This window comes from Paramesorhizobium endophyticum, from assembly GCF_014640615.1.
GTDB classification, from domain to species: domain Bacteria; phylum Pseudomonadota; class Alphaproteobacteria; order Rhizobiales; family Rhizobiaceae; genus Paramesorhizobium; species Paramesorhizobium endophyticum.
On record NZ_BMHH01000016.1, the window covers coordinates 57672 to 111793 of the forward strand.

Consider the following 54122-nt stretch of genomic DNA (forward strand, 5'->3'; position numbering starts at 1 on the left):
TCGGGCGCCAGCACCGCTCCGGCGATATCGCCCACATGGCCCGAGAGATCGCGGATATTGCCCTCGGCATCGAGAAGCCCCGGCTTCTCCTGCCCTGCCTCGCCATAACGCAGCAGCTTCATGATTGTCTCCTTGTATAAATGATAAAGGGAGTAGGGGAATAAGGGAGTAAGTGAGTGGGGAAAACATACTCCCCTATTCCCTTACTCCCCTACTCCCTTAGTTCACCCACCCGCCGTCGATGACATAGGCCTGACCCGTCGTATAGGTCGCCCCTGCCAAATAAACCGCAAGGTCGGCGATTTCTTCCGGTGTTCCGATGCGTCCCATGGGCTGGCGCGCGATGAAGGCCGCGCGGGCCGCCTCGAAATCGCCGGTGGCCCTTAGCCGCTCCTGAAGAGATGGGCTTTCCACCGTGCCAGGGCAGATCGCATTGCAGCGTATGCCCTGCCCGACATAATCCGCGGCCACCGACTTAGTGAGCCCGATCACCGCCGCCTTGGTGACACTGTAAGCGAAGCGGTTCGGCACGCCCTTGATGCTGCTCGCCACCGACGACATGTTGACGATCGCCCCGCCGCCCCTGGCGATCATGCCCGGCAGCACGGCGCGGATGGTGCGCACCATCGAGCGGACATTGAGATCGAAGGCGAAATCGAAATCGCCATCGGGCATGTCGAGGATTGAGCCGGAATGAACGAAACCGGCGCAATTGAAGAGCACATCGACCGCGCCGATGTCGCCCACTGCCTGCGTTACCGCTGCATCGTCCAGCACGTCCAGCTTGCGCGTCGAAATGCCCGGCTCGCCGCTCAGCGCCGCCAGCGCCGCCTCGTTGATGTCGGTGGCATGCACCGTTGCGCCGGCCCGCGCGAAAGCCAGCGCGGTCGCCTTGCCGATGCCCTGCCCTGCCGCCGTGATCAGAACCGTCTTGCCCGCAAAATTCTCGCTCATTTGTTTTTCCTCTCGACGATCAGAATATGGTCGGCAGCGAGCACCACCTCGCCGCGCTGGTTGATCACCTCGCACCGCTCCACCACGCGGCCATGGGTCGGACGCTTGGGATCATCCTCCTTGGCGGCGATGGTCACGCGGGTGTGAATCGTGTCGCCAATGAACACCGGCCGCACGAAGCGCAAGCGGTCATAGCCATAGGAAAAGGCGACCGGATTGATCAGGCTTGCCGTCAGCCCGACGCCGATGGAAAACACCATCGTCCCATGCGCCACCCGCTGGCCGAACGGCGTCGACTTCGCAAACTCGGCATCCATGTGATGCGGAAAGAAATCGCCCGTATGTCCGGCATGGACGACGAAATCCGTCTCCGTGATGGTGCGCCCCGTGGTGGTGCGCTGAGACGCGAGCTCATAGTCTTCGAAATAGATGGTCTGTTCCATTGATCGCCTTTCAGGGTGTCGGGTCGAGCGGCGTGGCGGGCTGGGCGCTCGAACGATAGGCGCTTTCCACCAGCGCCATCGTATTCCACGCATCCTCGACGGAACTGACGAGTTCCGTGTCCTCGGCCGCCGCGAAGCGCTGCAGGTTTGCCATGCGCCCGACAAAGGCATCCGGGAACCACGCGCCTTGCAATGGCACATTCACCCAGCCATCCCCGCCCTTGGGATAGATTTCCAGAATATCCGGCTCGCCGCGCGGATAATCGAGATTGACGCCGAGCTTCACATAGGCCGCGCCTTCCGTACCGCAGATGCGGAATTCGCAGGCCTGATATTTGCGGCCGAATTTATGGTCGTGATTGATCGACAGCGAGCAGCGCACTGTGTCGCCATAGTCGAGAATGGCGCTGGTCCGCGTCTGCGCCACCTTATGGTTGGGATGTCCCATCGTCTTGGCATGGACGCCGGTCGGGTCACCCAACACCTGCCGGATAAGGTCGAGATAATGGATCGAGTGCATGGCGATCTCGACCCGAGGCAACCCATTCAGGAACGGCCAGAGCTGCCAGGGCGTATCGAGCGCCAGCCATGCGTCGAAATCGATCACCTCGCCGAGCCAGCCTTTGGCGATGGCATCCTTTAGCGCCAGCATCATCGGCGCGAAGCGAAGCTGGAAATTGATCGCCGCTACGAGCTTCTTTTCCCGGCAGATGGCGAGGATTTCTTTGGCTTCCTCCAGCGTGTTGCCCATCGGCTTCTGAATCAGCACCGTCGCTCCGTCCGGTAGCGCCGTCAGCACCTGCGCGTGACGCCCCGGCGGGGTAGCAAGATCGAACACCGCATCCTCCACCGCCACTGCCTCAGCGACCGAGGAAAAAGCCGCCACGCCCCAGCTATCCGCAAGCGTCCGCGCCTTAGCCTGATCGGGATCATAAAGCCCGGCAATCGGAAAACCGCCCTTGCGATAGGCCGGATAATGCGCGTCGCCCACTATGGACCCTGCACCGAAGGTGACGATGGGATGCGGATTGGCCGGAAGCGGCCAGGATTGCGCCAGGCTGCCGGGTACAAAATTCTTCGAACGTTCGTCAATCAAGATGAAACACCTCGTCCATCATCGCCCACCACTCGCCTTCTTTCCGTGTCGAGAGGGGCACTTGGCAGGGCATGCAGACCGACCACCATTCCTGATTTTTCGGATCGGCGGCCATTTTAGCCATATCGGCCTCGAAATCGGTGCCGTGATATTCCCAATAGCCGAAAAGCAAATTCTCCGGCTCGCGCAGGAAGATTGAATAATTGCGGATGTTGCAGGCGGAAATCAGCGCCAGGATCTCCGGCCACACCGCTGCATGAAGCCGCTTGTATTCAGCGACCTTATCAGGGTTGAGCCCGATAACCATTCCCATTCGCTGCGCCATGTCAGCCCCGCAGTGTCCGGCCGGTTTCCGCGGAGAAGAGATGCGCCTGCGAAAGATCGAGGCTCATGGCGATCTTCTCTCCCGCCGTCAGCGGTTTCGGATTGAGCATCCGGGATACCCAATCGCGCCTGTTGAAGCCGACAAACACCAGCGTCTCATTGCCGAGCGGCTCGGTGATCGAGACCGGTAGATCGACCTGATGGATATTCGCCGCATCGCCCGATGAAAGCCCATGGCCGGTCGGGAAGATATCGTCTGGCCTGAGGCCGAACACGACCTTCTGCCCCGCCGTCACCTTCTCGCGGAACTGCACCGGCAGGGGCAGGCTGTCACCCGAAGCGAACACCAGCTTGCCGTCATCCACCGTGGCCTCATCGAGATTCATCGGCGGCGATCCGATGAAGCCCGCGACGAAGCGCGTGGCGGGCCGGCGGAACACCTCGTCCGGCGTACCGACCTGCTCGATATAGCCGTCGCGCATAATGACGATCCGGTCGGAAAGCGTCATCGCCTCCACCTGGTCATGCGTCACATAAATGATTGTGGACTGCACCTTGGCGTGCAGCTTCTTGATCTCGGTGCGCATCTGGGTTCTGAGCTTGGCGTCGAGGTTGGAGAGCGGCTCGTCGAACAGGAACACTTCCGGCTGGCGCACGATGGCGCGGCCCATGGCGACGCGCTGACGCTGCCCGCCGGAAAGCTGCGCCGGCCGGCGGTCGAGCAGCGGCTTCAGTTCCAGGATATCCGCGGCCGCCTCGACGCGCTCGTCGATCTCCTTCTGCGGACGCTTGGCGATCTTCAGCGAAAAGCCCATATTCTCGCGCACCGTCATATGCGGATAGAGCGCATAGGACTGGAACACCATCGAGATGTTGCGCGCTCGGGGTGGCAGATCGTTCACCACCTTGCCGCCGATCTCCAGCGCGCCATCGCTGATGTCTTCCAGCCCCGCGATCATGCGCAGCGTCGTGGACTTGCCGCAGCCGGACGGTCCAACCAGCGCTACAAATTCCCTATCCTTCACATCGAGATCGATGCCATGCACCACTTCGACCGAGCCATAGCGTTTGACAAGTTTTTTGAGCGATACGATGGCCATTGAAATTACCCTTTTACCGCGCCGAAGGTGAGGCCGGAGACCAGATGTTTCTGGATGATGAAGGTGAGGATCAGCGCCGGCACGATCATGACGACGGCAAGCGCGCACATGCCGCGCCAGTCGAGGGTGAACTCGGCGGTGTAGTCGAGGAGCCCGACCGGCAGCGTCTTGGAATTGACCGAGCGGGTGAGTTGCGAGGCAAGCGCATATTCGTTCCATGAGGTCAGGAACGCGAAGATGCCCGCCGACGCGATGCCGGGGCCGGCAAGTGGAAACTCCACCTGCCAGAACGCCTGCCAGCGGGTGCAGCCGTCGATCTGCGCGGCCTCGGCGAGATCCCGCGGCACCTGCCGGAAGAATCCGTCGATGAGCCAGATGGTGAAGGGCACGTTGAGCGCCACATAGGTCAGGATCAGGCCGAAATGCGTGTCGATGATGCCAAGCCGCGCATAGATCATGAACAGCGGCAGCGACAGCGCGATGCCCGGCACGGCGCGCGTGAGCATGAAGCCAAGGAAGATCGCCGACTTGCCCTTGAAGCGGAAGCGCGCGAAGGCATAGCCTCCCGCCATGCCGATGCCGAGCGCGATGACCGTGGAGGTGATCGAGACGATGATGGAATTGCGGAAATAATCCCACACCGGCACGCCGCCTCCGCCGATGCCGCCGAACATGGCGCGATAGGCGTCGAGCGACAAATCGGTCGGTATCCAGACCGGCGGCTTGGCCATGATCTCCACTGTCGGGCGCATGGAATTGAGGACGATCCAGACGCCCGGCAGGCAGATGACCGTCATCGCCAGGAAGAGGCCTATGAAATGCGCCAGTTTGAGCAGCCGGCGCTTGGCGCGATGGGTGCTGTTGAGGTCCGCCATTTTACCACTCCGCTCCGATCTGCTGGCGCGCAGCGGCCAGTTTCCTGAAGAAATAGACGGTGAAGAGGATCGACAGCAGGATCGAGACATAGGCCATGGCGTTTGCCACGCCCATGCGCGCATCGCTGTAGGCCGTCCGCCCGATCAGCGTCCAGAGCAGCTCCGTGCGCCCTGCCGGCCCGCCATCGGTCATGATCTTGACGATGTCATAGGCCCGTGCCACGTCGAGCGAGCGGATCGTCATGGCAATGAAGGCAAAGGGCATGACGAATGGCCAAGTGACGTAACGGAAGGTCTGCCACGGCGTACACCCATCCACCCGCGCCGCCTCGACCGGCTCCTGTGGCATGGCGAGCAGCCCGGCGAGGATCAGGATCGCGAAGACGGAGGTGGAGGACCAGACCTCCGCGACGATGATGGAGAATAGCGCAAGATTGCCATCAATAAGCCAGGGAATCGCCTGATTGCTGAGGCCTAGCGACTGCAAAACATTGTTAACGAGCCCGATATTGTCGTTAAACATGAATTTAAACTGGAAACCGACGAGCACGGGCGAGAACATCATCGGAAACATCATCAGCGTGCGCAGAACGCGCTGCCCATGCGTCGCCTTGTTGACGAGCATGGCAAGGCCCAGCCCAAGGAACATCTCGCTATTCAGCGCGATGGTAAGCAGCAGGATGGTCCGCCCGAACGCCACCCAGAAATCCCAGTTGGAGAGCACATTGACGTAATTGCGCAAGCCGATGAACACCCACAACGTATCCGGCCGCGTCAGCCGGAACGGCGTGAAACTGGAATAGAAGGAAAAGACGAGCGGCAGCACGATCACCGCGACAAGCACGATGATCGCGGGCAGGAGAAGCAGGGTTGGGGCGGGAAGTTTCAGTCTCATTTACAAGCCCTGCTCCTGATCGGCATGCGGCATGAATGTTAGCGCCCCCTTCCCCCTTGCGGGGAAGGTGCCCCGCGTCCGCGGGCGGATGGGGGTGGTGACGTTTGTGCTTTTGCTGGAGACAATGGCGTAAACGTCACCACCCCCACCCGACCCTTCGGGCCACCCTCCCCGCAAGGGGGAGGGAAAGCGGAGCCCTACAGCTTCCCTGCATCCTCCAGGATTTGCGTGGCCTTCTTCGCCGCATCGTCCAGCGCCTGCTTGGAGGTCTTGTCGCCAAGGATCGCCGCCTGCAGTTCCGGATAGACCGCGTTGGAAATCTCGATCCACTCCGCCAGCGGGGGCACCGGGAAGGCGTATTTCGAAGCTTCCTGGAAAGCCTTCAGCACTTCCGTCCGGTAGGGATCGTTCTTGGCCTGCTCGATATTGTAGTCCCACACCGCGCTGCGGGTCGGCAGCGGACCGGCGGCGGATTCGAGCCTCTGGCTGTCTTCATTGGTAAGCCACCAGACGAGCGAGGCCGCCGCTTCCTTGTTGGCGCAGCTTTCCGTCACTGAGAACCCATGGAAGCCGGACCAGCCGGTACGCTTGCCTGAGGAACCTTTCGGCTGCACCTTGACGCCCACATTCCCCGCGACCTTCGAGGTCTTCGGATCGTTGAAGAAGCCCGCCCAGCCCGGCCAATCGAGATTGAGCGCGATGGAGCCGGAGGCGAAGCCCTGGCCGAGATCGTCCCAAAGATAATTCGTCGTACCCGCCGGTACAGCCTTGGCCTTATAAAGAATCACGAACCAGTCGAGCGCCTTGACCCCGGCCTCGGAGTTGAAGGCGGGCTTGCCGTCGGCATCGATATATTCGCCGCCATCGGCCACCAGCATCTCATAGAAGCGGCCATTGATCGCCTCTTCCTTGCCGGCGAACTGCGTGCCGTAGAAGGTGGGCGGGTTGCTGAAGAATTCGGCCTGCTTCGTTACCTCGTCCCACGTATCGGGCGGCGCGAGATCCTCGCCATATTTTTCCTTATAGGCCTTCTTCTTCGCCTCGTCCTCGTAGAGACTCTTCTGGTAATAGAGCGCCGAAACGTCGAACTGCGCGCGCGGCAGCATGGCGAGCTTGCCATCAAGCGTCGCCGCCTTGATTACCGAAGGCACGAAAGCCGCGACCTCTTCCTTGGGGATGAAGGGCGTCAGGTCCGTATAGATGCCCGGATATTGCGGGGCGAAGGACGAGTGGTTCGAGCCGACGCACCAATTGAGGCTGCCCGCGGCGATATCCGACTTGATTTCCTTGTCGAGCTCGAAATGGTTCTTCTTCGAGAGAACGTTGACCTTGGCGCCGGTCAGCTTTTCCCATTCTCCGATGCGCTGATAGAGCGCTTCATATTGCTGGCCGCCGATCAGCTTGGCGTCGATCGTGACGCCCTCGAACTTGCCGGGCAAATCCTGCGCCCCGGCATTCCCGGCGGCAATGATGAGCGCTGCCGTGGAAACGGCAGTAAGCAATGCCTTCATGATTTCCTCCCTCAAGCAAGTCCAGGAAAAGGGCGAAGCGGTTTTCCGTTCGGACTTGCGTATAAATTTGGGCCACCGCCTCCCGATGCCCGCGAACGCTCATCCATGAGCGCTTCATTCATATGCAAACATTTAATTTATGCATCGTCAAGCGATCATTTTGCTTCTCGGAGGTATAGCTGTTCGTATATGAGTGAAGCACTTTACAGGAGAAGACCATGGCCGAGGACGACGACAGCGAACGCTACCGCGCGCCGGCGCTCGACAAGGGGCTGGACATTCTGGAGCTGCTCGCCGGCATCGATGGCGGGCTGACACAGGCGGAAATCGCCAAGGAGCTTGGCCGCAGCCCGAACGAGTTCTACCGCATGCTCGACCGGCTGGTGCGGCGCGGCTATGTCACGCGGCTCGACGGCGACCGTTTCTCGCTGACGCTGAAGCTGTTCGGCCTCGCCCAGCTACACGCGCCGGTGCGCCGCCTCGCCTCCTACGCTACGCCCCTCATGCGCGATCTGGCAATGAAGACGCGGCAGGCCAACCAGCTCGTGGTGTTCGACCGTGGCGCGGCCGTCGTCATCGCCCAGCAGGAAGCGCCGGATTATTGGGGCATCTCGGTGCGGGTCGGCTCGCATATCGGCCTCTTCAACACCGGCTCCGGCCATGTGCTTCTGGCCTTCCGTTCGCAGGAGGAGCGGATGATGATGATAGCGGAATATGAGCGCCGTGCCGACGAAACCATCCAGCCGCCGGATTTCGACGCCCGCCTCGATGCCATCCGCGAGCGCGGCTACGAGATCATGACCAGCGCCCAGATCGCCGGCGTCTACAACCTTTCCGCCCCCATCCTCGCCCCGGACGGCCGCGCCATCGCCGCACTGACGGTGCCTTATGTCACCCTCGTCAACGCCCCCGGCACGCCGGATATCAGCCAGGCCACGGAGTTGCTGGTGAAGGCCACCAGGGCGCTTTCGGAACTGGCGGGCGCGAAGGTGGGGTAGTTGTCAGGTTTTCAATCAGCCTTCACCCTCGTCCTTCGAGGCTCCGCTTCGCTCCGCACCTCAGGATGAGGGTGAAGGGCGTCGCGCCTGAAAGCGCATCGCGTGGAATGCCCCTCACCCTTACCCTCTCCCCGCAGGCGGGGAGAGGGAGGCGTCAGCATTTGCACCACTTCCTTCTTCCCCTGCACTTGGCAGAAGGAAAGGCGAAGACATCCATGTCCCCCTTCCCCGTAAATCACTGGGAGAGGGTAAGGGTGAGGGGCAATCCGCAACGCTTCAGCAGCCCTCATGGTGAGGTGCGAATGGAGCGCAGCGGAATTCGCCTCGAACCACGAGGGCGCCTGGCACTGATTTGAGGGAGGATCCTATGTTCATCGACACACACTTACACATCATCGACCGGCAGGCGCTGGCCTATCCATGGCTTGCCAATGTTCCCCCGCTCGATAAGGATTTTCTCTATTCGCAATATGCAAGGGAAGCGAAGCGGGTCGGCATTACCGCCACGCTTCATATGGAGGTGGATGTCGCGCCTGACGCCATAACGGCCGAAACCGATTATATCCGTGGCCTCGCCTCGCAACCCGGCAGCCTCATCGCCGGAGCCATCTCCTCCTGCCGCCCGGAGGAGCCGGACTTTCCCACCTTTCTCGAGCGCTGCAAGGCCGATCGCTTTATCAAGGGTTTCCGCCGCGTGCTCCACGTCATGCCGGACGACCTCTCCGAATCCGCTCTCTTCCGCGAGAATATCAAGCGCCTCGACGGCAGCGGCCTCACCTTCGACCTCTGCGTCCTCCCGCACCAGATTCCCCGCGCGGCAGTTTTGGCCGACCTCGCTCCCGGGACGCAATTCATCCTCGACCATTGCGGCGTCCCGGCAATCGCCGCCGGCGAGAAACACCCGTGGCGTGAGCACATCGCCGATATCGCCAGGCGCCCCAACGTTACCGCCAAGATTTCCGGCGTCATCGCCTACGCCGACGCGGAAGCCTGGGACGTTGCCACGCTCGCGCCCTATGTCGAGCACGTGGTCGATTGCTTCGGCTGGGACCGCATCGTCTGGGGCAGCGACTGGCCCGTCTGCACGCTGGGCGGCGGACTGTCGACATGGGTGGCCACTACGCATGCGCTGTTTGGCGGGGCGAGCGAAGGGGAACGGCGGAGGCTTTATAGCGAGAATGCGAAGCGGATTTGGGGGCTGGATGTGACTCTTTGAGGGTACATCGATACCCCTCATCCGACCGCGCTTACGCGCGGCCACCTTCTCCCACAAGGGGAGAAGGCCGGTGAATTGCATAGCAGTTTCCGTCAATCACTGACGTCGGCGATTGACGGTAGCGTTCGTGCCGTCCCCACCTTCTCCCCTTGTGGGAGAAGGTGGCCGCGCGTACGCGGTCGGATGAGAGGCCCCAGCGCTACGCTCTAAAATCATCCCCCGCCAAATGCCGGAACACCCCCACCACCTGCTCATACAGCCCCCGCTTGAACGGCACGATCAGCGAAGGCAACTCCTCCATCGGCTTCCAGGCCCAATCGTCGAACTCGGCTGTGTGTCCGTCCGGCGGTGGATTGATGGCGATTTCGCTTGTGTCGCCTTCGAAGCGATACGCAAACCACCGCTGCTGCTGGCCGCGATATTTGCCCTTGAGCGCCACGCCGACGAGATGCGGCGGCAAGTCGTAGTGAATCCAGCCCGACGCTTCGGCCAATAGCGACACCGAGCGAATGCCCGTTTCCTCGTAAAGCTCGCGCCGTGCCGCAGCTTCGGCGTCCTCGCCCTCGTCTATACCGCCCTGCGGCATCTGCCAGAGCTGCGCCGCTCCTTCCATCTCGCCATTGGGAACGACGATCCGCCGCCCTGCCCAGACGAGGCCGTCACGGTTCAGCACCATGATGCCGACGCAAGGCCGGTAAGGCAGCGTCTCGGGGTCCACGGGAGCCTTGTCATTTTTCATGGAACATCTCCAACCTAATGACCCCGCTCTATTCCCTTTCCGGGTCGCGGACAAGCGCGGAAACCGGCACGATCTCAATGCCGCGCGTCTTCGCCTCGTTCGCCCAGATCGATACGGCTTCAACGGTTACTGGGAAGGCCGAGCCGGTGGCCATGGCGGCGCCCCTGGCGCGGGCGGTGCGCTCTAGCTCGTCCAGTTTTTTCAGGATTTCGCCGCGCTCCTGTACCGCGTCGAGCAACAGGTCGGCGGCAGCGAAGGGCGTCGCCTGCTCCAGCGCGATCCGCTCCACCTGGCTGCGCGCCGAAGTGCCGTCGTCGAGATAGAAGAGCCCGCGCCGGCCGATTTCCTCAACCACCGGCGTCAACGCCGCCGGGTCTGCCGTGAACCGCGCGCCCATATAATTCATGACGCCGGTATAATTGGTGATGCGCGACAGCGTCCAATGCAAATCGTTGATATTCTTCTGCGCTCCGCCGTCCACCGTGAGCGTATGACGCCCCGGATCGACGCGCGGATAATCGAACGGCTCAAGCGGCACCTGCATCAGGATTTCATGGCCGCGCTGGCGCGCCGTCTGCATCCAGCGCGTGAGACTGTTGCCCTGCGGCGCGAAGGCGAGCGTCACTTCCTCGGGCAATTGCCGGATGGCGTTCTGCGTGCCGGTCTGCGACAGGCCGAGCCCGCCGATGACGATGGCGACCCGCGCGCCCCGCGCGCCCGACCATCCCCGCGCATAGACATCCAGCGGGCGCCGCCCATCCGGCCCGCGCACCGGCAACGGCCCGAGCGCCGATTGTTCGATGAGTTCGGGATCGGGAAGATGCGCGATGCGAAGATTCTGCCCGATTTTCGTGGGATCGGTGACGGAGATATTGGCCGGCATGTCCGGCGTCACCCTGATGATTGCGGGACCGTCTCCCTGGCGCAGCGGCGGCAATTGCGGCTTGCCCGCCGCGATGACGGTCGGCGTCGCCGCTTTCTCCTGCGGCGGCGTCGGAGGCGTGGGATTGCGGAAAACCGCGCCTTTGCCGATCGCGAGATAGCCCGCGATGCCCACAATGCCGATCACGGCGACAGCAGGCATAATCCATGAATAAGCGCGGGAACCGGCGTCCCCGCGCTTGCGCTTTTTTCTGTCCTGCCCCAGCGGGCTATGGATGTCCGACATGCCTTTCAGCCAGCCCCCACGGCTGAATTAAACCGGATATCAGTTCGGCACGCCCTTGTTCGTGTCGGGCGGGAAGGCCGCGTTGGCCATTTCGCCGCGCAGCAGCTTGAAGGCCTGGTTGAGCTGGACGTCGTCCTTCGGATCGGGCGGCACATAGGCTGCCGAGCCGGAGCCCTTGGCGTCCTCTTCCGGACCCTTGATATGGCCCTTCAGCTCCGACTCGCCGCGCGTGACGTTCTGGTCCTTGAACTCCTCGGGCAGCGGCTGCTCCACGACGATGTCGGGCGTGATGCCCTTGCCCTGGATCGACTTGCCCGACGGCGTGTAATAGAGCGCCGTGGTCAGCCGAAGCGAGCCATTTTCGCCCAGCGGAATGATCGTCTGCACCGATCCCTTGCCGAAGGACTGCGTACCCAGCACGGTGGCGCGGCGGTGATCCTGCAAGGCGCCCGCGACGATTTCCGACGCGCTGGCCGAGCCGCCATTGACCATAACGATCAGCGGCTTGCCATTGGTCAAGTCGCCCACCCGCGCGTCGAAGCGCGTCACATCCTGCGGATCGCGTCCGCGGGTCGAGACGATCTCGCCCTTGTCGAGGAAGGCGTCCGAAACCGCCACAGCCTGGTCGAGCAGGCCGCCCGGATTGAGGCGCAGGTCGAGCACATAGCCCTTGAGCTTGTCGTTCGGCACCTTCGCCTGGATGTCCTTGATCGCCTTCTGCAGATCCTCATAGGTCTGCTCGGTGAAGGAGATGACGCGCAGATAGCCGATATCGCCCTCCACCTTGGAACGCACGGCGCGAACCTTGACGATAGCGCGCACGATCTTGAGCTTGATCGGCTTGTCGACGCCCTTGCGCACCAGCGTCAGTTCGATCGGCGTATTCACCGGTCCGCGCATCTTGTCGACGGCGTCGGTGAGACTCATGCCGCGCACCTCGGTCCCGTCGATCTGCGTGATGAGGTCGCCCGCCATCACCCCGGCCTTGGAGGCGGGCGTGTCGTCCATGGGCGAAATCACCTTGACGAGATCGTTGTCCATCGTCACCTCGATGCCAAGGCCGCCGAACTCGCCCTTGGTCTGCACGCGCATGTCCTGCGCCGCCTCCGGGTTGAGGTAGGACGAGTGCGGGTCGAGCGAGGTCAGCATGCCGTTGATCGCGTTCTCGATCAGCTTCTTGTCTTCAGGCGGTGTGACATATTGAGCACGCACCCGCTCGAAAATATCGCCGAAGATCGCAAGCTGTTTATAAGTATCGCTGCCGGCAGCCGCATTGTTGGCCGACGAGGCCGGGGCCCCCTGCACCACAACCATCGCCGAGGCTCCCAGAAGGGCGCCAGCGAAGAGAAGCGATAGTTTACGTATCATTTTGGGTCCTTCCAGAAAGCCGCACCGTCCACCAGGGGGCGGGATCGACTGGTTTTCCATCTTTCCTGAATTCTATGTAGAGCATGGGTGCGCCATTGTCCCCACCCCCATTGTCGCTACTCAAAGAAGCAGCACTCGCCAAAAGCCTCTCCCCCATCGCCCCGACCGGCTCGCCCGCCAATACGAACTGGCCTTGGCTGACCTCGATTCTCTTCATTCCCGCCAGAACGATATGATACCCACCACCAGCGTCCAGGATCAAGAGTTGTCCATAGGACCGGAATGGACCGGCATAGAGCACCACGCCATCGGAAGGTGACGTAATCGTGGCATTGGCGGCGGTCTCCAGCATTTCCCCCATGCTTGTGCCTGATATGTCATCCTTGTCGCCAAAACGCCGCACCATGCGCCCCGACGCCGGCTGGATCAGTTGCCCGCGCAGCGAGGCAAAATCCACCTGCGCCGTGAGACGGCTGGAATCCGGGTCGCGGCTCTCCGCCCGCTCCTGCCCCTCGGCGAGGCGCTGCTCCTCCGCCGCGCGTGCGGCTTCCGCGGCCTGGCGCACCGCCTGCATCTGGCTGTCGAGTCCGGCGATCAGTTCCTTGAGGCTCGTCGCCTTCCGCGCCAGCTCTTCGACACGGGCACGCTCGGCGGCAAGCTGCTCTTCCGATCGCGAATGCAGCTTCTTCTTTTCCTCCAGCAGCAGGGAAAGCCGCTTCTGTTCCTCCACCTGCGCCTGGCGCGTGGCGGAAAGCCGCTGCTGCTCCTCCGAGATCGAAGCGGTGACGCGGCTCATATCCTTGAGATCGCCCATCAGCTCTTCGGTCTGCTGGCGCATCTCCGGCACGACCGCACCCAGCAGCACCGCGCTGCGCACCGAGGCAAGCGCATCGTCCGGCCGCACGAGGATGGCGGGCGGCGGGTTCAGCCCCATGCGCTGCAGCGCCGCGAGCACTTCGGCCAGCACGCCGCGCCGTGCCCTGAGCGACAGCCTTATGCCGTCCTCCTGCTCGTTGAGCGATGTGAGCTTTTCGTCGATGTCCGCGATATCTTTGGCGAGCTTTTTTTCGGTCTTGGCCGACTGGATCAGGGCAGCGGTAATCGTCGTCTGATCTTTTTTAAGCGCGGCGATTTCCTCGTCGAGCTTGGCGAGCTTTTCCTGGCTGAGCGTAATCTCGTCGGTGACCTTGTCGAGCTCGCTGCCGGTTTGCGCCCGCCGCGCTTCCAGCGGCGTCTCCTGCGCCTCGGACGGCGCAAGACCAGCCGTCCATCCGGCGCACACGAACATCAGGAGCCCCACGCCTTTTCTCAAAGCGCGGCGTCCTCCCGAAGCGATCCCCGATACGCTGGACTTCTGGCACATATACTAAATCGCCGCCTTTGAACTGCGGCCCGATGGTCATGATTGGTCGCATGATCCCGAAAGGTTGTCGACTTTTCGGATAAGATCATGCGGTGAAGCAATGCCGACATTATGCCCTGTTTCGTTAAGGAAGCATCAACCATAATGCGGAATGTGGGAGAAAAATGTTCCTGCCTTATCGGCGGCGATATGTACAAGCCAATTGCACCCCGACCCTCTCCCATACTATCATTGCGGCCATATTCGAGTTGTCCCGGAGGCCACCATGCCCCAGACCGTGTATAAAATCAGCGAAGCCCGCAAGAATTTTGCCGAGGTGCTTAAACGCGCCAATCGGGGCGAGGAGATTATCATTATGCGTGGCACGCAAGCTTATGCCCGTATCTGTCCTGCCGATGGCGAAAAGCGCCCGTTCGGCCTCCTGCGCCACCGCGGTCTGCCGGACGACCTGTTCGACGACGAACAGGCGGCCGCACCTCACAATGAGAGTGAAGGGACCGAAACGCCGCGGTAGTCCTCATGCTGAGGTCTATAGGGGAGCGAAGCGGAACGGAGCCCTTGAAGAGGTGGTGTGAGGCGGTTCTTGTTTGATGGGATCGTCTGATTACGTTTGGAACCGTCGTAGTGGTGGAGACCTAGAGGCATGGATCCCAGTGACAAGCACTGGGATGACGGTTGCGTTTGCTGGTGGCAACCTTTTTTTTAACCTCTCCGCTTGGCGGAAGCATATCCCGGTAGTGGAAAAACATCTCCACCCCGTCATCCCAGTGCTTGTCACTGGGATCCATTCCTCTACGGTGGCGTGAACCGCACGATAAGAGAACAAGCCGCTTCCACCTATGGCGGGCATGTTTTGATAGGATCGTGGATCCCGATGGCGGCTCCGTATAAAGATGAAACGCCCTAACAAAAGCGACTCAAACCCGGTGATACGGATGCCCCGCCAATATCGTCGCAGCACGATAAAGCTGTTCGGCGATCAATATCCGCGCGATCTGGTGCGGCCATGTCATCGCGCCGAGCCCGAGCACCAGATCCGCCCTTTCGCGCAGGCGGGAATCGTGCCCATCCGGGCCGCCGATGGCGAGGATCAAGTGCCGCTTGCCGTCATCGCGCAACCGGCCAAGACGGCCGGCAAAATCTTCCGAGCCTAGCGCCTTGCCGCGCTCGTCGAGCAGGATAAGCCCTGCCCCGCCATCCAGCGCCTCGAACAATCGCGCCGCTTCCTCCTGCTTGCGCAGGTCAGCCGTCGCGGCGCGGCTCTCCGTGATCTCCGACACGCCGGAGAATTCCAGCCCCAAGTGCGGCCCCGCCTTGGCGAAGCGGTCGAAATAACGGTCGGCCAATTCCCGCTCGGGGCCGGGCTTCATCCGGCCCACGGCAAAAACGCTGATACGCATGGCCTCTCCCTTTCCCTGGTTTCAACCGGCAGCCCGGCTGATATCAGTGAAAGGTTCCGGTCTCAAACTCTCCGTCGATATCCGGCGCGAGCCACATCTTTTCGATGTTGTAGAACTCGCGCATTTCCGGACGGAACAGGTGGATGATGATATCGCCAGCGTCGATCAGCACCCAGTCGCCATTCGTCAGCCCCTCGACCCTGGCGTTGCCGTAACCGGCATCCTTGAGCGCGCTGAGCAGATGATCGGCAACCGCCGTCACATGGCGATGCGAGCGGCCCGATGCGATCACCATGTAATCGCCGAGCGCCGACTTGCCTCTGATATCGATGGAGACGATGGATTCCGCCTTTGAGTCTTCGAGACTGGCGAGGACCATTTCGAGAGCATGGGATACGGAGCGAAGCCCGCTGACCCCAGCTGTTGAAGGAGCAAAAACATCCTTCTTCTGAATTGCTGTTCTCAGTGTCTTTCCTTTCCAACAAGAACAACGCCGCACGGTCTAACATACGACCCTACAGGACGAAGATAGGCAGAGTCCCATGACAGTTTCAAGACCCGCCCGCTTGCAATGTTACTTATCCCTTATTTGTTCCCCGCTTCGCGTGGCCGTTGCGGATCGCGGTGGAGGAAAGCGACGAGCGCGGTCCGTGGATGAAGGTCCACACCGGCGGGCGCAGATAGGGAAGTAGCAGCGCATCATCCTCGTCGATGCGCGCATGGGAAAAGGTCTTGGCAAGCCGTGAGGAGAGATAGGAAAGGGTCGCGCCGGGCCGGTCGATAATGGCGATGGGAAATGTCGTGGCGATCTGCCGCCAGCGCTGCCAGCGGTGAAAATTGACGAGATTGTCCGCGCCCATGATCCAGACGAAATGGACGCCCGGGTTGCGCGCCTTGATCAGCGCCAGCGTGTCGGCGGTATAGCGCACATTGTAGGCCGCCTCGAATGCGGTCACCTTGATATGCGGATCGCGCGCGATCTTCCGGCTCTCCGCCACGCGGGTTGCGAGCGGGGCAAGCTCCTTGGCGTCTTTCAGCGGATTGCCCGGCGTCACCATCCACCAGAGCTGGTCGAGCCCGAGTTGCCGCAGCGCGATTTCGGCCACCAGCGCATGGCCGGCATGGGGCGGGTTGAACGAGCCGCCGAACAGGCCCACCGCCATGCCCTTCTCGACATGCGGCATCCTGAGATAGGATGCGTCGAGGCCAGCCCTCTGATCGCTCACGGGCGTATCTGGCCGTTGCCGCGCACGCGGTATTTGAACGAGGTGAGCTGCTCGACGCCGACAGGTCCGCGCGCATGCATCTTGCCGGTGGCGATGCCAATCTCCGCCCCCATGCCGAACTCCCCGCCATCGGCGAACTGCGTCGAGGCATTGTGCAGGAGGATGGCCGAATCGATCTCGTTGAAGAAGCGCTCCACCGCGCGGGCGTCGTCCGCGACGATGGCCTCGGTGTGGTGCGAGGAATAGCGATTGATGTGATCGATCGCGCCGCCGACGCCGTCGACCAGCGCCACGGAGATGATCGCGTCGAGATATTCGGTGGACCAATCCTGCAAATTTGCGGGCTTGGCTTGCGGATAAAGCGCGCGCACCTCCTTGCTGCCGCGAATCTCGCAGCCCGCCGCGCGCAGATCGTCAAGAATCGGCACAAGATGTGTCGCCGCCGCGGCCTGATCCACCAAGAGCGTTTCCGCCGCGCCGCAAATGCCCGTGCGCCGCATCTTGGCGTTGACCGCAATCTGCCGCGCCATGGCGAGGTCTGCGGTCGCGTCGATATAGAAATGGCACAGCCCCTCCAGATGCGCGAAGACCGGCACCCGCGCTTCTGTCTGCACCCGCGCGACAAGGCTTTTGCCGCCTCGCGGGATGATGACGTCGATATCGCCGCCAAGGCCCTTCAGCATCTCGCCCACCGCAGCGCGGTCCGTCGTCGGCACGATCTGAATGGCGTCTTCCGGCAGCCCCGCCGCCTTCAGCCCTTCGATGAGCGCCGCATGGATTACCGCCGTCGAATGCGCCGAATCCGAACCACCGCGCAGGATCACCGCATTGCCGGATTTGAGGCAGAGCGCCCCGGCATCGGCAGTCACATTCGGGCGGCTCTCATAGATGACGCCGACAACGCCGAGCGGCGTGCGCACTCGCTCGATATGGAGGCCGTTCGGGCGGTCCCATTCTGCGATGATCTCGCCGACCGGGTCCTTCAGTTCCGCAATCGCTCGCACCCCATCGGCCATTGCCCGAATCCGCTCGCGGGTAAGTTTCAGCCGGTCAAGCATAGAGGCGGAAAGCCCCGCTTCCTCGCCATTGGCGATGTCGAGGGCATTCGCCGAAAGGAGCTTGACCTCGCAGCGCATCAACGCATCCGCCATGGCGATGAGCGCCGCATGCTTACGCTCTGCCGAAGCGATGGCCAGCGGCCCGGACGCGGCCCGCGCCTTCGCCCCGATCTCCGCCATCAAGCCTGCAATATCCGTTTCAGCCTTCGTCAGCATTTCCCCTCCTAGCGCCCTCGTGGGTATCGAGGCTCATTCCGCTTCGCTCCAATCGCACCTCACCACGGGGGTGAAGGGGTCCAGAGAATTCCAACATCACCATTCCCATCAATCCGTGAAAGACTCCAGCCGAGACTCCTCACGCATCGCCGTGCCGCGCACCACCATATCATTGCGGTGGATCATCGCCGCGCGCGCATCATAGCCCAGAATCGCCGCGATCTCATTGCTCTTGTGACCGGCGATCCGGATGGCATCCGCCGCGTCATAAGCGACGAGCCCACGCGCCACTTCGCGCCCCTCGAGGCTCATGACGGCCACCGTATCGCCGCGCTGGAAATTGCCCTCGACCTCGCGCACGCCGGCGGGAAGCAGCGACTTGCCCGAGCGCAGCGCCGCAAGCGCACCATCATCCACGATAAGCCGCCCTGCCGGTTCGAGATTGCCTGATATCCACGTCTTCCAGGCGCTGACCGGATGCGTGCTTGCTTTGAACAGGGTCGCCCGCTCGCCCCGGTCGATGGCCGAGAGCGGCCCCATCCGCGTGCCCGACGTGATGATCATCGCCGTGCCCGCCGCATTGGCGATCTTGCCCGCGTCGAGCTTGGTCTTCATGCCGCCGCGCGATAGCTCGGACGCCGCCGCCCCCGCCATCGCCTCGATGTCCGGCGTGATCGCTTCCACGATAGGAAGAAACTCCGCGTCTGGGTGGAGATGCGGCGGCGCAGTGTAGAGACCGTCTATATCGGAGAGAAGGATAAGCAGGTCGGCGCCCACCATGGTGGCGACCCGCGCCGCGAGCCGGTCATTGTCGCCATAGCGGATTTCGCTCGTCGCGACCGTGTCGTTTTCGTTGATGATGGGAACCGAGCCGAGCTTCATCAGCGTCTCGATGGTGGCGCGCGCGTTCAAATAGCGCCGCCGCTCTTCCGTATCCGCCAGCGTCAGCAGGATCTGACCGGCGCGGAGATTATGCCGCTCCAGCACATCCGTATAGGCCCTCGCCAGCGCAATCTGGCCAACGGCGGCGGCAGCCTGGGATTCTTCCAGCTTCAGCGCGCCCTTCGGCATGGCGAGGATGGTTCGTCCGAGCGCAATGGCCCCCGACGAAACCACCAGCACCTCGACGCCGGCCGAGCTAAGCGCCGCGATATCCTCGCCAAGGCTTTCCAGCCATTCGCGCTTCAGGCCCGTGGCGCGATCGACCAGCAGCGCCGAGCCGATCTTCACCACAATCCGGCGATATTGCTTCAGCGCTTGCCGTTCCATGGCCGCCTGCCCTATTCCGCTGTTGCCGCGGTGCTGTCGCCCGCTTCCGCCTGCCGCGCCTCCTCGATGACCGAAGCGAGCGCCCGTAGCGCCTGCTCCAGCCCCTCGCGGCTCACCGCAGAAAGAAGCATCGGCGCATGCCCGCATGCCTTCTTCAGCGCCGCCGTCTTTTTCTTCCGCGCATCCGCATCCAGCGTGTCGATCTGCGACAGCGCGACGATCTCGACCTTGTCCACAAGCCCATGGCCATAGGCTTCGAGCTCGCCGCGTACCGTCCGGTACGCCTTGGCGACATCCTCTTCCTGCGCGGAAACCAGATGCAATAGCACCCGGTTGCGCTCGACATGGCCGAGGAAGCGGTCGCCGATCCCCACACCCTCATGCGCGCCTTCGATGAGGCCGGGAATGTCGGCAATGACGAATTCACGCCCGTCGATCCGCGCGACGCCGAGATTGGGATGGAGCGTGGTGAAGGGATAATCCGCGATTTTCGGCTTCGCCGCCGTCACGCTGGCAAGGAAAGTCGATTTCCCAGCATTCGGCAGGCCCACCAGCCCGGCATCGGCGATGAGCTTCAGCCGCAGCCAGATCGTGCGCTCCTCGCCCGGCAGACCGGGATTGGCGCGGCGCGGCGCGCGGTTGGTTGAGGTGGTGAAATGCAGATTGCCGAAGCCGCCATTGCCGCCCTTGGCGATGCGGAAGCGCTGGCCTACCTCTGTCAGGTCGCAGATCAGCGTCTCATTATCTTCCTCGAAGATCTGCGTACCCACGGGTACTTTCAGAACCACATCCGCGCCCTTGGCGCCCGTCATATTGCGGCCCATGCCATGCATGCCGGTCTTGGCCTTGAAATGCTGCTGGTAGCGATAGTCGATCAGCGTGTTGAGCCCGTCGACGACTTCCACCCAGACATCGCCGCCGCGTCCGCCATCGCCGCCATCCGGGCCGCCGAATTCGAGAAATTTCTCGCGGCGAAAAGACACCGCCCCCGCCCCGCCATCGCCGGAGCGGATGTAGATCTTTGCCTGGTCAAGAAATTTCATTGCAGTGCAACCTTTTTGTTTTGTGACGGCTTACAGGAAAGAAGGCAGTAAGGGAATAAGTGAGTGGGGGAGTATGTTACCGGAAACTTACTCCCTTGCTCCCTTCCACTCCGGATCGGTGAAATCGATCTGGATCAGTTCCTGGTCGAGATATTGGCCCTGCACCAGCAGCGATTTTCTCTCCAGTCCGTAGGTCTTGAACCCAAGCGCATAATAGATCCGCCTGGCGGCGTCGTTCGTCGCGACCACCTTGGCCTCCAGCACCACTACATGCTTCGCCGCGTGGTCGATGACTTTTTGCACCAGCGCCTTGCCCAGTTCCAGCCCGCGCGCTTCCGGCACCACATAAACACTCACCAGCGTGCCGCGATGGCGTTCCGTCCTGCGCTCATGCCGGTGATGGGCGGCAATGCCGAGAAGGTTCTCGCCGTTGAACGCTCCGAAAGTCACATTGCCGTCCACCTGCTCCAGGCGGCGCGCGAAGACGGCATCCGAATAAGCGTTCTCCTCCTCGAAGGTGGAGCCAAAAGACATGAGCGCACGCTGCAGCGCGCTGAGCCGGATGGCGCGGTAACGATGCAGGTCGCCCATGCCGAGCGCCCGCACCGTGATTGCATCGCGAACGATAGAGCCGATCATGTGTGCCAGCTCCTCAGCCCCACCCATGTCCGCCGGTCGAGCGTATAGCGCTCGATCGGCACATTGCCGGCGGCAAGCGAATCCATCATGCCGGTGCCGGCATATTGGAAGCCGCTCTTGTGGATGACCCGGCGCGAGCCGGTATTTGTCACCCGGCAAGAGACATGCAGCCGCTCGATATCCGTGGCGCGAAAGGCAAGGTCGATCAGCGCATGGGAGGCTTCGGTGGCATAGCCCCTCCCCCAATAAGGCTCGCCCAGCCAGTAGCCGATTTCCAGCCCCTCGCCGTGCTTGTAATCATGAATGCCGCAGCAGCCCATGAAGATACCGGTTTCCGCCTGCGTAATGGCATAGACGCATTTGCCGATCCCGCCAGCTTTGGCGCGATTGACGAAATCCACCGCATGGGCGCGCGTGTAAGGATGCGGCATGCGGGCAAGCATTTCCGCTACGCGGACATTGCTGGCGAGATCGGCAATTGCATCCACGTCCTCTTCATGCGGCGGGCGCAGCACCAGCCGCTCGGTGACGAGGACGGGACAATCGATCCGCCTCGAGCTTTCTTCATCGTCCTCTAAGATTTCGGCAACCATTTCTCATTCCTCCAGATGCGAAAAAGGGAAGGTGGGGGTGTCCCATCTTCCCTTTTTGATCTCTCGGCTTGGCTGCCAAAACACCGGGTCCGATGGGACGCCGGAGCTTGGATGGAGTGCTACCGGCTTACTCCGCTGCCTCCGTAATCGGGTTGACCGATACGAAGGTACGTCCGTTGGCTTTCGTGCGGTAGGATACGGCGCCATGCGTCAGCGCGAACAGCGTATGATCCCGGCCGATGCCGACATTGTCGCCAGCATGCCACTTGGTGCCGCGTTGACGCACGAGGATGTTTCCGGCCAGCACGCGCTCGCCGCCAAACTTCTTCACGCCAAGGCGCTTGGACTCTGAATCGCGACCGTTGCGCGACGAACCGCCAGCTTTCTTATGTGCCATCGGTATTCTCCTTCAATCTCTGGCACGATCCCGGAAACGTTCGAATGTTCCGGTCGCGATCATGCGGCTAATTCCAAAACTTACTCGGCTGCCTCGGTCTTGGCTGCGGCCTTCTTCGGCGCTGCCTTGGCCTTCGGAGCCTCGGCTCCCTCGGCGGCTTCCTTCTTGGCGGCCTTCTTCGAAGGCTTGGCGCCGCCCGTCAGGATTTCCGAGATGCGGATCGTCGTCAGTTCCTGACGATGACCGCGCGTACGCTTCGAATTCTGGCGGCGGCGCTTCTTGAAGGCGATGACCTTGGGGCCACGGCCCTGCTCGACGACCTCAGCCGTCACCAGAGCGCCTTCGACGATCGGCGCGCCGATCGTGGCGGAAGCACCTTCGCCGACCATCAGCACTTCGCCGAATTCGACGACATCGCCGGCTTCGCCGGAAACCTTCTCGACCTTCAGGAGGTCGTTGGCGGCAACGCGATACTGCTTGCCACCCGTCTTGATGACTGCGAACATCTTTTTTCCTTGTCGTTCGGTCCGGCTCTCACACGGAAACCCGCATGGGCCGTCTTTTTGTCAGTCGTGACAGATTATATGGAAAAGGCCGCCGTTTCCCGGAAAAGAACACGCCAACCCGCATTCGAACCATGGGCGCAAACTTCTCCACGCCTAAAGTCGCCTGGGCTTATGGATCGAAAGGATAGCCAAGTCAAGAAATTTCCATGGAACTTCCGCCGATTTGCTCTTGTATATCGCAAGCCAAGCCGCTATCTAGCCCCCCGCGCACTCAAGCAATCGCGTGCACATTTGGCGAACACGGGGAACAAACGCTTCCCTAACATGCTCGCCCTACGCGGAGAGGTGGCTGAGTGGTTGAAAGCACCGCACTCGAAATGCGGCATAGGGGCAACTCTATCGGGGGTTCGAATCCCTCCCTCTCCGCCAGAAAATCTTTGTAGATCAATTGGATAGTTCTATTTTCAGCTGTTTCTGTAGAAATTCATATGCCCCTGTGCGATCAGGATTCAGCATGGGCCACGATCAAGGCGCGACCAAGCTGCCACAAGGGCACTCTCGCAGCTCCCCTTGCAAGGCGACGCGCTCCCAATTTCCGCAACCCTCACGATAGTCGCGCTATAATTTGCCAGAGATTGTTCCCTTGGAGGGCACCTGTTCGAGGGAGTTGCCTGCGGCTGGAATAGCCATATATAACGCAACTCCGACAACAATTAGCATCGCCAGCCCTAGACCATAGAAAGCATTGAGACGCCGAATGGAACTCATGTAGATGCCAAAAATCTTTACGGCGCCGCTTTTTTCAGAAATTGTTCCGCCCAAGGTTATTCCCGGAAACTTATCCTTTAGGATATTTTCTAATTTCGCCGCGTGATCAACGGACCCCTTAAGGAGGACGTGATACCAGAATCTATCCATAAGGTAGAAGGCTCCCCATACAAGAATAGCTGCAACGACAAGTGATACAGCCATCGGAAGCTTGAGGCTAAATAAGGTGATATACATCCCTTTTTGAGACATTACGCCGATTGCAGCTATAAGCGCACCAACTATCGTTATGGCGAAGTTCCTAATCCTAAGTCCCATGTCATTGAAGTGCTGTTGAACATCGACAACTTTTTTCCAGATATCGATGTTTATTTTATCCAGCTCAATTTTATCGTTCTGGATTTCGTTAGTGTTGACCGAAACAAACTTCATAAAATCGCAGAACTTAAATATTTCTGCAAAGCACTCATGGAGCGTAGCGCTTGGCGTGAAATCAAGCTTGGTCTCCATAATCGAGCGTTCACGCTCGACGTCTTCCTGAGTCCAGTGTGAAACGCTGCGAAGTAAATCGTATTCCGGTCTTCTCTGAGACTCTCCGTATTTAGCGTAGACATCAAAAATGCCTGCATCCCGCGCCATGGCGATGTCTTTAAAAAGGCTGTCGCCCACGTATGCGCACCGAGCAGGGTCCGCGTTGGCTACATTAATAATCTCATGCAATATTTTTACGTTTGGCTTTAGCTCACCTCTAGGTGTGTGCAAAATCTGGGTAACCTGCAGCCCATACGAATCGTCAGCGCGAGTTCGAAGTTTAGACAGCGATACACCCTCGGGCGTATCGTGATCTTCGGGACAAAACATAATATCGATTATGCCGTCGAGTCCCAGTCTCTTTAGACGATAGGCGCTATAAAACCCTAAAGATTCCGTGTATGCTACTATTTTTACACCGGAATTCTTTATATCCCACAGCGATTGGAATACAGTAGGATACAGCTTCGTTTTGGCGTCTCTTCCCGCACGTGAACTATCTAGAGCTTCAATAAAATTGTCACGCCCGGTTATAGGATTCGGCGTAACATTGCTTGTAGAAAGATCATCTATAAGAAAAGTATATTCTGATGTCCTCGCCTTCTGATGAATTTTTCGTATCGCACTCTTGGCTGCAGCCTCGTCTCCATTGAACAACTCGACAATTTTTCTATATATCGGGTCAAAGTTCGCATACCATATTTCAAACCAATCAAACAATGTGTTGTCTAGGTCGAGTATTAATGTGTCTATTTTCTTACGCATCTCTGACTGTTCCATTGCGCTGCCCCCTGACCATCGCAAGCCCGTTTGATTAAATTCAGCTACTACCCTGAAAGCTTCGAGTTTTCCAGTTTGAGGAAAATCGGGAGTATTGGTCATATCGACCTTGGCACCCCTTCCGGGGCATCCTACGCGTGATCGACAACCACCGTTGGAGATCACATGGCGACGATCCGGAAGCTCAGGGGACGCTGGCAAGCTCAAGTTCGCAGGCGCGGCATGAAGCCGCGCTGCAAGTCCTTCGACACCAAGCAGGAAGCGGAGAAGTGGGCGCGCGATCTGGAGTCCCAGGTCGATAAATTCGGCGCTGCTCCAGATACGAAGATTCTCGAAACCACGACGCTTGGCGACTTGCTGGAGCGCTATCAGCGCGAGGTGTCGCCGATGAAGCGCGGTGCCGTGCAGGAGATACAGCGGATCGACGTTCTGCGGCGTCACGAGCTTGCCTACCGGACGATGATTGGGTTAAGCCAGCAGGATATCGCCTCCTTTCGCGACGAACGGCTCCGGAGCGTAGCTCCATCTACGGTCGTTCGGGAACTCGCAATCCTCAGTCACGTCATTGAGGTCAGCATCCGCGATTGGGGCCTGCCGCTGAGCCGCAACGTTGTGAAACTGGTTCGCCGTCCGGTCATCCGCAACGAACGAAGCCGCCGCCTCATCGGGAACGAGGAGCAGCGTCTGCTCGACGGCTGCGATGCAGGTCAGATTCCGTTTCTCAAGACGCTCATTATTCTCGCCATCCAGACCGGGATGCGCCGAGGCGAGATATTGGGCTTGAAATGGTCCGATATCTCACACAATCGCCGGGTAATCACATTGGCGCTCACCAAAAACGGGTCCGGTCGCGAGGTGCCATTGTCTCAGCGGGCTTTCGATGCTCTGATGGATTGGAAGTCAAAAGTTGATGTAGATGCATCTACTGTCTTCCCCATGACTGCTGGTGCGCTGGAGCAGGCATGGCGTCGGCTTCTTACCCGGGTCGGCATCACCGGGCTGCGATTTCACGATCTGCGCCACGAGGGCGTTAGCCGGCTGTTCGAGCGTGGGTTGAATGTCATTGAGGTTTCCACCATCAGCGGGCATAGAGAGCTACGGATGCTCCGGCGCTACTCGCACCTCAACGCCGACGATCTGGTCGCCCGGCTTGGGTAGATCGATCAATGCACCCAACCCTTTACATCCACCTGCGTAACCTTGACAAAGGCCCTGCCTAAACCTTGCCTTTGTCAAGGCTGAGCGCAAAACCGCACCCGAAATATGTATCTTTGGTTGCAGGTAAACCTGCCTTGAAGGTCGAAATCCCTTCCGAAAATCGGTTCAACCTTGCGGTTTCTTTCCATGAAGTTTACAAATTCGGCTCAAAATAGCTTTTCTGCCCTTTTGTAAAGACTCATGGACGCGCATGGATTGCATCAACGCACGTTCTCAGCGCTGCATCGTCTTTGCTGGAGCGTCAACAAAGCGTTCGGTGCCCCATATCGGTGACGAAAGCCATTGGCATAACGCCGGAATCCTTTGATCCGCAGCGTCGAAAACATATCCGTCTCGAATATCTCTGTTCTTGCCGGTTGATCGATCTATGCGCCGGGTAACCCGTGCGTGCTGCTGGTGGATGACCTCGGTGTCAGCTTGGTGATGATCGGTATGGATAGTATGGAACCGAAGAAGGATAGGAAAATCAGGAGCGCCGTTCTTTCATTCGCTTCCACCCGGTGCCGCCGAACCTCCTCAGTGATCGGGCACCTGAAAGACGGCGGTGCGGTATTGTTGCACTGGAACGTCGAAGTCCTAGAGCGGATCAATTCGCTTCATGGGGATGGGTTCCGTGCCCAGACTTGGTGTGCGCCCTATCCTCCCGTGCCGGAAATCGACAGGGAAGCTCACAGGCGAGCGCGGCTTGTCTATAACGCAATCCACAGCGCTTCGCGCCACGGATCGCGCCTATGCGAATCCTCGACCGAAACAGCGTCGCCTCGGCAAGCCAGTGGCTTATTCTCTCGCTCCGGCGCTGCTGATTTGTCGAACGAACGACGCGCGCTGCCCGCAGGCGTCGTTCCATTGCTGGATGGGGCGAAGGACCGGAACGATCCCCGTCCGACCGGAGACAGGTTCCGCGACCGGAGCGAAGCGACCGGGCCGGAACCCTCTCTTATCGATGTGGGATACTTCCCTCCCTTGAAGCACTTCCTCTTCCGCAGGAAGAAAGAGCCAGCCGGAGCAGAATTTCACTTCCGGAGAATATCAGCGTAACCACGCCCAGCGTTCGTTTTATTTATGACTTTAACAAGAAGAGAGTAGGTGTATACATATTTACGAACGCTGGGAGTGGTTACGCTCCCGGTGCCATGCTTCCGGCGGTTACTTTTCAGCCCTTCAAAAAAATTCTGCCACTTTTTACGCAGCCGCACCTTATAACCGCTATAACTGTCCGCGAGAGTAACGGAGATTTCAAGGATGGCGCGGAAGGATTTAAGTAAATTCACTCCGGCAGAGTTGAAAGCCTACAAGAACGAGCAAGCGCGGCTTCGTATGAAAAAGATGCGTGGTAAGGAAAAACAGGAACGCGAGTTGGCGAAGGCAAGTAGTATTTTAACGCCGACGTCTCCCGACGTCATTGAATTCGTCACCGAAATTGAGATGCTGCCGCTCGCAGCCAAGGTAGAACTCGTTGCCGCATGGGAGCGCGAATATAAGCAGAGGCTTCCGGTGGAGCCAGTCGTAAAAAGGCTACCCGGTGAGACGTTTGAGGACTATCAGGCGCGTGACAAGCGGCACCGTGATCTTGTTCTGGCTAAGATGTTTGCCGCTGATTTCTACGCACGGCAAAAGGCTGCTGCCCGGAAGAAAGCCTATGACGCAAGGCAAGCCGCCGAAGCCGCGCGGCTCGGCATCACGGTGTCCCAATTACAATACCGCAGAAAGATGGCCGCATGGAAGGCAGAAAAGGAGGCTTCGCAACGGAGCCGCGAATTGGAGCGTTTGGCGCGGAGGGCATCGACCTGATCCCCGCTGTTATTTCCCGGTAAGAACCGCATGTTTCAGCAAGCGCGTCAAGGTGCGCGGGTGGATATTATACTCACCCGCAACCTTTGCAGTGGATTGCCTCTCTTGCTCAATCGCGGCTTTCGCCGCAATGAGCTGCTCCGGCGTCATCGCCGGGCGCCTGCCGATCCGGCTTCCGCGAGCGCGGGCAGCAGCCATTCCAGCCTTTGTTCTCTCGCTTATCAACGAGCGTTCGAACTCGGCCATGCTCGCCAGGACGTGCAAAAGCAGCCGCCCAGCCGGCGTGCTGGTATCTAGGCTTTCGCTCAGCGACCGGAATTCCACGCCGCGCTCGTTCAAATCACGGATCAGTTTCAGCAGTTCGAACAGCGAACGGCCAAGACGGTCGATTCGCCAGACGACGAGCGTATCGCCTCGGCGAAGCGTGCGGAGCACTTTCGCCAATCCAGGACGAGAGAAGTCGGCTCCGGAGAACCCCTCGTCGGTCAGAATATCAACGCAGCCCGCCGCATGCAGCGCCGCAATCTGTAAGTCCAAATTTTGCTCGCTAGTGCTGATCCGCGCATATCCGAAAGTCCGCATGCCCATCCAGTTCCCTGCCGCGACCCGTATGAAAATACCAAAACAAAATACCCGCCAAGGTATTGATTTAAAGGAACCTTTTTGTGCGAGGCGGCTTTTCTGTTGACCAATGAAAGCCGTCACAAGGAAATCAAATGCTTCCGCTTTCGGCTGACCCAGCGGTAGAGCGATAGGGGAAGGGTTCCCTTTCGTGCAGCATAAACTCTCCTTACAGAGAAACGCTTGTGGCATATGCAATAGCATATGCAGTTATTGCGAGTTAAAAATGCTTGGGTTCTTCCTAGTATTCTTTGGCATCATCATCGTTGTGATGATCTTTTCGGGTATCGTTGGTGCAGAAAAAGATAAAGGGCGACGAGATGAATTCAGAAATTCATATGATCATGTGGATAACTTTAATCCTCAGCATATTCACGTCGATAGGTTTGGCGGCTCTAATGTTGCCGTCGATACAACGGCCAAGAAATTTGCACTCGGCCGAAAGGGCATGGGGAGCAAAATCTACACCTACGATGACCTGATTGCAGTCGATGTGCGACGAAACGGGCGTTCGATTTTCAAGACAAATAGAGGCAGCCAAGCCGCAGGAGCCGCTGTGGGGGCGGCTCTCTTGGGTCCAGCTGGTTTGTTGATCGGTGGATTAACCGGAAGCCAGCGCCAAGAAGAGAAGATCACCGAGCTTTCTCTCCGATTGACCGTTAATAATGAGATGAACCACAGTCAAGAAATCATCTTTTTCAGAAATTCTGTTGGACTGGATGCGGCGGACCCAATGGCGAGCAAGTTTTCGCGGGAGTTGGACAACTGGCAGGGTCGGTTTCAATTCATGATGCGAAATAAATGAGGGAGGCTGTCATGTAGCTTTCTTGTTCTCGACTCGGTCACACGCCGCAGTTGGCTATCAACCACTTCTCCAATGCTACAATCACGTCCGGTTGCAGCTTCCGTCCCCGGATAAGCGCGGTGCTTACAGACGTATTGAGCTTCGGGTAGCCCATTTCTGCCATCAGGTCTCCCGGCTGCATGTGGCGCTTGGTCATAATCTCGTTGACGCGCAAAACCGCTGCTGGTGTTAGCCTGCGATTACTAGCTACTGCAAAGGCAAGACCGGCAGAAGAAGGCGCTGGCGACAACGCCACGCCGGACGCGGCCAGCCATCGCAAAAAGTCAGCTTGCTCGACGGCATCTGCCTTTGTCCAGGCATTCCTCAATTCCTGCAACCGCGTTCTCACCTTCTTCAGCCCGGCGGCGATCGCAGCGTCCGTTACGGTGAGATATTTCCCGCTTTTAAGATCAGCATAGACAAATGGATGATCCCGCTTGAGACGCTCCTCATAATATGCGCTGTCACGCACCTGCTTCTTTGCCATCTCTATTTCCAGTCAGCATCGTCGCCCATTCGACCAGGAAGCTGTCTGGCGCGTTTGGCACGCTGGGATATGCAAGGCAACAAGTGAACGCGCGGAGCCAGCCAGTGAGCTTCGATAAGTCTAGGCCAAATCCAAACGCGAACGACCACTTCCCCCTTGCGCCTTGCCGACATCTGCGGAATGTTCTGCTCCGCAGATTGGGGGCACAACTATGAGTAAATCCTGGATGGTGCGCGCCGAGCGCGACGGACGGCTGTTCGACGCGTTCAAGGATGTGTCGGCGGTTGCGATTGGTTGGAATGAAGTCGGCGATCTGTCTCACGTGAAGACAAGGAAGGCGATTGCCGATCTCGTCGCAGCGGCATGGCCGGAGATGAAACCGCAGTCCATCGCCATGGCGACCGGTCAATTATACCGCTTTGTAAATGAGATCGACGTCGGGGATATGATCGTAACCTACAACCCGTCGCGGCGAGTCTACCTCGTCGGCGAGGTGACCGGCCCTTACCGCTATGATACATCGGTCGATCCGGAAGATGCACAGTTCCGCCCCGTGCGCTGGCACGGCGAAGTCAGCCGCGATCTTCTTTCGGTCGAGAGCCGTAATAGCCTGGGTTCGATCTCCACCCTGTTCCGGATATCGAACGAAGTGGCTGCGGAACTCAAAAAGGCAATGACCTCGGGACAGTCGGCGAAGCCAGAGGCGACCGCAGCGGCTGAAGCGATAGAGGACGATCTCTTCAAGTCGATGGAGAGCCGGGCGCGGGAATTCATCAAGGATAAAGTCAACGCGCTCACCTGGGACGACATGCAGGAACTGGTCGCCGGGCTTCTGCGCTCTCTCGGCTACAAGACGCGCGTCTCAGAGGCGGGGCCGGATCGCGGCAAGGATATCGTCGCCTCACCGGATGGCTTTGGATTCGAGTCGCCGCGTATCGTCGTAGAGGTGAAGCACCGTAAGGGAACAATGGGCGCACCTGACGTGCGTAGTTTCCTCGGCGGCAGGCATCCGCAGGATAAGGGACTCTACGTCAGCACGGGAGGCTTCACCCGTGAGGCCCGCTACGAAGCAGAGCGGGCGAATATCCCCTTGGCGCTAATGGATCTCGATGACCTAGTGAAGAGCCTCTTGGAGCAATATGACAAGCTGGATAGCGAGACCCAGCAACTGCTGCCGTTGAAGCGGATCTTCGTGCCTGCCTGGGCCTAATTGCCTGTATCGAAAATAGTTCCCGGTAGAATTCAGACGCCTTGCAGATCATTGCGATTCCAAGGGTTTTTCGTGTAGCAAGATGACAACCGAGAACAGAGCCGTTCGGCAGGGCGGCCCCAAAGCGAAAGACTCCTGATGCCCACCCTGGACTGGATCGGCAAAAAAGCCGTCGTCAATCATCACCGTGAAGTTCCTTACCGCCTCGTGCATTGCAGCACTGAACTTTCAACTGGTGATCCGGATGCGGGAAACCTGTTGGTTCAAGGCGACAATCTGGAAGCATTGAAAGCGCTCCTCCCTTATTATGCCGGGAAGGTAAAATGTATTTATATCGACCCACCATACAATACGGGAAAATCTGATTGGCGATATAATGACCGAGTTACCTCTCCTGAAATAACTGCCTGGCTCGGGAAAACAGTTGGCAAGGAAAGTGAAGATTTAAGTCGGCACGATAAGTGGCTTTGCATGATGTATCCACGCCTTCGTTTGCTGCGTGAATTTATGCGTAAAGATGCAGTAATTTTCGTGAGCTGCGACGACAACGAGCAAGCGGCGCTACACATTATGATGGCAGAGATATTTGGAAGACAGAACCATCTCGGAACGGCGATTTGGAAAAATGCAACTGACAACAATCCAACCAGGCTCGCGGTTGAGCATGAATATATATTGATTTATGCAAAAGACAAAGATGAGCAGGAGCGTGAGTGGGCTGGCCCAGAGAATGACGTAAAAGAACTTATGCTCAAGGTGTTCGCCGAGATTGAAGAGGAAACGGAATCGCTTAGCGAGAAGCGAAAGAGATTCCAGGCGTTTGTAAAAAAGAATGCAAAATCTCTGGGAGATTTGAGTCGATACAAGCAAGTAGACGAGCGTGGAGTGTATGTCTCTCGAAGAAACCTCGAAAACCCCGGGAAAGATGGATATCAATACGATATACTGCACGACAAGAACGGTCTTCCCTGCGCCAGACCTCTTTGGGGGTGGAGATTTCCTTGGTCTCGAATGCAAGAATTGTTGGCAGAAAATCGAATCGTTTTCGGAAAAGATGAAAAAAAGATTCCAGAATTAAAAGCTTATCTGAAGGACGTTACCTTTCCATTCCGAAGCGTATTCAATATTGATTCGCGCAAGGGATCAAATGATCTAGAAGAAATCTTCGGTCGCCGCGATATTTTCAGGAATCCAAAATCTGTTGCCCTCGTGAGCCACCTTTTGTCTTTTGTGAGCAAAGAGGATGACATCATCTTGGATTCCTTCTGCGGATCAGGGACAACAGCACACGCAGTCTTGGAGCTAAACAACCGGGATCAAAAAAAGAGAAAGTTCATCTGCATAGAGATGGATGAAGAGACAGCAAAGGATATCGCAGGTGAGCGCCTAAAGCGGGTCATTCTAGGATATAACAAAGGCGGCGACCCTGAAAAGCCAATTGAAGGATATGGGGGCGGTTTTAGATTCTGCCGCCTAGGTGTTCCACTCTTCAACGAGTTTGGCGATATCAACTCGGGCGTGTCTTTCTCAGACCTTGCCGCCCATATTTTCTTCTCTGAAACCGGTTTACCCCTCCCGAAGCGCGCCAATGGCTCGACATCCTTCCTGGGCACTCATCGAGAAAAGGCTGTATTCCTCCTTTTCTCGCCAGCGGAACAAGGCTTCCCCAGGGAGGTCGCCGGTAATGTGCTAACTCCAGACGCCCTGGCAAACCTGTCCGCGCTGTCGAATGGTTTTGAAGGTGTGCGGGTGGTCTATGCAGAGGGTTGCACCGTCTCGCCCGAGCGATTGAAAGCCGAAGGCATCGTGTTCAAGCAAATTCCCTATCAGATTGAGGGGAACTGACATGGCTACCGTAAATCTGGAATTGAAAGAATACCAGCAGGCCGCCCTGGACCGCTTCCGCAGCTATTTGCGGGACTGCAATACCATGGGCGCGAACATGGCTTTCTACAAGGCCACAAACATGCCCTACCGCAACGCGCCGGCGATCACCGAAGGGACGCCCTATGTTTGCTTGCGCATCCCTACTGGGGGCGGCAAGACGATCACCGCCTCCCATTGCGTAGGGGTCGCCGCGCAGGAGTTCCTGAAGGCGCAGAACCCCATGGTTCTGTGGCTAGTGCCATCAACGCCAATTCTGGATCAGACAATCGATGCTTTGAAGAACCCTGGGCACCCCTACCGCGCCGCTCTCGCAAGGGACTTTGGCCAGAATATCTCCGTCATGACCAAATCTGAAGCCCTAGCGATGTCCCGTGCTGACGCCGAAGGTGGTGCCTGTGTCATCGTCAGCACGATCCAGTCCTTCCGCCGCGAAGACGACAAGGGGAAGCAGAATCCCGAGGGATTGAAGGTCTATGAAGATAACGGCGCGTTGATGGATCATTTCTCGGGCCTCACCGAGACGCAGAAATCCGGACTGCACATCATGGGTGGCACGGACCGACCGGTTGCTTCATTTGCAAACCTGCTGCGGCTGCACCGCCCTATGGTTATTGTGGACGAGGCACATAATGCCCGCACGCACCTATCCTTTGACACACTGGCCCGTTTCAATCCGTCTTTGATTCTGGAACTGACCGCGACTCCACAGACGGAACACGCGCCGGGCAAGGATCAGCACGCATCGAACATTCTCTATTCCGTTTCCGCTGCCGAGTTAAAAGCGGAGGAGATGATCAAGATGCCAATCAGGCTGACAACAGATCGGGATTGGCGCAAGACAATCGGTGCCGCCTTGGACTGCCAGTTGGCTCTGGAAGAGGCTGCGAAGGCGGAGGAGAGAGAAAGCGGAGAATATATTCGGCCCCTGATTCTTTTTCAGGCGCAGAGCGCCAGCAAAAATGACCCTCACCGCCTGACATGGGATAAGATCGAGGCGGAATTGAAGGAACGTCGAATACCCGCCGATCACATCGCGGTTCATTCCGGCAACCGCAAAGACTTGGACACGCTCGAAAAGCCGATCACCGACCCTGAATGCCCGGTGCGCTACATCATCACCGTGCAGAAGCTGAAAGAGGGGTGGGATTGCCCTTTCGCCTACATCTTATGCTCGGTGGCCGAGCAGACCTCATCGACGGCGATTGAGCAAATCCTCGGGCGCGTCCTGCGGATGCCCCAAGCCACACGGAAGCGCCGAGATATCTTGAACCAGGCATACGCCTTCGTTGCCTCTGCTAGCTTCGACGAGACCGCAACCCGGCTGAAAGATGGTTTGGTCGATGGGGCTGGCTTCAACAGGCTCGAAGCCGATCAAATTGTGTCGCGCGAACCCGGCCTTGGCTTCGAAGAAGCCCAGGAGGAGTGTCAGCATGAGTCCGACCCGATTGAGGAACAGGATATGTCGCCGGAAGAGATGGAGACGGCTATTGCCAAGCTGCCCCTTTCAGTCCGTTCGCGCGTCAGTTTCGATCCACAGAAGAAGTCGGTCAGTTATCGCGGGCCGATGACGAAAGACAGCCGCAACCTATTGCAGCTTGCCTTAGCGAAATCCGCGAAAGCGACGAAAGTCATCAACCATCTGTATGCGAAGACAAACAACTTCCAGATGTCGGCCAGCGAGGATAACGAGAAGCCCCCCTTCATCGTGCCTCTTCTTGGCTACCGTAAGCAGGGCGAGCTACAACTTTTCACCAAGGAGCATTTCCTCGACCTGCCATGGCGCCTGGATCAATGTGATCCGGCTGACATTCTGAATCGCTTCAAAATAGTAGACCATAGCCAATCCGGCCAGATCGATGTTAATGACAAGGGAAGGGTTGAAATTGATTTTGTGAAACGGCTTCAAGGCGAACTGTCGGCAGTTATCCAGGAACCATCCTGGACACTGCCCCGTCTTGCAAACTGGCTTGACTTTGGCATCAAGCATGAGGATATCACCAAGCCGAGTGCAATCATCTTCATTATGAAAGCGATTGAAGCCTTGGTGGACAGCGGACTATTGCTTGATACGCTTGTCAGAAACAAATACGATCTACGATCTGCATTACGTCACCTCATCGACGATCTTCGCCGAAACCGCGAAAAGGGAAACTACAGCGCTCTTTTTGCAACCAACGCGCAAGCCTTCGCGACCAGCTCCGACCTTTCGATGATCTTCGATGAGCGGAGCTACGCATTCAATCAGCCATATTCAGGGGCAACAAAATTCAATAAGCACTACACGCCGCTTGTGGGTGACCTGAAAGCGGAGGGTGAAGAATTTGAATGCGCTCGCCATATCGACCGAATGGATGAGGTTCAATACTGGATTCGTAATGTTGAGCGCAAGAAATCTTCTTTCTGGCTGCAGCTTCCGCAGGACAAATTCTATCCCGATTTCGTCGCTATGCTGAAAGATAGCCGCATCCTTGTCGTTGAATACAAAGGTGGCCATCTATATGAGGGAGAAGACGACAAGCGTCGCATCGGTAAGACCTGGGAGGAAGCCACCAGAGGAAAAGGTCTCTTCTGTATGCCTACAGAACGTGACTTTGACCTAATCAATCGCACCATCAAAAAGTGAATCAGATGACGTTTCACTATTCAGGATCGCGGTTGAAAAACTCAGGGCGCGCTTTCGTTAGAACAAATTACTTCTCAACAAAGGCGCGCGGCGCATTGCGGGCACATAACATTCCGTTAGAGTTGCCGTGCGTTCTACGCTATCTAGCCCCCCGCGCACTCAAGCAATCGCGTGCACATCGGCGGACGCCGGGAAGAACGCTTCCCCAACACGTTCGCCCTACGCGGAGAGGTGGCTGAGTGGTTGAAAGCACCGCACTCGAAATGCGGCATAGGGGCAACTCTATCGGGGGTTCGAATCCCTCCCTCTCCGCCAGCAACCCCATTTAGCCTTGAAAACCCTCAGTATATTGAGTTTAAAGGACTTGTAGCCGCCGTTTTGGTACACAAAGGCGGTACACATGGTCCTGAAAATGTCTCGTCCAACAAAACATCCAACGACAGGTATCTATCAGCTTCGCAAGCGTGTGCCGCAGCACCTGGTTCCGCTTGTTGGAAAGAACATTATCAAAATCAGCCTCAAAACCCGTGATCCGCAGGAAGCCAAAATCGCCCATACGCGGTTGCTCGCTGAGATAGAATCCCGCTGGCGACAATTGTCGGCTGGCGTGATTTCCCTGTCGCAGAAGCAGGCGGTCGCAATGGCTGGTGAAATCTACCATGCGATGATTTCCGCAAACGAGAATGATCCAGGATCGCCCGATCATCGCAAAGCGGCGCTTATCCCCGATTACCTTCATCTGCGACCCGAGAAAGTTCAGGTTGTTCAACTAACCAAGAATGACACACTGTTCGAGCGCGTGCTCGAAACATACAAGGTGCATCGCAACGACGAAGCAATTCAAAAATACCTTAGTCAGCACGGCTACCGCGTCGATGAGCCCAGCATGGCACTCTTGCAGCAAGCCGTCGCAACTGCCGTGCTGCAGGCAAAAGAGCATCTTTTGAAAATGGCGCAAGGCGACTACCGCCCCGATCCCGACGCAGACCGATTTCCAAAACTGGATATGACGTCCAAGAAGACAAAGACGGGCGAAACAGGGGACCTCGGCAAATACAGTCTTGTGCAGGTGTTCGAAGACTACAATGCCGAGCGGCAACTTTCGCCGGCAAGCTACAAAAAATGGAAGGGCATCATTGCCAAAGTCGCAGCGGAAGTGCCCGACATTCGGGATTTGACCAGTGACTGGGTTGTCGACTGGAAAGACCGCTCTCTAAAGAGCGGCAAGTCGGCAATTCACGTGAAAGATAGCTATCTGGCAAGTCTCAGGGCCGTGTGCCAGTGGGCAAAGTCGAATAAGCGCATACCAGCTAATCCCGTCGATGAAATCACCGTATCGGTTCCGAAGGCCACAACGACGCGCGACAAGTGGTTCACGCTGGAGGAAGCAACTACTATCTTAAAAGGAGCGCTGGAAGAGCCGCCGGAACGTTTCTCGCCCGAGATGAAGGCCGCAAGGCGCTGGGTGCCGTGGTTGTGTGCTTACACCGGGGCGCGGGTGGGTGAAATCACGCAGCTACGAAAGGAGGACATACAGCAGCATGACGGACACTGGTTAATCTGGATCACGCCAGATGCCGGCACGACCAAAAATAGGAATCCTCGCTTCGTTGCGATTCATCCTCACCTTGTTGAACAGGGCTTTATCGACTTCATTCGTGACCAACGCAAAGGCCCATTATTCTACGATCCTGGCCGCCACAGGGGAGGCACAGAAGGGAATCCGCAATACAAAAAAGCAGGCGAACGTCTAGCCGCTTGGGTGCGAGAAATTGGTGTGAACGATACCCGAATCCAACCAAACCATGCATGGCGACACCTGTTCAAAACAGAAGCCCGTGGCGTGTTCATGGACGTCGGCGCGCGGGATTATATGCAAGGCCACGTCCCAGCGAGCGAGGGCGAGGCGTATGGCGGTTACAAACCGCATGTGCTCGCGCACGAAATAGCCAAATTTCCGAGGTTCGAACTCAGGTAGGCGGCATCGCCCGAACGCCGTACAACGGCGGTGAAACCAGGTCGCCCTACAAGCGAGAGTAAGGCCCTTCCCTCGGGCAGGTCGCAGCACCGCCCTTGGGCGGGGTGAGGAATTATCATGGTAGAAACAGCTAAGCAGCGGAGTAGAACAATGTCCCGCATCCGCTCCATGAATACCAAACCGGAAATGGTTGTCAGGAAACTTTTACATTCTCTCGGATATCGCTATCGCCTACACCGCAAGGACCTTCCTGGGAAACCTGATATTACCTTCGGGCCAAGGCGGAAGATCATCGAAGTTCGCGGCTGCTACTGGCATGCCCACCTCCGTTATGACCCTACATGTTGGGAGGCTCGATCCGAAGCCAAATCGAACAAAGCGTACTGGGGTCCGAAAATGGATCGGAACGTCGAGCGAGATCAGAGGAACCTCGAACGTCAGGAGGAGGCCGGCTGGGTGGTGCTTGTTATTTGGGAATGTGAACTTCGTGACATGAACGCCGTCCGAGATCGGATCGAGCGTTTCCTCGGGATGTAATTTCTGTGGGTTCCCGCTCCGTCCCCGGTTAAGCTTGGGGAAAGCTTGTAGAAATTATCTTGATGGACGAATCCATTGCGCTGACACGATCAGCATGTTATTGAGGTTTTGTTCTTTTTTTGTTCCAGATTGGGGGTTGAAATGTCTTTTACCTCACTCGAGATGTGCGCCGGGGCTGGTGGTCAGGCACGAGGCCTTGAACTTGCGGGCTTCGACCACGCAGGCCTTGTAGAAATCGATCGTGACTGCTGTGCAACCCTCCGGCTAAACCGCAAGGAATGGACCGTACACGAGGAAGACCTGTCTCTGTTCGATGGTCGCGGCTACAAGGGGATTGACCTCCTAGCTGGCGGTTTACCGTGCCCGCCGTTCTCGGTCGCTGGGAAGCAACTTGGCGACAAGGACGAACGGAATCTGTTTCCCGCTGCCATCCGTCTCGTTGACGAGACGCGCCCCAAGGCGATCATGATTGAGAATGTTCGCGGCTTCCTCTCCGCCGTGTTCGAAGACTACCGCGGCTTTATCAAGGGTGAACTCAAGAAGCTTGGATACGAAGCCCACTGGCGTCTGTTTAATGCTTCGGACTACGGCGTGCCGCAGCTTCGCCCCCGAGTAATCATCGTCGCCCTGCGCGACGACATCAAAGATAACTTTGAATGGCCGGCTCCGTCTCCTGTCGACGCGCCTACGGTCGGCGAGACGCTGGTTGACTTGATGGCCGCCAATGGTTGGAAAGGTGCGAAGGCATGGGCGAACCGTGCCAATGACGTCGCCCCAACTTTGGTCGGCGGCTCGAAAAAACACGGCGGCCCAGATCTGGGGCCGACGCGCGCGAGAATGGCATGGGCCACCCTTGGTGTTAATGGGAAGACTATCGCTGACGAGGCTCCTGGACCTGATTTCGTTGGCATGCCCCGCCTTACAGTCCGCATGGCGGCGAGAATCCAAGGCTTCGATGATGCATGGCAGTTTCACGGTCGAAAAACGGCAGCTTATCGCCAGGTCGGAAACGCCTTTCCGCCACCTGTCGCTAAAGCTGTCGCTTCGAAACTCCGAGAGGCGATTGAGATCAGAACCGTTTACCAAGCATTCGCGGTTTAGCGAGCAAAACTGACATGTCTTTTTGTCGAGACACGGAAGGCATTCTATGCTGCGTTTGTCGAGGGTAGAGTACTCATCGATAGCGGGAATATCAGGTGTCGATGATTTCCTCCTCACCTTGACCCTGATCAGGAAAGGGGGCTGCTTCCGGCAGGTACGCCTCGGTTTCCAGAAAGCGCCGTAGTACTGCAATGCGCCTCGTTCGGTTATATCGCTTTTGGACGCCTTCAGTCGTCAAACGTCGATATTCCGCGGCAGCCAGTTCAACAGGCGTGTCGTAAACTTTGTCAGACTCCACGGCGAAGTACGCATCAACAAACGCCTTGAACCGTAGATGCACATCTTGACTAGCGACGTGCTTCTGCATCTGATCGCAGACGATCATGAGGGAATATAGGTGAACTTTGGAGCGAAGAAATTTTTTCAGTTCCTCGTCAACGCCGACAACGTCAAGTGCTGCTTTAGCAAGCGCCACAACGGCCTTCTCGTCCTCAACCCGTTCGATATAGGTTTCGTTATATGCATCATAGATTCTGTTTATGTTGGATTGGCTAAGTTCTTCGCTAACGCCGCGACGAAGATAGATCAGTATACTGCTTACAAACTGTATGTCTCGCATGCGCCGAATTTCGGGTTCGGCAAACAGTTTGTTTTCAAGCCAGAGAGGATCGTCCGCAATCGTCTCTGCTGCTTCCAAGAACTGTCCGCTAAATTCCGCATGCCTTAGTTCCTGCGGGTTTAGCGTCATGTTCGTGCTATTGAGACGCAAGAACATCTTGGTGATCTCAGATCGCGGAACTGCAGAAGAGATGAATTTAATGTGGAACTTGTATTTCCAGATTATCGCCTTTTGCTCAGGAGTTAATTCAAAAAACTTCTTGTCTGCAAAAGATGCATCCTGATAGTCTTTGTTCAAAGACGTCCTTCTCAACTTATATTCATTGTTAATAAATCCGACGACCGAACGAATACGTTGCTGTCCGTCTATGATGCTATATTTTGAATCTCCTGTATCCGGATCGGTGTCCGTTTGCCACAGATAAATTTCAGGTATTGGGAAGCCGGCCAGCATCGTTTCAATGAGGCGGATGCGGTGTTTAGGAAGCCAAACAAACTGCCGTTGAAACGAGTCGTCCACGAAAAGGAGCTTCCTTTCGAAATGGTCCTTGATCCATTTCACGTCTCGGCCTTCGTAACTGGTGTGGTCGGCGATATTCAAGCGATTGCTCCCCGTTCTAAGTCTGACTTGATTTTCTGAATACCATGAATGTGGTAAAGTTCGACCGCTTCCCAGTTTTGATAAATGCGGAAATTTATTTCCGAGAATAAGTAAAACTTCTTTTCCAAATCCCTACGTAATGGACCCAGTCGCTTTTCTATATCGCGAAGTTCCTGGCTTGTTTGGGGAAGTTGCTTAAAGCTCACGAATTGGCGAAAAACATCTCGCCTCACACTCGTATCTTTAAACTCGACATCAAAATAGTGAAGCCGAACATAAACATTCCACAATGAATGGAATTGAGAAGGTGACACAATAACAACGTCAATGTCAGACGAGGTATTATAGAGCCTAAAATTATTATTTGGGTTTAGGCTGTAGCCAGTCTTTCCGGATCCGATGAGGCAAACGTTATGCCTCGATACTTCGAAGTGAGAAGCGATCTTCTCCCTGAATCTATCGTACATTCGGGAGGCCATGGCTTCATCCTGATCGCGGCTAAAAACGTATGCCCGATTGCTAAATATCACATCTTGATAAAAATCAGCCGCTGCCGAAGTCCGCAGTTGGTCGCGGAATTCTTCTTTCGAAATCCAACCCATTTACACCCTCAGGCCACCTCCGCACCTGACTAGCTGCTTCATCTAAAAGGTGCAACGGTCATCTCTCCAGCTTGCCGATCTTGATTGATGCCCCCAAAGTTAACCATGTGCTAACCATGCCACGTAATAGTCGGCGGCATGTCCCACAGACCGCTCGATTCGTCACATCCCGATTACGCCACGCTCGCGCCGCTAGTGGAAGCCATCCTTGCTCAAGCCGGTGGATTTGACAGCTTTGCCGAGAACGTGCCTCCCCTTCTCCGCAGGGCTATTGACGAAGTCATCGACGCTCCGCGAACCGATCGATTCACCATCGACCAGACGGAGAAGACCGAAAAGACCTATCTCGGCACCAAGATCGAAATTTTTCTGAGACGCTTCCTTAAATTGTCGAAGGGCAAGACGCTCGACCTCATCGTCAACGGAGTGGAAGTCGACATCAAGAACACAACCAAAACAGACTGGATGGTTCCTCGTGAAAGTTTGGGCCGGCCCGCGATGGTCATCAGGACCAACGAGAAGAAGGCACTATGCGATGTCGGACTCGTAGTGTTCCATAAACACTACCTTGGACTCGGCGAAAACCAAGATAAGAAGGGCCGACTTACTGCCGCTAACCGTGTAAATATCTGGTGGATTCTCAATGAGTTTCCTTATCCTCCGAATTTTTGGGAAGTTTTGCCAAAAAAACAACGCGAAGAAATTATCAATGCCGGGAGTGCAAATTCGATGGTTGCGAAACTCTTTGAGATCATGCAACGAGTTCCGATATCCAGGACACAGATCGAAGTGCTTGCTAAGCAGCACGATTACATGCGGCGTCTACGTAAGGGCGGTGGCGCTCGAGACATTCTCACCAAAAAGGGAATAGCAGTGTTGTCCGGCATCTACGACAAGAAGCTGATCAACGCGCTGGGCCTTGGTCCAGCAACCGGTGAAGAGTTTATATCGGTAACCGCCAAAGATGCTGCCGAAGCCGCGTTGCTTCGAGCGGCGGGGCACATCGACTGATGCGGCGCTCCCAATCACCGCCGAAAGCTTACAGCCATTACATGCAAGGCCACCTTCTCGCAAGCGAGAGCGAGGCATATCGCGGCTACAAAACCCGCGCCCGAAATTGCGAAATTTCCAAGGTTGACGATCGTTGCGCTCTATCGGCACCCGCGAAAACCATCCCCGTTTCCCACAGCCGGCGGGGGCTCTACGGCGCTATTTGATTTGCGCGAGCCCCCGTCGGCTGCTTCGCTTCGCTCCGTCCCTGCGGGATAGAAAACGGTCGCCGTCGCCGCTTGACCATTGCGCGCTTTCAACCGACCATTGAAAGCGGTATCCGAAAATCACAGCACGGCCAAACAACGTGAGCGACAATCCAGAAAAGTTCAACGCACTCAGAAAGGCAGCATATTCCTACGTCAACGAGCACGGCAAGGACGCCGAAGGCTTGCGCCGAACGTGCGAAGAATTCATGCGCCGCTGGTGCGAAACACGCGGCCTGACTGGAACGCGCGAACAGGATGACCGCGCTCTTATAGATTCCGTTGTCCGCTGGACGATGAACCGATACAACCGGCCGCGCTACCGGCCGAAGCGCAGCCGCGAGGAACGCGCAGCGACCTTCCTGATTGCGCCGGGGTTGCTAGAGATGTCTGGCGAGCATTTCGGAAGAGCATCGATACGGAATGCCGCCCGTCTCTCTGACCAGTCGAAAAGTACAGTCGCCAGGCACTTGATAAGGCAGGGCATCGCGCCCAGAAGGGATGCGAAAATCCGCAAGCTCCCAAAGACCGGCCAGCAACTTGTCCGGATATTGGACGCGACGTTTGACCGCCGCGGCGATGGCATTCTTCAACTGGATCGACTCGCCGCAGCCGTCTGGGATGGCGAGGAGCCTCGACACGTCCCAGTGACGACGCAGGCGTCGAGACGGAGGAAACTCGCAACGCTGCTTGTGGACGTTTCCAAGGCCGGCGTGGGATACAGTATCGCCGTCATGGACGACGTATGCGGCATCCTCCGGGGACGCCGCTTCCAGTCCCCGAAGGATACGGCGACGTGGATCGCAGAAAAAAAAATGATTGGCCGTTACCCTGCCATTCAGCACCCCGATCCCGTTACCGAGCCGGCACAGGATTATTTCTGGGCCGATCCCGTCGTTATCGACGTCATGCGCATCATCGACATGGGCGTGACGGGGCACTTCTATCCCGTCGAGAAACTGAACGCGATTTTCCGTTTCGAACGCCTGCTGATCGACATGACGCCCGTCTGGCCCTGGGTCGAGCGGGCTTACCACTCGTTCGCCGGTGACGACATGGCTGAAAACCTGTCAAATCTAGCTGACAAGATCACCGATCCTGGTATCCGCAAGGCGACCAGACGCCTTGCGCAAATCCTTCATGAACTGAAAACTTTCATGGGCGCGTTCCCGGTTTGCTACGACGCATTTCAGACGGTTGATTTTGTGCTGGGCGTCATGGACAAGACCGCCGAGGCCTCGCCCGAGAGCTTCGCTAGGCTGGCTTACATCCGCGACTGGTTCGAAGCCTTCGAAGTCGAAGACGATTACCTCAACGTCCGGGAGCATCTGTCCAAGATGCTGGAATTCGAGAAGGCAGGAACATGGCAAGCGCCAAATGCCGAAACATTGGCGCAATATCAACCGGTTGCGAATATGGAGGTAGGCGCAGGCGAAACCAGACAAAACGAATCAAAATTTGAGATTTTATAGGAATATCAGTTAGATATGAAATAATGTCCCGTTTTCTTTATATAATAAGGGAATCTCTTGGATAGGGGCTTCTCTAGCCCCGCCGGATAAATGGAATGCCGATCCGGGGACAGTCGATCCCGATTCCCGCCGTAGCCGGCGGCGCGATGCTGAACCTCCTACGGCTGCCCTTTTTAACCGGTCTCGACATGCGCGAATTCCCGCGTCATCCCCGTCACCGGGGAGCGCCGTGCTTGCCGCTCCGATGCGCTCTTCTTCGCCACAGACGCGATTCCCGCCGGAATGGCCCCACGGGACCATTTTGAGAAAAGGGTGCTGTGCGGCCACGTATAGAGCCTCATACAACACTAATATACGTTCGGATGGATCAGACTACCCATGAATCCATTTCCCCACCCTCACCTTCAAGCCTACCGCCGTACTCACTCCGTCAACGGCTTCGCCGTCCTTCACTTCGTTGCGGCCCTTCGGGTGACTTCCGTTGCGTGCGGCGGTCGGTTGAAGGCATCGAACAGGGAACATGCCGATCAATTCGGAGTCTTCAATTATTTTCCCGCCCGACCGCAACTTTGCCGCGTTATTCCCTGGGCTCCATCACCTGAAAATGCTATAAAACCAACAGTTAAAAACACCGAAAACCGAAAGGAAATCAAATGCTTCTTCTTCGCGGGATGACCTTCCCCATCGCCCTTTTTACGCTCGCCGCGGCCTTCGTAATCGTCAACAAAGCGCCCAGCGGACTGCTTGAGGTTGTAAGCATTTTGCTCTGGGCGATCCTCGGAATTACGCTTCTTGTCCGTTTTTTTCGGAAAATCCTCGGAAGATAAAAAATATTTGGCCGAAAACAGAAATTTATTCCGCCATCCGCCCGTCGGAGTCTTTCATTACGGTCTAATTCAAGACTCCATTACATTCGCACTAAGCAATCTTTAGAATCTAATTCTACCAAATTAATTAAAGACACCGATTTTTGTTGACGAAACACTGCACATTAGCATATTTTTCTCACCTTCACGACGAAGGTTACAACAAAGAGGACGATATATATATGAGCAATACTACAATCAACTGGTATCAACCGTGGTACTACGGCAATGCCTCCCAAGCCTGGGACGCCGCAGAAGTCGCGATCGAGACCGAGACGCCCAACACGATCACGACGCTCACTCTCTGGCCGTTCGTCGGCCTCGTTCCAGGTCCAGATGCCGAGCGCTGGATTTGCTCGCTGGACATCGGAGCCGGCGACGGGCGCACCGTCCGGCCGTTCCTCCCGCCGTTCTTCGCCAGTTCCTACGACGAGGCGATTGAAGCCATTGAAATGACTGTCAACAACATTGCGCGCGGCGCAAGAACAGCCCATAAAAAAATTGCACATATGTGATTTTATGGCTTGACGCCGACGAGAATCGCTCTGACCATCAATGTAAGGATGTACTTGTTTACATCGTTACATGAAAGGAAATCCCCAAAAATGCCAACCGATACAATCAATAACCTGCGAGAGCGGGAACAGCGAAGCCATGCCGCAAGGCTTACTATCAGTCTGCCGCGCGATACTCACGCGGCACTCAAAATCCATGCCGCACAACGTCAAACAACCATCCGCGAGATCGTCACCGACCTCGTACACAAAGAAATCGAACAGGAGAATGCATGATGAAGATCGGAAAACACGGAATCAAGATTGACGATCTCGAACAGGTCGAAGCGGTTCTTGCCGAGGTGAACGGGCCTCGCGCGAGCAAATGGGTTGCTGATTTCCTGACTGTCACTGGCATTTCAGCAAAGGCCGACAAAAAGCTTGATGCGGCTGGCCTTTCTGCAAGCGCCCGCATTGGTGCAGTTGTAGAATTCTACGGACACGTGCCGGACACGAAAGCATACAAATACGCAGTCAAGACAACCCACTTCAAGTTAAGGTTGTTCAAGGACGGTTGGCGGCTCGCGCACGCCGAGGAGGCCTACCGACATCCAACTTCAAGTCGCAACTGGCGGGTATTGCTGACAGATCTGCAAATTTACCTGGTCGCGAAGATCGCGCTTGAAGGCTTCCATGGGATTCAAGGCGGAGCGAATCGCATTCCGAACGCGCTCGAATCCCTCCAAGTAGCAGCGTGAGGGGCGGACTCAATTGACAAAATTCACCGCAATTCCAAGGGAAAAATTTCCCTTGGACTATTCAAAATACAACCGAATGTGCACCGAGATTCAGGCGTCAGCGCGCGGCTTTGCTGAGCTCGGGACCGCCGACAGCGCCGCGGTCGCCCGCGAACTCCAAGAAGTCCATGCGCGGCTTGCACGCGCATGGGAGATGATTCAGCGGATCGAAGACAGTGAATTTGTGAATGCGAAAAACGAACGAAAGGAAGCATGAAATGGAAGTAACAGTACAAAAAAAGAAGGTTTGACGATCGCTCAGGCGTTTCCGGATGCGATTGTTGCTAAGAATCTAGTCGAAGCTGGAGTACACTCCCTTGGCCATCACTTTTTCTTCGCCGAAGAGGAAGCATACTACAGCGTGTACTGCTTTCAGAGTCGTGATCCCGCGGAACAAGTCCTGATGGCTTACAGTGAGGAATGGCTGCCGCCCACGAATAGGAAGAAAGAAAACTGGCGTCCTCGCAGCGTTTTACCTCGAGACGGCGTCATCTGACAGCGACAACCTAGCTAGAATCCATTAGACGATGGACAATCAGCCGAATTGCGACAGTTAGCGGGTGCATGCTGATATGTCTTAAGACATACAATGTCAGCGAACTGCTATCACACTGACGTAGTGGTATAATATTGGAGGTTCCATGAAAGTTGAGTTCCAGGGCGGCTTGGACGGTCTGTGTGGTATGTATGCTCTTGTGAATGCATTTATGCTGTTCGGCCACACAGATGGCGAGAAAGTTCTCAGAGAGGCATGCCGGGCATTGAGCCAGTCGCGCTGGCCAGAGGTCTTGACTGAAGGAACTACTTTTGGGGACATGCAAAGGATGGCGAAGCGGTGCAAGGAGAAGCTCCATACTAAGAACATGGAAATCCGCTATCCGTTCAAGAAAAACGTTCCCGGCACTAACAAACAATACTGGGAGCGGTTCGATGAGATTTTCAGCGATGAGGATGCTGTTTGCGCCATCATTGGTATTTGGGAACCAGCCGCGCATTGGATCATCGCCGTTCATTACGACGGACATATGCTCTTCGTTGACAGCACCGCAGGGAGGCCAGTCTCACGCAAGAGACGCAGCAGCCTCTATGCAGGAAAGCGTAAAGCCAGACCCACGCAGTGGCTCATCGATCCACAAGAATTGATCGTTTTTTATCAGGTGTGACGCGCGCGCCCGTCAATAAGTTGGCATATGGCACAGAGCAAAGTACTCCGCTCTGTTGCGTTTTCCTGCGAGAGTACCAAAGCCAAATTCGTCGCAACGCCAGGAATGCCCTGATATTGATTTTACCGCTTCACGGATCGCCGAAAGCATGCGCGCTCGTTGCGCAAGCGGCAGGGCCTGAAATCGAGGCAACTGAGGCGGCTTAAAACTCCACTACCCCCACAACGAAAAAGGGCGGCAGAAATGCCACCCTTTTCAAATCTGCCTGCATGACGGTCAACGATAAACACCATATATTTCAGAGCCGCCTATACTGGCGGTTGAAAGCCCCCAAGGGAAGATAACTCGAAGTTTCTTGCTGCCCTTCGATGTTTTAAGAATGTCCGAACGGGACAATTCAGTCAACAAGAAAATGCGATTCCCTGAATAAAAACAGCAAGTTGCAAATTGTATTTTAAAACTTGCTCCGTTGAGGAAGGGCCTCCAGCGCCACGACCAGCAACGCCGGCACGGCGCAAAACACCGTCAATGTCGCTACCGTGGCCGACAGATGCGCCAAGCCCGCCAATCCCGAAGCCGTCGCCAACGCCAGCCCGCCAGCCGTCCCAAAAAGTACCTTTTTCATTTCGTTTTCCCTTCATCTTTTTTGAGCTTTTCGTGCTTAGCCGGCCCTTGCGGTATCATTTTAGGCAGACTTCCCCGGCCGGCCAAAGCGATCATCCCACCAAATGCCCCGGAAACAAGGCCGCTTTCGCCGGCCGTCCCCGGAAGGCCGAACCAGGTCAACACGCGATCCGGGAGGGACCAGATTTGCCCGAATCCTTTGATGCACGAGTACCAGACGAGATATGTCTGGATTGCTGTAAGGGTGAGAAAGCCGAGCAGCCCGACTACATGGCCGCCGGTTTGGGCAAGGAACGCAGTCGGCCAAAGACTATCGAGTGTGCCGAGCAGGACCTCGAAGAATCCGTACGCGCCGAATAACGCCAGAATCGCCAAGGCGGGCCGAAAGAAAATGTTGACGGTGAAGAGGATGCCAAGCCGGACGCTATCCCCTGCGAAATCGTCCCCGCTATCCATTTTCAGCCACCGGAGGCACCACAACGGCAGCGCAATCATGGCTTCCATGAGCGCCGAGAGCAGGGCAATTCCGGACATTAGCATGAAGACATGCGGCATGATCGGAATTATATAGGCTCGCAAATCGCCGATAAGGAATACCGGGCCGACGATCCACTTTGACCAGTCGAGCAGATAGTTTACGCCGCCGGCACCGAAAAATTTGGCGACTGCGTTACCCGAGACAGCGGCAATGGTTCCGCCCGCGGCGATGGCTGCCCAGCCGGCCGCGAGCATTGAATGCCCGGACGAAACTAGCTTCCCCATCGCATCTTTGCTCTTGTCGTCGTCAGTCGGCGTAGCAGCCCATTCGACAATTGATCGGGAGACAGGCGCAAGGAGCTTGGTTGTGGCATCCGCGGTCTCGTCCCCCGCGGAAGCGAAGTCATTGGCGCTCAGGTTCACCCTCTCGGCTTCGCCAGACACCTGGAGTTTTAGGGCTGAGAATGCACGATCGAGCGCTTCCTTAAAATCTCCGTCGACGCGCGGCGGAACGTTTTCGAGGCGCTCATTACTGAGAGACGTAGTGAGCGCCGAGACTTGGCTAAGATTTTGCCAGTACATACCGGCCGTCAAAAAGCCCCGCTGCTGGGCGGCGGCGACGAGCCCGGACCTTCCTGCAGTGTCAATTTTTGCGGCTTCTGCCTTGGCCGCGGAGGCAATCGCTTCGTCGAAAGCAGCGCCGGCCGCGCGTATGTCCTGGACGAGTCGCGGTGAAAGGACGCCCGACGACACGGCATTCGTCGCCGACGATGCCGAGGAAAGCCCTGACGTCTCGGCGGCCAGCTTCGCATACCTCTGCGCTTCCGCCCTGAATTTCAGCACGAGGGCCTTGACGGCTTCGCGCCGCGCTTCCGTGAAGGCATCCCGGTTTTTAGGCGCGGTGTACGAAAAGCGTCCGCACGTCCCGCCGTAGCTCCAAGTGATGAGCCGCCCGTAACCTGGTGCGTCGGGGGTTGCCTCGGTAACGACGCCCTGCGGCTCTGCGAGCCGCGCAGACCAGCCCCACAGATCGCCCGCGCGATTGTAAACGGCGGCGCAAATCTCATGCTGCAGCACGGTCATTGCAACCGTCGACCCGTCGACTGACACCGGGAGAATCGTCGTGCCATCTTCAACAACGGACTTGATGCCCGTGCCAGCCAGCGCGTTCGCCAGGTTGATACCCCCCGCGCGACGATATCGCGGAGGACGTAGTGCACACTGGAAAAACCAGTGTTCGGCAACGGGGCCAACAGTCCGAGACCGACAACGATCCGAAGCGGGGACCAGATTTGGTGCCATCTGTTGCCGAGCACCTGCCCGCTGTGCGCCGTCGCTACGATGCCAACAACACTCTGATAAGCTACAAATAAGCCGCCGAGGAAGAACAGCGCGGACGTAAAGACTTGGATAACGTGGCCCCACATCGTCGTAGCCTCGCTCGGGAGAACGGCATTCACGATTTGCCAGGCAATATCAGTTGATGGTGGCTCAGCGAGAAGGTCAATCATCGTGCTCCCCCCATTTTCAGAGTGGGAGCCGCCGGTTCTGACTCCGCCTCGACCTTCTTTTTCTGGTTCGCGGCCTCGTCGGCCTTCGCTTTGTCTTCGAGATCGAGAGCCCGTTTTTCTGCTCTCGAAAGCGTCACAGGAAATCCCCGCGGCATGAGACGCGGTGCAGGATGAGGCTTGGCCGCGGTCCCCGCTTTGCCAGCGCCAGCGCTCCCCTTGTCGTCTCCGCCTCCAGAACCGCTCACGGCATCGCTTGCCGTGGGCGCATTGTCGGAGGCAGAGGCAGCGGCTTGCCGATCAAGAATCACCTCTCCGATTGCTTCCAGATCGGGTAGGACATGCCAAATCGCAGCCATCCATGGCCGCTTGAGCTTCATCCCGCGTTCGCGCAATTCTTGCGTTTTCTCGCTGATGCGCGCGTTAAGCGAGTGCCAGCCCGAGCCATCCCCGACCGCCAGCCGCTCAAGATACGCCAACAGCGGCGGCGATTCTTCTTCGAGAAAGCGCTGCTTGACGCCAGTTGGCCGCCCGCGGACGGTGATGCACCAGCGCACAATTTCGGCTGCATATGCCGATGTGTACGGATCAGGCATCCCGAAATCGCGAATGAGTCCTCGAAGTCCTTGACTCAGATTCGGTTTTACCACGGCGTCGGCCCCCCGGGAGATGGCGCTCGCTCTGGCTCCGTTGCGGCAGCCAAAGCCGCCGACAAGGACTGAATTTGCGCATTTGCCGACGCGAGCCGCTGGCTCTGTTGCCGCATCTCGTATCGTGTTTCGGATGCCTTCTTTTCAGCCGCCTTCGCCTCGGCCTTCGCCGCCGCTGCAGCCGCCTTGGCCTTCTCCGCCGACTTCGTCGCCGCCGCCAGATCGCGCGCGAATTCCCGCCGAATCTGCGACCGAATGCGTGATTCATGAATGCCGTCGAATGCGGCCCGAACAGCGCCGCCGACGCCCTGAAATTTTTCCGCCTGGGCGTGTACCTTGGCGGCATCGGCTCGCATCGCCGCCGCTGCCGCCCGTGTCCGATCGATGTATGCTTGCCCGTCACGCCGCACGACCGCCGCGCGCTCGACGGCATTCTTGAGCGCCTTGGCTTGCGCCTGTTCCGCGAGCCATTCGGCTCGCGTCAGCCGGCGGCGCTGGGGGCCGAGCCTCGTAAGCCCGCAAGGCACGCCGACGGCTTCGTGATAAGAGTCTTGCCATTGTCGTAACGCGGACTGGTACGCAGCATTTGACCGTTTATTAAGCGCCTTACCGTCCTCACCTGGTCGCCGTCCTTCCGCCATCACGGCGCGTTTGGCGACGATGCCAGGATGAAAAACAGCGGCCCGAAGTTCCTTGTCTGATGTCGGCAAGACGTATGCATGCACGTGCCACTGCTTCTCGTCCGTGTGTCGGACGACCGACTTTAGCGCTGGCCCGTACTGCTGCCTGAGCCAAGCAATTGTGCGTTTTTCCCAGTCTCGCACCTCCGCCGCCTTGGCCCTGTCGGCTCGGACTTCATCGACGGTGTACGGGTGCGAAGCGACGACGGTATGCAGCGTTTTTTGTGCGCTGCTGATCTTGCGCAACTTGCCCTTTGCACCAGGCGTCATTGCCGCCGCGGCCGCCGCATCGTGCATCTGGCGGACTTCCTCGACCCCGACGCCATAAATCACGGTCGGGGGCGACGGCTCGCGGACGTGGACTGAGGCGATGGGCTTGCGGTCGGCTTCATCAAAAATGAAATCCGTCGACCGTCCTTTGTCGTCGGCTTTGCGGCTCCAGCACTCTAAATGCACAAATTGAAAAGCCATGAATTGGAGACACTCAGATGAATGCCTGAATCGTGCTCCCGAATCCTGCCGGCGGAAAGCAAAAAGTACGATGATAGTGACCGACTATCATCATTCCTTCGTCATGATGTCGGCTCTCCGAGTGCCTGGCAGGGGCCTAGTCGTCGCTGGGCGACGAGGCAGTCAAGTGACTGCCAAGGCTCGGTGACTTCGCCTATCGGCTCGGGGCGTTGCCCAAGGACGGCGGGGAACCGCCGTCACGCCGCAATGCGGCAATCGCGGTCTGGGAAAGCCGGTCCCATCCCGCGAGCGGAAAAAAGGCCCGAGTGAATGTCACTCAGGCTTGGCATCATTCATGCTGTTGAAAATCGTTGTCGGGGAACGGCGGACTGTCCGATCGCGGCACACCGATCCAGACAGCAATCGTGGCAATGAACAGCCCGATTGACACGACGGACAACGCGCCGTGGATGAGGTCGATCATTCGACCTCCGCTTGTTCCTGCTGGCGGACAAGGCGGCTCACGAAGGAAATCACCTGTTGCCTCTGCCACTCACTTTTTAGTCTCGAAAACACCCGCACTAATTCGGTCGAGTCCTGAACACTCTCCATATCGATGGGCGGCAGTTCTTCATCGTTCAAAGTCATTTTCCCCCGCAGGATTGCTTGATTGAGATAATCGACAATTTCAGGCGAGTGGCGGCAGGCAAAGTTCTGCTATCCTCAGAATCAGCCATGATTCGAGCTCCAACCAGCTTGATTGTGGTCAGGCAGGCAGGACGTTGCACCGTCCTGCCTAGCCGCCTGCCATTGCAGATGGGAACTCATTACGCGAGAAATGACGGCGGATCAAGAAAATTCGCCTACAGTAGGCGAAAATAAAATGCTTCCAGTTCAGTGCCGTATGGCACGCACCGCCCTTGGAATGAAAATTGCGGAGCTTGCAGAGCTGGCAAATGTTTCCACGAACACGGTGGTGCGTTTTGAGAGGGGTGAGGAACTCAAGGAATCGACCGTGACGCAGCTTCGGATTGCCCTCGAGAATGCGGGGGTAGTATTTATTCCCGAAAACGGCGGTGGCGTTGGCGTGAGATTGCGCGCGCCATAAGAGTCTGACTTAGGAGATAGAGCTCGTGTCAGAACACTAGCCAACTAATATTTTTCACCGATGTCATACGGATAGCCAAGAGGGGTGAAGTAAGTCCACGGGGAAGAAGGACCTGCTGAATGAAATTCGACGTTCACGAACTCTACAAGAGCAAGACTATCCGCATGCCGTCTCCCGGTCAGTGCATCTACTGCGGCGACAAGGAAGCCAAGCTCCGGGACGAGCATGTCATTCCTTATGCGCTCGCAGCAAATATGATGATCCTCGAAAAGTCGTGCTGCGAGACATGTCAGAACATCATCCAGCGTTACGAGCAGGAAGTGCTGAAGAAGCAGTTGGGCATATTCCGCGCTCAGGTCGATGCGCCTTCGCGCACAAAAAAGAAAGATCGGATAACTCACGTCGATCTACAATTCGTGGAGCTCGATGACACAGGCCAATTGATGAGGGACTTGGGCATTCACTCGATCCCCGTCGAGGAACTGCCTCTCGCCGTCCACCTCTGGCAATCACCTATGCCGCGACGCCTACGCCCCCCTATCACGCTTCGACAGGAGCAGGGGACGTCATGGTCATTCGTAGATCACGACGGCATTAACGTCCTGTGCAACAAAGTCCGAGAGGAAACCGGCGCAAACCACGTCGCCTATAAATCGGGGGAAGTCAACCGCCTTCATTACCTAAGGTCACTCGCGAAGACCGCACATGCCTATGCGGCAGCCCAGTATGGTCTAGACGCCTTTGAACCATATTTGCTCGACCTCATCCTATGCCGCTCCAATGACGTAGCCGAGTTCGTAGGCGACGACCCCTTTGAATCGCCTGTCGAGGATACAGACGGCCACACGTTGCAGATATTCCTGGGCGAAGCCATGGGCGGCGAAGAACAAGGACTGATCGCTACTCGTTTCCAGCTCTATCCCACGCTGGGTAGTCCTGCGCACTTGGTCGTCGTGGGCAAAGCAAAGATCGACATTCAGAAGAGGCTTGCAGGCGAGATTTAGCCGCCTGCCCTGTCTGAGGGAGCATCCGTTTGTCCGCTCCTTACTTCCGAAAACGGGCTGGCGGCAATCCATCCCATCCGAAACACAGCCCAAGCTATTACGGTCAGCATCAAATAGCTCTTGCGCGTAAAATCTCGTGATTTTCGGTGCCCCTCTCAGTCCCGATAAACTCTGATGGTTGTCAGCAAATCCGTTGACTTCCCGTGCATTCAGCCATTAAAAAGCGATGCACAACGTTGGTACACACAACACCAATTTGACGGCCTTAGAATCCTTATTTTCTGGGCTTTTTGGGGCGTTCAGGCGGGAATCCCTCCCTCTCCGCCAGCGAATTTTCACTCTTCGCCAATTAACGCTAAGCTTTTGGTTTCCCCGCAGTTTTTCTGAGCGAGCAGCCCTGCACAGGCTCTGCTACCATGAAAAACACGCGCAATGTATCGCGCCCCGTATCGTCCCATGTATCGCCGGACGACGCCGGAATCATTTCCGCGAAGAAACGGAATCGCAAACTTAAAAAGCGATCTTCCGGACTCTACCTAGTGAGAAGCGGCGGCATTTATCTCTTTCAGATCAGGTTGCCGAAACGGATCGGCGGCACGAGCGCACGTCCTATCCGAGTCAGCCTGGGCGCGCTTGCCCATCAGGAAGCGAGAGAAATCGCCGGTGCGCTTGCCGTTCTTGCGCGTCAGGCATTCAGGGAGATCGAGAAGAGAATGGCCGGAAATCAAGCATGGGGCATTGCCGCTCTCCTTGGAATCGATCCCGACGACATGCATGCCGATGACGATTGGCCCTACGCGTTTACTAGAGCGTGTCCGTTGAACGCGGAATCGTATTGAGGATTCCCCTGGCTGCGGAATTCTGATTCCATCGCTCCGACTGGTGATTTGGTCGGAGGCAATATGACCTGAGAGCGGCGGTGCAAAAGTGGGCCACGGTAGCGGCGGAATAATCCAGCCGCGGGCGGAGTAAAAACCGG

General features: G+C 57.4%; 56 protein-coding genes and 2 tRNA genes (1 of these 58 only partly in view). 24 read left to right on the forward strand and 34 right to left on the reverse strand.

Annotated features, from left to right (window positions below; all coding sequences use genetic code 11):
• The 9 genes from IEX53_RS17255 to IEX53_RS17295 form a co-directional block, all read right to left on the reverse strand.
• Positions 1-122, reverse strand: partial view of a fumarylacetoacetate hydrolase family protein gene (locus IEX53_RS17255; protein ID WP_188825432.1) — the start only. Its footprint begins 724 nt before the window's first position; 122 of the gene's 846 nt are visible here — the first part of the coding sequence; its start codon is at positions 120-122; the stop codon falls past the left edge of the window.
• A gap of 97 nt (positions 123-219) precedes the next feature.
• Positions 220-954 (reverse strand): SDR family oxidoreductase, encoded by a 735-nt coding sequence (locus IEX53_RS17260; protein ID WP_188825433.1) that lies wholly within the window; start codon positions 952-954, stop codon positions 220-222.
• Positions 951-1397, reverse strand: coding sequence for a MaoC/PaaZ C-terminal domain-containing protein (locus IEX53_RS17265; RefSeq protein WP_188825434.1), 447 nt, complete (start codon positions 1395-1397; stop codon positions 951-953). The genes IEX53_RS17260 and IEX53_RS17265 overlap by 4 nt, the downstream gene beginning before the upstream one ends.
• A gap of 10 nt (positions 1398-1407) precedes the next feature.
• Positions 1408-2490, reverse strand: coding sequence for a Gfo/Idh/MocA family protein (locus tag IEX53_RS17270; RefSeq protein WP_188825485.1), 1083 nt, complete (start codon positions 2488-2490; stop codon positions 1408-1410).
• Positions 2486-2818: an L-rhamnose mutarotase gene (locus IEX53_RS17275; protein WP_188825435.1), complete on the reverse strand. Its 333-nt coding sequence runs from the start codon at positions 2816-2818 to the stop codon at positions 2486-2488. Before IEX53_RS17275 ends, IEX53_RS17270 begins: the two co-directional genes overlap by 5 nt.
• A 1-nt stretch (position 2819) precedes the next feature.
• Entirely contained in the window at positions 2820-3917 is a 1098-nt protein-coding gene (locus IEX53_RS17280) for an ABC transporter ATP-binding protein (RefSeq protein WP_188825436.1), read from the reverse strand.
• Positions 3918-3922: 5 nt separating this feature from the next.
• A complete protein-coding gene (locus tag IEX53_RS17285) occupies positions 3923-4792 on the reverse strand; it encodes a carbohydrate ABC transporter permease (RefSeq protein ID WP_188825437.1) in 870 nt (289 codons plus the stop codon).
• Position 4793: 1 nt separating this feature from the next.
• The gene (locus tag IEX53_RS17290; RefSeq protein WP_188825438.1) at positions 4794-5687 is read right to left on the reverse strand and encodes a carbohydrate ABC transporter permease; all 894 of its coding nucleotides are present in this window, start codon (positions 5685-5687) and stop codon (positions 4794-4796) included.
• 197 nt (positions 5688-5884) lie between these two features.
• Positions 5885-7198 carry an ABC transporter substrate-binding protein gene (locus tag IEX53_RS17295; RefSeq protein WP_188825439.1) on the reverse strand — a complete coding sequence of 438 codons (1314 nt, stop codon included), beginning with the start codon at positions 7196-7198 and terminating at the stop codon, positions 5885-5887.
• A gap of 218 nt (positions 7199-7416) precedes the next feature.
• Between IEX53_RS17295 and IEX53_RS17300 the strand changes: the two genes are divergently transcribed.
• Positions 7417-8196 (forward strand): IclR family transcriptional regulator, encoded by a 780-nt coding sequence (locus IEX53_RS17300; protein WP_188825440.1) that lies wholly within the window; start codon positions 7417-7419, stop codon positions 8194-8196.
• A gap of 367 nt (positions 8197-8563) precedes the next feature.
• Positions 8564-9412, forward strand: coding sequence for an amidohydrolase family protein (locus IEX53_RS17305; protein WP_188825441.1), 849 nt, complete (start codon positions 8564-8566; stop codon positions 9410-9412).
• 199 nt (positions 9413-9611) lie between these two features.
• Here the strand turns inward: IEX53_RS17305 and IEX53_RS17310 are convergent, their stop codons facing one another.
• The 4 genes from IEX53_RS17310 to IEX53_RS17325 are packed head-to-tail and all read right to left on the reverse strand — an operon-like array spanning position 9612 to position 14050.
• Entirely contained in the window at positions 9612-10151 is a 540-nt protein-coding gene (locus IEX53_RS17310) for an RNA pyrophosphohydrolase (protein ID WP_188825442.1), read from the reverse strand.
• 28 nt (positions 10152-10179) lie between these two features.
• Positions 10180-11319, reverse strand: a complete 1140-nt coding sequence (locus IEX53_RS17315; protein WP_188825443.1) for a divergent polysaccharide deacetylase family protein — start codon at positions 11317-11319, stop codon at positions 10180-10182.
• Between the two features lie 39 nt (positions 11320-11358).
• On the reverse strand, positions 11359-12687 hold the full coding sequence (locus IEX53_RS17320; protein ID WP_188825444.1) for a S41 family peptidase: 1329 nt from the start codon (positions 12685-12687) through the stop codon (positions 11359-11361).
• Positions 12677-14050 (reverse strand): murein hydrolase activator EnvC family protein, encoded by a 1374-nt coding sequence (locus tag IEX53_RS17325; RefSeq protein WP_188825445.1) that lies wholly within the window; start codon positions 14048-14050, stop codon positions 12677-12679. The genes IEX53_RS17320 and IEX53_RS17325 overlap by 11 nt, the downstream gene beginning before the upstream one ends.
• Positions 14051-14315: 265 nt before the next feature.
• Here IEX53_RS17325 and IEX53_RS17330 point away from each other — a divergent pair, with 265 nt between their 5' ends.
• Positions 14316-14564: a type II toxin-antitoxin system Phd/YefM family antitoxin gene (locus IEX53_RS17330; RefSeq protein WP_188825446.1), complete on the forward strand. Its 249-nt coding sequence runs from the start codon at positions 14316-14318 to the stop codon at positions 14562-14564.
• Between the two features lie 403 nt (positions 14565-14967).
• Here the strand turns inward: IEX53_RS17330 and rlmH are convergent, their stop codons facing one another.
• The 10 genes from rlmH to rplU form a co-directional block, all read right to left on the reverse strand.
• Positions 14968-15450, reverse strand: coding sequence for a 23S rRNA (pseudouridine(1915)-N(3))-methyltransferase RlmH (gene rlmH, locus IEX53_RS17335; RefSeq protein ID WP_188825447.1), 483 nt, complete (start codon positions 15448-15450; stop codon positions 14968-14970).
• A 43-nt stretch (positions 15451-15493) separates the two neighbouring features.
• Entirely contained in the window at positions 15494-15829 is a 336-nt protein-coding gene (rsfS, locus tag IEX53_RS17340) for a ribosome silencing factor (RefSeq protein WP_188825448.1), read from the reverse strand.
• A gap of 199 nt (positions 15830-16028) precedes the next feature.
• On the reverse strand, positions 16029-16634 hold the full coding sequence (locus tag IEX53_RS17345; RefSeq protein WP_188825486.1) for a nicotinate-nucleotide adenylyltransferase: 606 nt from the start codon (positions 16632-16634) through the stop codon (positions 16029-16031).
• Positions 16635-16672: 38 nt separating this feature from the next.
• Positions 16673-17950, reverse strand: coding sequence for a glutamate-5-semialdehyde dehydrogenase (locus tag IEX53_RS17350; protein ID WP_188825449.1), 1278 nt, complete (start codon positions 17948-17950; stop codon positions 16673-16675).
• Positions 17951-18058: 108 nt separating this feature from the next.
• Positions 18059-19219 carry a glutamate 5-kinase gene (proB, locus tag IEX53_RS17355; protein ID WP_188825450.1) on the reverse strand — a complete coding sequence of 387 codons (1161 nt, stop codon included), beginning with the start codon at positions 19217-19219 and terminating at the stop codon, positions 18059-18061.
• Between the two features lie 11 nt (positions 19220-19230).
• Complete coding sequence (obgE, locus tag IEX53_RS17360; RefSeq protein ID WP_188825451.1) at positions 19231-20262, reverse strand: GTPase ObgE; 1032 nt, start codon at positions 20260-20262, stop codon at positions 19231-19233.
• 87 nt (positions 20263-20349) lie between these two features.
• The gene (locus IEX53_RS17365; RefSeq protein WP_188825452.1) at positions 20350-20901 is read right to left on the reverse strand and encodes a GNAT family N-acetyltransferase; all 552 of its coding nucleotides are present in this window, start codon (positions 20899-20901) and stop codon (positions 20350-20352) included.
• Complete coding sequence (locus IEX53_RS17370; RefSeq protein ID WP_188825453.1) at positions 20898-21494, reverse strand: GNAT family N-acetyltransferase; 597 nt, start codon at positions 21492-21494, stop codon at positions 20898-20900. The genes IEX53_RS17365 and IEX53_RS17370 overlap by 4 nt, the downstream gene beginning before the upstream one ends.
• Before the next feature lie 127 nt (positions 21495-21621).
• The gene (rpmA, locus tag IEX53_RS17375) at positions 21622-21891 is read right to left on the reverse strand and encodes a 50S ribosomal protein L27 (RefSeq protein WP_188825454.1); all 270 of its coding nucleotides are present in this window, start codon (positions 21889-21891) and stop codon (positions 21622-21624) included.
• Positions 21892-21971: 80 nt separating this feature from the next.
• Positions 21972-22397, reverse strand: a complete 426-nt coding sequence (rplU, locus tag IEX53_RS17380; protein WP_188825455.1) for a 50S ribosomal protein L21 — start codon at positions 22395-22397, stop codon at positions 21972-21974.
• Positions 22398-22736: 339 nt separating this feature from the next.
• Here rplU and IEX53_RS17385 point away from each other — a divergent pair.
• Positions 22737-22826, forward strand: a tRNA-Ser gene (locus IEX53_RS17385).
• A gap of 189 nt (positions 22827-23015) precedes the next feature.
• Here IEX53_RS17385 and IEX53_RS17390 read toward each other — a convergent pair.
• A complete protein-coding gene (locus IEX53_RS17390) occupies positions 23016-24578 on the reverse strand; it encodes an HAD family hydrolase (RefSeq protein WP_188825456.1) in 1563 nt (520 codons plus the stop codon).
• Between the two features lie 63 nt (positions 24579-24641).
• On the opposite strand from IEX53_RS17390, the gene IEX53_RS17395 reads away from it, so the two are divergent.
• Complete coding sequence (locus IEX53_RS17395; protein ID WP_188825457.1) at positions 24642-25634, forward strand: site-specific integrase; 993 nt, start codon at positions 24642-24644, stop codon at positions 25632-25634.
• Positions 25635-26936: 1302 nt separating this feature from the next.
• The gene (locus tag IEX53_RS17400) at positions 26937-27485 is read left to right on the forward strand and encodes a hypothetical protein (RefSeq protein ID WP_188825458.1); all 549 of its coding nucleotides are present in this window, start codon (positions 26937-26939) and stop codon (positions 27483-27485) included.
• A 9-nt stretch (positions 27486-27494) separates the two neighbouring features.
• Here IEX53_RS17400 and IEX53_RS17405 read toward each other — a convergent pair whose 3' ends face one another.
• Positions 27495-28067, reverse strand: a complete 573-nt coding sequence (locus IEX53_RS17405; protein ID WP_188825487.1) for a recombinase family protein — start codon at positions 28065-28067, stop codon at positions 27495-27497.
• A gap of 265 nt (positions 28068-28332) precedes the next feature.
• On the opposite strand from IEX53_RS17405, the gene IEX53_RS17410 reads away from it, so the two are divergent.
• Entirely contained in the window at positions 28333-28911 is a 579-nt protein-coding gene (locus IEX53_RS17410) for a hypothetical protein (RefSeq protein WP_188825459.1), read from the forward strand.
• Positions 28912-28948: 37 nt separating this feature from the next.
• Here the strand turns inward: IEX53_RS17410 and IEX53_RS17415 are convergent, their stop codons facing one another.
• The gene (locus IEX53_RS17415) at positions 28949-29437 is read right to left on the reverse strand and encodes a hypothetical protein (RefSeq protein ID WP_188825460.1); all 489 of its coding nucleotides are present in this window, start codon (positions 29435-29437) and stop codon (positions 28949-28951) included.
• A 211-nt stretch (positions 29438-29648) separates the two neighbouring features.
• Between IEX53_RS17415 and IEX53_RS17420 the strand changes: the two genes are divergently transcribed.
• From IEX53_RS17420 to IEX53_RS17450, 7 genes are all read left to right on the forward strand, one after another.
• Positions 29649-30647, forward strand: coding sequence for a restriction endonuclease (locus IEX53_RS17420; protein ID WP_236016249.1), 999 nt, complete (start codon positions 29649-29651; stop codon positions 30645-30647).
• A 138-nt stretch (positions 30648-30785) separates the two neighbouring features.
• Positions 30786-32492, forward strand: coding sequence for a site-specific DNA-methyltransferase (locus tag IEX53_RS17425; protein WP_188825461.1), 1707 nt, complete (start codon positions 30786-30788; stop codon positions 32490-32492).
• Position 32493: 1 nt separating this feature from the next.
• Positions 32494-35157, forward strand: a complete 2664-nt coding sequence (locus IEX53_RS17430; RefSeq protein ID WP_188825462.1) for a DEAD/DEAH box helicase — start codon at positions 32494-32496, stop codon at positions 35155-35157.
• Between the two features lie 225 nt (positions 35158-35382).
• Positions 35383-35472 (forward strand) — tRNA-Ser (locus IEX53_RS17435).
• Positions 35473-35557: 85 nt separating this feature from the next.
• Positions 35558-37135 (forward strand): DUF6538 domain-containing protein, encoded by a 1578-nt coding sequence (locus IEX53_RS17440; protein WP_188825463.1) that lies wholly within the window; start codon positions 35558-35560, stop codon positions 37133-37135.
• A 117-nt stretch (positions 37136-37252) separates the two neighbouring features.
• Entirely contained in the window at positions 37253-37672 is a 420-nt protein-coding gene (locus IEX53_RS17445) for a very short patch repair endonuclease (protein ID WP_188825464.1), read from the forward strand.
• A gap of 141 nt (positions 37673-37813) precedes the next feature.
• Complete coding sequence (locus tag IEX53_RS17450; protein WP_188825465.1) at positions 37814-38773, forward strand: DNA cytosine methyltransferase; 960 nt, start codon at positions 37814-37816, stop codon at positions 38771-38773.
• 91 nt (positions 38774-38864) lie between these two features.
• Here the strand turns inward: IEX53_RS17450 and IEX53_RS17455 are convergent, their stop codons facing one another.
• Both IEX53_RS17455 and IEX53_RS17460 read right to left on the reverse strand, forming a co-directional pair.
• Entirely contained in the window at positions 38865-39992 is a 1128-nt protein-coding gene (locus IEX53_RS17455; RefSeq protein WP_188825466.1) for a DUF262 domain-containing protein, read from the reverse strand.
• Positions 39989-40594, reverse strand: a complete 606-nt coding sequence (locus IEX53_RS17460) for a hypothetical protein (RefSeq protein ID WP_188825467.1) — start codon at positions 40592-40594, stop codon at positions 39989-39991. Before IEX53_RS17460 ends, IEX53_RS17455 begins: the two co-directional genes overlap by 4 nt.
• A gap of 138 nt (positions 40595-40732) precedes the next feature.
• On the opposite strand from IEX53_RS17460, the gene IEX53_RS17465 reads away from it, so the two are divergent.
• From IEX53_RS17465 to IEX53_RS17495, 7 genes are all read left to right on the forward strand, one after another.
• Positions 40733-41605 (forward strand): NaeI family type II restriction endonuclease, encoded by an 873-nt coding sequence (locus tag IEX53_RS17465; protein ID WP_188825468.1) that lies wholly within the window; start codon positions 40733-40735, stop codon positions 41603-41605.
• Positions 41606-41951: 346 nt separating this feature from the next.
• Entirely contained in the window at positions 41952-43322 is a 1371-nt protein-coding gene (locus IEX53_RS17470; RefSeq protein WP_188825469.1) for a hypothetical protein, read from the forward strand.
• A gap of 1048 nt (positions 43323-44370) precedes the next feature.
• The gene (locus tag IEX53_RS17475; RefSeq protein ID WP_188825470.1) at positions 44371-44703 is read left to right on the forward strand and encodes a hypothetical protein; all 333 of its coding nucleotides are present in this window, start codon (positions 44371-44373) and stop codon (positions 44701-44703) included.
• 90 nt (positions 44704-44793) lie between these two features.
• Positions 44794-44979, forward strand: a complete 186-nt coding sequence (locus IEX53_RS17480; protein ID WP_188825471.1) for a hypothetical protein — start codon at positions 44794-44796, stop codon at positions 44977-44979.
• Positions 44976-45440 carry a hypothetical protein gene (locus IEX53_RS17485; protein WP_188825472.1) on the forward strand — a complete coding sequence of 155 codons (465 nt, stop codon included), beginning with the start codon at positions 44976-44978 and terminating at the stop codon, positions 45438-45440. The genes IEX53_RS17480 and IEX53_RS17485 overlap by 4 nt, the downstream gene beginning before the upstream one ends.
• 13 nt (positions 45441-45453) lie before the next feature.
• The gene (locus IEX53_RS17490; RefSeq protein ID WP_188825473.1) at positions 45454-45696 is read left to right on the forward strand and encodes a hypothetical protein; all 243 of its coding nucleotides are present in this window, start codon (positions 45454-45456) and stop codon (positions 45694-45696) included.
• A gap of 424 nt (positions 45697-46120) precedes the next feature.
• Positions 46121-46642 carry a hypothetical protein gene (locus tag IEX53_RS17495; protein ID WP_188825474.1) on the forward strand — a complete coding sequence of 174 codons (522 nt, stop codon included), beginning with the start codon at positions 46121-46123 and terminating at the stop codon, positions 46640-46642.
• A gap of 454 nt (positions 46643-47096) precedes the next feature.
• On the opposite strand, the gene IEX53_RS17500 is transcribed toward IEX53_RS17495, so the two are convergent.
• The 6 genes from IEX53_RS17500 to IEX53_RS17520 all read right to left on the reverse strand — a co-directional run bounded on the left by IEX53_RS17500 (position 47097) and on the right by IEX53_RS17520 (position 51673).
• Positions 47097-47267: a hypothetical protein gene (locus IEX53_RS17500; protein ID WP_188825475.1), complete on the reverse strand. Its 171-nt coding sequence runs from the start codon at positions 47265-47267 to the stop codon at positions 47097-47099.
• On the reverse strand, positions 47264-49045 hold the full coding sequence (locus tag IEX53_RS17505; protein ID WP_188825476.1) for a DotA/TraY family protein: 1782 nt from the start codon (positions 49043-49045) through the stop codon (positions 47264-47266). The genes IEX53_RS17500 and IEX53_RS17505 overlap by 4 nt, the downstream gene beginning before the upstream one ends.
• Before the next feature lie 205 nt (positions 49046-49250).
• Positions 49251-49901, reverse strand: a complete 651-nt coding sequence (locus IEX53_RS17510; RefSeq protein WP_188825477.1) for a hypothetical protein — start codon at positions 49899-49901, stop codon at positions 49251-49253.
• Entirely contained in the window at positions 49895-51052 is a 1158-nt protein-coding gene (locus IEX53_RS17515) for a plasmid recombination protein (protein WP_188825478.1), read from the reverse strand. Before IEX53_RS17515 ends, IEX53_RS17510 begins: the two co-directional genes overlap by 7 nt.
• Before the next feature lie 328 nt (positions 51053-51380).
• On the reverse strand, positions 51381-51515 hold the full coding sequence (locus IEX53_RS24185) for a hypothetical protein (RefSeq protein ID WP_268902601.1): 135 nt from the start codon (positions 51513-51515) through the stop codon (positions 51381-51383).
• Positions 51512-51673, reverse strand: a complete 162-nt coding sequence (locus tag IEX53_RS17520; RefSeq protein WP_188825479.1) for a hypothetical protein — start codon at positions 51671-51673, stop codon at positions 51512-51514. Before IEX53_RS17520 ends, IEX53_RS24185 begins: the two co-directional genes overlap by 4 nt.
• Before the next feature lie 241 nt (positions 51674-51914).
• Between IEX53_RS17520 and IEX53_RS17525 the strand changes: the two genes are divergently transcribed.
• The 3 genes from IEX53_RS17525 to IEX53_RS17535 all read left to right on the forward strand — a co-directional run bounded on the left by IEX53_RS17525 (position 51915) and on the right by IEX53_RS17535 (position 53982).
• A complete protein-coding gene (locus IEX53_RS17525) occupies positions 51915-52139 on the forward strand; it encodes a helix-turn-helix domain-containing protein (protein ID WP_188825489.1) in 225 nt (74 codons plus the stop codon).
• A gap of 119 nt (positions 52140-52258) precedes the next feature.
• Positions 52259-53143, forward strand: coding sequence for a hypothetical protein (locus IEX53_RS17530; protein ID WP_188825480.1), 885 nt, complete (start codon positions 52259-52261; stop codon positions 53141-53143).
• Between the two features lie 416 nt (positions 53144-53559).
• Complete coding sequence (locus IEX53_RS17535; protein WP_188825481.1) at positions 53560-53982, forward strand: hypothetical protein; 423 nt, start codon at positions 53560-53562, stop codon at positions 53980-53982.
• Positions 53983-54122 lie beyond the last annotated feature (140 nt).

Excerpts from the sequence above, each read along its gene's own strand:
- IEX53_RS17260 (WP_188825433.1), bottom strand. The coding sequence starts at position 954 with ATGAGCGAGAATTTTGCGGGCAAGACGGTTCTGATCACGGCGGCAGGG.
- IEX53_RS17265 (WP_188825434.1), bottom strand. The coding sequence starts at position 1,397 with ATGGAACAGACCATCTATTTCGAAGACTATGAGCTCGCGTCTCAGCGC.
- IEX53_RS17275 (WP_188825435.1), bottom strand. The coding sequence starts at position 2,818 with ATGGCGCAGCGAATGGGAATGGTTATCGGGCTCAACCCTGATAAGGTC.
- IEX53_RS17280 (WP_188825436.1), bottom strand. The coding sequence starts at position 3,917 with ATGGCCATCGTATCGCTCAAAAAACTTGTCAAACGCTATGGCTCGGTC.
- IEX53_RS17285 (WP_188825437.1), bottom strand. The coding sequence starts at position 4,792 with ATGGCGGACCTCAACAGCACCCATCGCGCCAAGCGCCGGCTGCTCAAA.
- IEX53_RS17290 (WP_188825438.1), bottom strand. The coding sequence starts at position 5,687 with ATGAGACTGAAACTTCCCGCCCCAACCCTGCTTCTCCTGCCCGCGATC.
- IEX53_RS17295 (WP_188825439.1), bottom strand. The coding sequence starts at position 7,198 with ATGAAGGCATTGCTTACTGCCGTTTCCACGGCAGCGCTCATCATTGCC.
- IEX53_RS17300 (WP_188825440.1), top strand. The coding sequence starts at position 7,417 with ATGGCCGAGGACGACGACAGCGAACGCTACCGCGCGCCGGCGCTCGAC.
- IEX53_RS17305 (WP_188825441.1), top strand. The coding sequence starts at position 8,564 with ATGTTCATCGACACACACTTACACATCATCGACCGGCAGGCGCTGGCC.
- IEX53_RS17310 (WP_188825442.1), bottom strand. The coding sequence starts at position 10,151 with ATGAAAAATGACAAGGCTCCCGTGGACCCCGAGACGCTGCCTTACCGG.
- IEX53_RS17315 (WP_188825443.1), bottom strand. The coding sequence starts at position 11,319 with ATGTCGGACATCCATAGCCCGCTGGGGCAGGACAGAAAAAAGCGCAAG.
- IEX53_RS17320 (WP_188825444.1), bottom strand. The coding sequence starts at position 12,687 with ATGATACGTAAACTATCGCTTCTCTTCGCTGGCGCCCTTCTGGGAGCC.
- IEX53_RS17325 (WP_188825445.1), bottom strand. The coding sequence starts at position 14,050 with ATGTGCCAGAAGTCCAGCGTATCGGGGATCGCTTCGGGAGGACGCCGC.
- IEX53_RS17330 (WP_188825446.1), top strand. The coding sequence starts at position 14,316 with ATGCCCCAGACCGTGTATAAAATCAGCGAAGCCCGCAAGAATTTTGCC.
- rlmH (WP_188825447.1), bottom strand. The coding sequence starts at position 15,450 with ATGCGTATCAGCGTTTTTGCCGTGGGCCGGATGAAGCCCGGCCCCGAG.
- rsfS (WP_188825448.1), bottom strand. The coding sequence starts at position 15,829 with ATGGTCCTCGCCAGTCTCGAAGACTCAAAGGCGGAATCCATCGTCTCC.
- IEX53_RS17345 (WP_188825486.1), bottom strand. The coding sequence starts at position 16,634 with ATGCCGCATGTCGAGAAGGGCATGGCGGTGGGCCTGTTCGGCGGCTCG.
- IEX53_RS17350 (WP_188825449.1), bottom strand. The coding sequence starts at position 17,950 with ATGCTGACGAAGGCTGAAACGGATATTGCAGGCTTGATGGCGGAGATC.
- proB (WP_188825450.1), bottom strand. The coding sequence starts at position 19,219 with ATGGAACGGCAAGCGCTGAAGCAATATCGCCGGATTGTGGTGAAGATC.
- obgE (WP_188825451.1), bottom strand. The coding sequence starts at position 20,262 with ATGAAATTTCTTGACCAGGCAAAGATCTACATCCGCTCCGGCGATGGC.
- IEX53_RS17365 (WP_188825452.1), bottom strand. The coding sequence starts at position 20,901 with ATGATCGGCTCTATCGTTCGCGATGCAATCACGGTGCGGGCGCTCGGC.
- IEX53_RS17370 (WP_188825453.1), bottom strand. The coding sequence starts at position 21,494 with ATGGTTGCCGAAATCTTAGAGGACGATGAAGAAAGCTCGAGGCGGATC.
- rpmA (WP_188825454.1), bottom strand. The coding sequence starts at position 21,891 with ATGGCACATAAGAAAGCTGGCGGTTCGTCGCGCAACGGTCGCGATTCA.
- rplU (WP_188825455.1), bottom strand. The coding sequence starts at position 22,397 with ATGTTCGCAGTCATCAAGACGGGTGGCAAGCAGTATCGCGTTGCCGCC.
- IEX53_RS17390 (WP_188825456.1), bottom strand. The coding sequence starts at position 24,578 with ATGACCAATACTCCCGATTTTCCTCAAACTGGAAAACTCGAAGCTTTC.
- IEX53_RS17395 (WP_188825457.1), top strand. The coding sequence starts at position 24,642 with ATGGCGACGATCCGGAAGCTCAGGGGACGCTGGCAAGCTCAAGTTCGC.
- IEX53_RS17400 (WP_188825458.1), top strand. The coding sequence starts at position 26,937 with ATGGCGCGGAAGGATTTAAGTAAATTCACTCCGGCAGAGTTGAAAGCC.
- IEX53_RS17405 (WP_188825487.1), bottom strand. The coding sequence starts at position 28,067 with ATGCGGACTTTCGGATATGCGCGGATCAGCACTAGCGAGCAAAATTTG.
- IEX53_RS17410 (WP_188825459.1), top strand. The coding sequence starts at position 28,333 with ATGCTTGGGTTCTTCCTAGTATTCTTTGGCATCATCATCGTTGTGATG.
- IEX53_RS17415 (WP_188825460.1), bottom strand. The coding sequence starts at position 29,437 with ATGGCAAAGAAGCAGGTGCGTGACAGCGCATATTATGAGGAGCGTCTC.
- IEX53_RS17420 (WP_236016249.1), top strand. The coding sequence starts at position 29,649 with ATGAGTAAATCCTGGATGGTGCGCGCCGAGCGCGACGGACGGCTGTTC.
- IEX53_RS17425 (WP_188825461.1), top strand. The coding sequence starts at position 30,786 with ATGCCCACCCTGGACTGGATCGGCAAAAAAGCCGTCGTCAATCATCAC.
- IEX53_RS17430 (WP_188825462.1), top strand. The coding sequence starts at position 32,494 with ATGGCTACCGTAAATCTGGAATTGAAAGAATACCAGCAGGCCGCCCTG.
- IEX53_RS17440 (WP_188825463.1), top strand. The coding sequence starts at position 35,558 with ATGGTCCTGAAAATGTCTCGTCCAACAAAACATCCAACGACAGGTATC.
- IEX53_RS17445 (WP_188825464.1), top strand. The coding sequence starts at position 37,253 with ATGGTAGAAACAGCTAAGCAGCGGAGTAGAACAATGTCCCGCATCCGC.
- IEX53_RS17450 (WP_188825465.1), top strand. The coding sequence starts at position 37,814 with ATGTCTTTTACCTCACTCGAGATGTGCGCCGGGGCTGGTGGTCAGGCA.
- IEX53_RS17460 (WP_188825467.1), bottom strand. The coding sequence starts at position 40,594 with ATGGGTTGGATTTCGAAAGAAGAATTCCGCGACCAACTGCGGACTTCG.
- IEX53_RS17465 (WP_188825468.1), top strand. The coding sequence starts at position 40,733 with ATGTCCCACAGACCGCTCGATTCGTCACATCCCGATTACGCCACGCTC.
- IEX53_RS17475 (WP_188825470.1), top strand. The coding sequence starts at position 44,371 with ATGAGCAATACTACAATCAACTGGTATCAACCGTGGTACTACGGCAAT.
- IEX53_RS17480 (WP_188825471.1), top strand. The coding sequence starts at position 44,794 with ATGCCAACCGATACAATCAATAACCTGCGAGAGCGGGAACAGCGAAGC.
- IEX53_RS17485 (WP_188825472.1), top strand. The coding sequence starts at position 44,976 with ATGATGAAGATCGGAAAACACGGAATCAAGATTGACGATCTCGAACAG.
- IEX53_RS17495 (WP_188825474.1), top strand. The coding sequence starts at position 46,121 with ATGAAAGTTGAGTTCCAGGGCGGCTTGGACGGTCTGTGTGGTATGTAT.
- IEX53_RS17500 (WP_188825475.1), bottom strand. The coding sequence starts at position 47,267 with ATGAAAAAGGTACTTTTTGGGACGGCTGGCGGGCTGGCGTTGGCGACG.
- IEX53_RS17505 (WP_188825476.1), bottom strand. The coding sequence starts at position 49,045 with ATGGCACCAAATCTGGTCCCCGCTTCGGATCGTTGTCGGTCTCGGACT.
- IEX53_RS17515 (WP_188825478.1), bottom strand. The coding sequence starts at position 51,052 with ATGGCTTTTCAATTTGTGCATTTAGAGTGCTGGAGCCGCAAAGCCGAC.
- IEX53_RS24185 (WP_268902601.1), bottom strand. The coding sequence starts at position 51,515 with ATGATCGACCTCATCCACGGCGCGTTGTCCGTCGTGTCAATCGGGCTG.
- IEX53_RS17525 (WP_188825489.1), top strand. The coding sequence starts at position 51,915 with ATGCTTCCAGTTCAGTGCCGTATGGCACGCACCGCCCTTGGAATGAAA.
- IEX53_RS17530 (WP_188825480.1), top strand. The coding sequence starts at position 52,259 with ATGAAATTCGACGTTCACGAACTCTACAAGAGCAAGACTATCCGCATG.
- IEX53_RS17535 (WP_188825481.1), top strand. The coding sequence starts at position 53,560 with ATGAAAAACACGCGCAATGTATCGCGCCCCGTATCGTCCCATGTATCG.